This window comes from Sinorhizobium sp. NFACC03, assembly GCF_900103435.1.
Taxonomy (GTDB): Bacteria; Pseudomonadota; Alphaproteobacteria; order Rhizobiales; family Rhizobiaceae; genus Ensifer.
Genome location: NZ_FMXF01000001.1, coordinates 220,438 through 260,875, shown reverse-complemented (window position 1 = coordinate 260,875; position 40,438 = coordinate 220,438). Strand labels below are relative to the sequence as shown.

The window sequence follows — 40,438 nt, the reverse complement described above, 5'->3', positions numbered from 1 at the left end:
GACCAGTAAGCGGCGTTGTCGGCAGCGGAACCGACGCGCAGGCCCGACGAGATGCGGTCCTGGGTGGTTTCCATATCCGAATTGATCGAACGCAGGGTAGCGAGAGCGCCCATTGCGGCGGAATTGGTCATGATGCTCGTCATTAGAGTGTCCCTTTATTACTTAAGACGATTGGGGGACATACCGGACTGTTTACACTACCGGTGATGATGGATCGGCTTCATGCCTCTCGGTTCCAACGACTTTCTCGGAAGAAACCAAACCCGTCATGTGAGGCCGAATATCGAGCCCAATGCTTGCGAATTCCTTAAATGCCGAAGCGGCTTCAACGAGAGATAATTTATACTTAACAACGCCTTAAGTGGACGGTCCGGGTCGCCAAACGCGCCGTTCGAATGGCCCCTTGCGAGACAGGACCAGGCTTTGATCGGGGTTGACGCGTCATGCCTGAGGCAAGCTCCCATTACTACGATGGCCACGAGACCTGCTTTGCGACATCGAGGTGCCAAGCCTTTGATGCCGGCAGCCCAGACGACGGAGCTATCAGTGAACGCCCAAGCCATTTTCTCGACCGCTTCCCGGCAATATCAGAAAGGCCAGTACACGGACGCGCTCGACCAGCTAAACATCCTGATGAATATCAATCGGGATACGAAGACCTTTGTGCTGCTCGCCAAGGTTCTGCTGAAGCTCGGCTTCAAGCCCGAGGCAGCACGCGCCTACCAGCTCGCTGGAGAGGCCGGCGGTTCGCGGTCGCAGGACTATCTGACCGAGGCGATGAAACTCTATTTCGTCAATGGACACGAGGACGAAGCTCTGGCCATCGGCCTCCCGCTGCTGGAGAAAGCCAAGACGGATCCGGAGATCGCATTCATCATTGCTTCGATCTTCCTCAAGCGCGACCAGAAGGAAATCCTCGGCCTGTTCAAGGCACCGCTGTCGACCAGCGCCAATCGCCATCATCAATCGCTGGCATTCAAACTTTTGACAGCCGATGTCAACGATGCGCTAGACCGTGAGGCCGTCGCAAATCTCTTCAAGACGCACCCCAAGAACACGACATTGCGCTCCGCCTATCTCGTCTATGCCCGCGAGGCAAACGACTTTGCCGAAGTCGAGAAACACAGCCGCGACATCGACCGAGCGCTGAGGCTCGGCGAGGCGGATATCCTCGCCGCCGAGGCGCCCTATTACCATATCACCTGGTGCGGCGACGAACGGCTGAACCGGATTGCCGGCGCGCAGCACCGTCCCTTCCCTGCCGGACTGACGGAAGCCCGCCGCGCCATGCCACATGCCTGGAACGACCGCATCCGTATCGGCTATGTCTCTTCCGACTTCTGGCACGACCACGCGACCATGAAGCTGCTCGCAGCCGTGCTCACGGCGCACGATCGCTCGCGTTTCGATATCACTCTCTTCTGCCACACATCGCCCAACAACGTCGTGCGCGACGACGGGTCCCGCGAAAAGTGGGGCAAGATCGTTTCCATCAACGACCTTAGCGATGACCAAGCGGCGGAGGTCATCCGTTCCGAGAACATCGACATTCTTGTCGACCTCAAAGGACACACGCTCGAGAGCCGGGTGAACATCTTCAACCGGCAGACCGCTCCGGTTCAGGTGAGCTGGCTCGGCTTTCCCGGGACGACGGCCAATGTGGACCTCGACTACATCATCGGCGACCCCCATGTCCTGCCGGATGGCAGCGAACCGCACTACTACGAGAAATACTGCCGGCTTCCCGACACCTATCAGCCGAACGACCCTCTCAACCGCCCGCTGCCGCAGCCATTGTCGCGTCGCCAGCTCGGCCTTCCCGAGGAAGTATTCGTCTTCGCGTCGTTCAACGCCAACCGCAAGATCTCATTGCAGACGATCAACCTGTGGATCGAGATCCTTCAGCAGACCCCGGACAGCGTGCTCTGGCTGATGTGCAGCCGCCCGGATGCGCGAGCGAACATCATCGCAAAGTTCAAGAGTGCCGGCCTCGACACCAAGCGCATCATCGTCTGCCCCAAGGTCCTCTATCAAGACCACATCAGCCGTATCCCGGTCGCCGACATCGGCCTCGACACCTATCCCTATAACGGCCACACGACGACCTCGGAACAGCTCTGGGCCGGCCTTCCGGTGCTGACCTTCAAAGGCACCAACTTCGCCTCACGCGTGAGCGAGAGCCTGCTCAACGCCATTGGCGTGCCGGAACTCGTAGCCGCCGGGCCGGAGGACTATGTTCGCGAGGCGGTCGCGCTCTACAACAACCGAGACAGGATCGCCGACTATCGAAAGACCCTCGAGGAGAACCGGTTCCGCATGCCGTTGTTCGACGCCGAACGCTTCTGCCGCCACCTGGAACAGGGCTACGAAATGATGGCTGACCGCGCGAAGAGAGGTCTGGCACCGGATCATATCGACGTTCCGGCGCTACCGGCGCGGACTGGCTCGTTCGAGCGCTGAGCGATCCGACACTCGACCCCGAACGACGAAAGGCAGCGCCAAGGCGCTGCCTTTTTTGTTTGCGCCTTTTCGAAGCGCCCAAACCTTTGACGACGGGTATCTAGCTGAAGGAGCGCACCAGGCTGCCGACCAGCAGATTCCAGCCGTCGATCAGCACGAAGAACAGGATCTTGAAGGGCAGCGAGATCGCCGTCGGCGGCAGCATCATCATGCCCATGGCCATGGTGATGGTGGCAACGATCAGGTCGATCACCAGGAATGGCAGCATGATCAGGAAGCCGATTTCGAAGCCGCGGCGAATTTCGGAGATCATGAAGGCCGGCACGACGGCGCGCAGATCCACCTTGTCGTCCACGACCACCGTCTGGCCCTTTTCCTTGGCAATATCGATGAAGAGTTGCAGGTCCTTGTCACGGGTGTTGGCGAGCATGAATTCGCGGAACGGCTCGCTGATCCGCGGGATCGCCTCGGCCTCGGTGATCTGGTTCTTCATGAGCGGATCGATGCCGTCGCGCCATGCGCGATCGAAGGTCGGCCCCATGACATAGAAGGTCATGAACAGGGCCAGCGACACCATGATCATGTTGGACGGCGTGGTCGCCAGGCCCATGCCGGTGCGCAGGATCGCAAAGGCGATCACGAAGCGCGGAAAGCTGGTGACCATGATCAGGATGCCTGGGGCCACCGACAGAACGGTCAGAAGACCGAAAGTGCGGATGATCCACGAGGCGGCCGACCCGTCGATAGGTGTATTCAGGATATCAGAGGGAAAACTCTGCGCGCCGGCAATACCGGACATCGCCATCATGGCGACTATGAAGGCGACAAGCCGGACCATTTATCGAATCATTGGATGACGAAGGTTCTGAACATCACATTGGTTACGCGCCCATCGGAGCGCAGGTCAACCCGCTCTTGAATGTCATCCCGGAGATATTGAAACCCGCGCGGCCCCTGGATCTGCTGCAGCGAGACCGTCTTCAGATAGGCGGCGATATCCTGGTGGATCTGTTCCGCCAGTTTGGGATCGGGCGCGCCGTCGAACTGCAGCGCCACCTCGAGCCGTATCCAGTTCTCCGAAGGATAGGCAAGGTTGGCGGTGATCGGCTCCAGCTGGACGACACCGTTCGCTTCGGTCGCGAGCTTCGGCAGGCCCTCTTCACCCGTGGCGTTGGCGGCCGGTTCCTTGGTCGCCTCGACCTGCTCCTTCGGCGGAGCCGGCGCGAGCAGACCGCCGACCAGCCAGCCGCCGCCGCCGGCAACGAGCGTCAGCACGGCGACGATCGCGATGGTCATCACCTTTGATGGCGACTTCGGCGCGGTGGCGGTATCCAATTCTTCCATCTTGCCGTTCCCTGCCGATCAGATCGGCGAAAATAGGTCCATGAACTGCTGGCCGTAGGGCGGCTGCTGCACCTCGGTCAAGCGACCGCGGCCGCCATAGGAGATGCGTGCCTCGGCGATGCGGTCGTAGTTGATGACGTTCTCGGCATCGACATCCCGCGGCCGCACGATGCCGGCAACGTTGAGGATGCGCAGTTCGTGATTGACGCGCACTTCCTGCGAACCGCTGATCAAGAGGTTGCCGTTTTCGAGAACTCCGGTCACGACTGCGGCGACGAGCACCCTCAGCTTTTCCGAACGCTCGGTCGTGCCGTCGCCCTCGGTCTTGGTATTCGACCCATATTTCAGGTCGCCCTCCCAGCCGAAATCGCTGGCCTCCGACTTGCCGTTGGCACCGACGTTGAAGCCACTGCTGTTCTTGCGGCTGCGATCCGTCTTGTTGTCGAAGGTAGCGCCTTCATTGATCTTGATGTCGACCGTGAGGATGTCGCCGACATTGATCGCGCGCGCGTCCTTGAACAGGGCGGCCTGCTGGTCGTTCCAGAGCGAGTAGCCACTTACCACCTGGCGCGGCTGCTTCGGATACATGGCAAGCTGCGGCGTCTGGGAATATTGCAGACCGCTGCCGATCGGGCTCATCGAAGGCGCCCGACCAATCTCGTTGAACGCCTGGTTCTGGCACCCGGCAAGGAGACCCGCCGTCAGCACGGCCGTTAGACGCATTTTCATGATGGTTCCTTCGAGGTGTTCGGGTCGCTGGCGCTCGAGATGATATTGGTAAGGATAGCCGCCCTTTCGTCCGTCATTTCGCTGAGGATCAGAGACGACTGTCGTGGCGGCAGCTGCATGACGATCGCGGCCGCGATCTCCGGATTGACCATTTCCAGCTTGCCGGCAGCCGCATCCGGCTTCATCGTCTTGTAGATGTCGACAAGACCGAGCTGGGCCTGTTTCAGGAAATCATTGCGGCGTTTCAGCCAATCCTCGTATTCGTCGCGCCGCTTCTCCAACGTCGCGATGCGTTCGTCGATGCTTGCCTGCAAGGTCTCGAGGTCCTTGCGCTGCAGCACGTAGCGCTGGTCGCGGGCGGCGTCGGCAATGTTCGTGCAGAACTGTTGAATCTCATTCTGCGTCGCGTCGGCTGCCGGAGGCGCGGTAACGTCCTGAGCGAAGGCACCGGGCATCGTCAGCATCGAAGCGGCGGCCGCGCCGACGAGCAACAGATTGCGGACCTTGCCGAAGGATGGGTTCATGTTCGCCGTCATTGCAGCACTAGCTCCGCCTGAAGGGCCCCGGCCGTTTTGATGCTTTGCAGGATCGCAATGATGCCGTCCGGCTTGACACCGATGTTGTTAAGACCGGCGACGAGCGAGCGAAGGCTCGATCCGTTGAGGATCGCCACCGTGCCGCCATCGGACTGCGCGTTGATGGTGGTGTTCGGTTCCACCTCCGTTCGTCCACGCGAGAATGGCAGCGGCTGAACCACCGTCGGCGTCTCGCTGACCTCGACGGTCAGGGTGCCGTAGCTCACCGCCACCTCGTTGATGCGAACGTCCTGGCCAATCACGATCGTGCCGGTGCGTTCGTTGATGACGACGCGGGCCGGGACGTCCGTCTCGATCACGATGTTCTCGATATCGGCCATCAGCCGAGCGAGATCGGCCATCTTCGGCTTTTCGACGAGCACGGATTGAGAATCGCGTGCCTCGGCAATGCGACCGCCATATTGCTGGGCGGCATATTTGTTGATCGCCGCAGCCATGCCGACAGCCGTCGAGAAGTCCGGGTTGCGCAGTTGCAGAACGAGGTTGAAGCCATCCTTGAACTTGGACGGCAGCTCGCGCTCGATGATTGCGCCATTGGGCACGCGCCCGGCCGTCGTCACACCCTGGTTGAGGGTTGCCGCATCGCCCTGCGCGGCAAAGCCCGTCACGACGACGGACCCTTGCGCGACTGCATAGATCTGGCCGTCCGCGCCGGAGAGCGAGGTCATCACCAGGGTGCCGCCGCGAAGCGAGGTGGAATCGCCGAGCGAACCGACGGTCACATCGACGCGGCTGCCGGGGCTTGCGAACGGCGGCAGCGTCGCCGTCACCAGAACGGCCGCAACGTTGCGCGTGCGGGAATCGCCGCCCTGGGTGGAGATGCCGAGGTTCTGCAGCATCGCCCGGACCGACTGGTCGGTGAAGGGCGAGGCACGCAGGCTGTCGCCGGTTCCCTGAAGGCCGACGACGAGGCCATAGCCGATGAGCTGGTTGTCGCGTCCCGCCTGGAGCGAGGCGACGTCCTTGATCCTGGACGCGCCGAAAGCCGGCGTCAGCGCCGTCGAGATCGCGACGGCCAGCGTCAGGAACCATTTGCAGGCAAGCATTTTCATTTCGCCACCACATGGACAGTGCCGTCGGCCATTACCGTTCCGGAAACGATGATGCCGGTATCGATGTTGCGCGCCCGGATCAGTTCGCCGACGGCGGCATCCTGGAGCGGTGATCCGGCGGCGCTGATGGTCAGGCCGCCATTGCTGAAGACGAGGCGCACGGTGGAGCCGCGCTCGACGGCATACTGCTCGCGCAGTGCGTTTGCGAGGATCACCCGACCGGGCAGAAGCGTACGCTTGGTGACCTTGCCGTCGATTTCGTTGAGGGTCCTGATGTAGCCGTCCGCGAGATCGGGGTTGGTAACGTCGACAACCTCGACGCGGCTGCGGTCGATCGTTTCGCCCGGATAGATCGTCCGGGTCGGGATCACCGCGGTCGGCCGCTCCGCGAGGCTCGCCGAAGGCAACAGGAAAGTGGCGGCAAGCAAGGCGCCAGCCGCCAGACGAAGCGCCTTGGATGCACTGTCGCCCTTCGATACCTTGATGTCTGCGGATCGGCGAAACATCATGTTTGCCCCCTCTTTCGTTACCTGAGGTTCTTGCTCACCGTGGCCGCCATTTCATCGGCCGCCTGGATGATCTTGGAGTTCATCTCGTAGGCGCGCTGGGCCGAGATCAGGTCGGTGATTTCCTTCACCGGATCGACGTTGGACGCCTCGAGATACTTCTGCTTGATCTGCGCGAAGCCCGGGTCCGCCGGCGTGCCGACGATCGCGTCGCCGGAAGCCGGGGTCTGCTTGAAGAGGTTGTCACCCTGCGGCTCGAGACCGGCCTCGTTGACGAAGTTGGCGATCGTCAGCTGACCGATTTCCTGCATCGCGGGATCGTTGCCGATGCGGACCATCACCTGGCCGGAGCTGGTGAAGGCGATTTCCGTCGCATCCTGCGGAACCGTGATGCCGGGGACGACCGTGTAACCGTCAATGGTCACGAGCTGGCCCTGGGCATTCTTGTTGAAGGCGCCGGAGCGGGTATAAACCGTCTCGCCATCCGGCGTTTCGACCTGGAACCAGCCGCGGCCCATCAGCGCTAGGTCATAGTCGTTGCCGGTGTTGACCATGCTGCCCTGGATATGCAGGTTGCGCACGGCAGCCGTCTGGACGCCGAGACCGATGATCGCGCCTTCCGGTACGATGGCCTGGTTGGAGCGGTTCGGCACGCCCTGGGCGCGCTCGGTCTGATAAAGCAGATCGGAGAATTCTGCGCGGGCGCGCTTGTAACCGGTCGTGTTGATGTTCGCGATGTTGTTCGCGATCACTTCGAGGTTCAGCTGCTGGGCGTTCATGCCGGTTGCGGCAATGGAAAGGGCCTTCATGTCTCGTTCCTTCAGATCTGCATGCGCGCGATTTCGAGGTAGGCGGTGACCACCTTGTCGCGGATGGCGAGTGCTGTCTGGAGCGACTGTTCGGCGTTCATGACAGCATCGACAACTTCACGGGTGTTTGCCTGACCGCGGATGCCGTCGAGCGATGCGCCCTCGGCCTTTTTCATCGCGTTGATTGTGTCGGTCGCCATATCCCCGAGGACCGAGGCGAAGCTTTGCCCCTGCGGCACGCCCGGCGTGGCGGCCGGCATGCCGAAGATCGACGACGAGGAAGATGTGGAACGGGTGCCGTCGGTCTCTTTGGTGACCGAGAACGCGCCGAGGGATTTGACTGCATCGATCATTATTGCGAGGCTCTCAACAGGTCGATTGTCTGGGAAATCAGATCGCGGGACTGCTTGATGGTCTGGAGGTTGGCCTCGTAGGCGCGGTTGGCTTCGCGCATGTCGGCCATCTCAACCAGGATGTTCACGTTCGGCATCTTGACCATGCCCTTCTCGTCGGCCGCCGGATTGCCCGGATCGAACTCGATGTTGTAGTCCGAATCATCCGTGCCCTGTCGTTCGATCTCGACAAGCGAGGCGCCGCTTGCCCGGTCGACTTCGGCGGCAAAGCTGATGGTCTTACGGCGGTAGGGTTCCGAACCCGGCGTGTCGCCGGTCGAGCGGGCGTTGGCGATGTTTTCGGAGACGATACGCAGACGGGTCGATTCCGCCTGGAGGCCGGAGGCCGATACCTTGAGGGCTGAGGTCAATGGATCCATGGTTCTTACTTCCGTACCGTCATCAGCATCATGCGGTGAAACGCCTTCACAAGCCCGGCGCTGAGCTCGTAGTCGCGCTTGATCTCGCCGGTCTTCATCATTTCCTGCTCGATCGCGACGCTGTTGCCTGACTGCTGGATCTGCACACCGTCGACCATGCCGACTTCGGCCACCTGCGAGGCCTCGAGGCCCTCGGTAAAATGCGCCTTGTGGGTCGCAGCCATCTGCATGCCGGTATCCTGCAGCACGCTTTCGAACGGCTTGACGTCCTTCGCCTTGTAATGCGGCGTGTTCGCATTGGCGATGTTGCCGGCCACCACGTTCTGGCGAACGGTCAGCCACTGGGCCTGCCGGGACGCGAGTTCGAAAAGCTGAATCGGTTGCATCAAAAGCTCCATGCTTGGTGATGCGAACCTAGGCCGGTAATCTTGCGTGGGACTTTCGTCGGAGGTCGCTGGGGTTCGGACGCTTGCATTCCGCTGCGGGCGAACAGCAGCGCGCCGCGCATCCGAAGAGATACGCGACCATCAACTCTGACGATGGGCTGCTAAATCAGTTTGCCTGGTAGACTTCGCCTGTCGAGGTGATCATCACCCAGTGGCCGTCGCGCTGCTCGAGCGTGGCAAGCCGGGTGTTGTCAGGCAGGACGGAGCCGATGCGCACGATATACATGCCGCTCGCATCCTCGATCAGCGCCCGGCCATTGGCGACATGCATCAGCTTGTAGCCGGACTTTCCCGGAAAGGGCTGCGACAGCCCCTCTTCCGCAGCCGACCCTTCGGGACCCGGACCGCCGCCGATACTGGGCACGGTCGCCGTCGTCAGCTGGTCGATTGCAGCCATGGTCTCGCCGTCCGCGTCGGGCATCGCCAGCGGCGAAACCGAGACGACGTTGCGGGCGGCGCGCTCCGGCAGATCGCGGGTGGAACCCTGCCAGAGCGGCGGCATGGTGAACTTGTCCTGGTGGAAGAAGGCGTACCAGGGAAAGAAAGTCGCAAACGCGGCAAGCGCGACGCCAGTCGCGGCCAGGAACTTGTCGGTCATCGGCATGCGGCTGCTTCGCTTGCGCTGATGAACCATTTCGTCCGCATCGTAATCGGTCACCGCCATCACCTCGCTCTCGCGCCCGGTTGATTGCCCATCGCCGCCGCCTTCAATGCATTGGCGAGATCGGCAAAGGCGTCCTGCGCCGGGCGCTCACCGGCGCTCTGCGTCAGGACATCATAGATGACCGGCACCTGCTTGATCGCCATGTCGAGGTCGGGATCGCCACCGGGGCGGTAACCGCCGATCAGGCGAAGATCGCGGGTTTCCTCGAAGCGGTGGATCAGCGCCTTCAACCGCGACACCAGCTTTTCCTGATCCGGCGTCCAGGCCTTGCGCGCCAGGCGCGAGATGGAGGCGAGCGGATTGATCGGCGGATAGCGCCCCTCTTCCGCAAGGCTGCGTTCGAGCACGATGTGACCGTCGAGGATGCCACGCGTCGAATCGGCGACCGGGTCGTTGTGGTTGTCACCGTCGACGAGGATGGAGATGATCGCCGTGATCGTGCCCGAGCCTTCGGTGCCGGGTCCGGCACGCTCGAGCAGACGCGGCAGTTCTGTGAAAACGGAGGCCGGGTAACCGCGCGCGATCGGCGGCTCGCCGGAAGCCGTCGCCACTTCGCGGATCGCGTGTGCGAAACGGGTGACGCTGTCGACGATCAGCAGCACGTTGTCGCCATTGTCGCGATAGTGCTCGGCGATGGTGACGGCGGTCAATGGCGCCATCTTGCGCAGCATCGGGCTTTCGTCGCTGGTTGCCACTACCGCGACCGACTTTGCGAGATTGTCGCCAAGCGTATCCTCGATGAATTCGCGCACTTCGCGGCCGCGCTCACCGACGAGCGCGATCACCACCTTGTCGAAGGCGTCTGCGCGCGCCAGCATGGAGAGCAGCGTCGACTTGCCGACGCCGGAGCCGGCGAAGATGCCGAGACGCTGGCCGAGGCAGAGGGGCGAAAAGATGTCGATCGCCCGCACCCCGGTGAGAAAGCCCTTCTCGACCCGCTTGCGGCTCATCGACGGCGGCGCGGTGTTGGAGATCGAGCGGCGCACATCGCCCTGTAGCAGCGGCCCGAGACCATCGATCGGCTCGCCGAGCGCATTGATGGCACGGCCGCACCATTGATCGGTCGGAGCCACGCGGAAGGCACCTTTGCGGATCACGGTGTCATGGATGCCAATCGGATCGCCGGGTTCGATCGGGCAGACGACCACCCGCTCCGGTTCGACCCGCACCACCTCGCCGAGATGCGTTCCCGTGACACTCTTGTGGGCGACGAAATCACCGAGCCGCACATGCCGCGACAGACCGGTCACCGTGTAGTGACCGGGCGAAATCGTCTGCACGTGTCCGCCCGGAGCGATCGAAAATTCGGGCTTTGCATAGCGCTCGACCAAACCGGCAAGTGCTGCCAGAGATGTCGATCCCGCGCTTGTCTTCAGGCCTTCGCGTTGCATGCCGGTACCCGTCAGAAATTAGCGACTGCCGCCGAGCGTCTTGACCGCTTCTTCGAGCGATCCCTCGCTGTCACGCAACAGGCCAGTGATGTTGTCGAAGGCGCGCGTGACCATGATCAGCTGCGACATTTCCTGGATGGCATTGACGTTGGATTCCTCGACGAAGCCCTGCATCACGCCGACATCGAAGCGATCGACCACCGGCTCGGCCTGTGCCGTCGGCTGAACAGCACTGTTGTCGAGGCGCATGAAACCCTTGCTGAAATCTGCCTCATAGAGACCGAGCGAGGCGACAGCCACGCCGTTCTGATGGATCGCACCATCGGCGCCGACGGTGATCTCGCCGCCGCTGCCGTTGAGCTGGATCGGCGCTCCGCCGGCGTCGAGCACTGGATAGCCACGGATAGTGACGAGTTCGCCGGTATCGGTGAGCGTGAAACGCCCGTCGCGCGTCAGCGCCGGGCCGGATGGCGTCTCGATCTGGAACCAGGCATCGCCCTTGATCGCAAAGTCGAGAGCCGAGCCCGTGCGCGACAGCGAGCCGTTGTTGGTGTTCAGGAACTCCTCGCCCTTGCTGACATAGGCAACCTTGGTCGGCTTCGTATCACCGAGCATCTGATTGAACTTCACCTCGGTGCCACGGAAACCGACGGTGCCGGAGTTCGCGATATTGTCGGCAAGTGTGTTGAGGCGCTTCTCGAGCGCCATCTGCGACGAAATCGCGACGTAAAGACCGGTTTGCACGTTCAATTTCCCCCGAGTTTCAGGCTGTTGATGGACAGGAGAAGATCGGAAGAAATGCCGTAGCCGCTCGAAGAGCCGAAGACTGCGAGCGGATCATAACCGTCCGTTGAATTTTTGGTTTCCCAGAGCGCCGTGAACCGGTCGAGAAACTCGGTCACCTTGCCCGGGTTCTGGAAATCCTTGAAATCGATCGCCGCTTCATAGACCTCGGCCTGACGATCGACATTGGTTGCCGCGAATTCGTCGGGCAATTGCAACGCGGTGCGCACCACCTGGGCGAGCGCCTCGTCGGCGATGATGGCGTAGCCACTGCTGATCGTCGGCGCCATGCGCGAAAAATAGAGGGCAAGCCGCACGCCGGCATTTTCCTCACCGGCGTTCTGCTCCAGCGTCTGGCGAGCATATTTGTCGGCGACGCCCTTCTGGGCACGGTCGAAGGATGTGGCGGCCGCGCCGTGGGCGGCGAAGTTCAGCGATTCGACGAGCTGCTTGTAGCGGTTGTCGGTCAGCTTGTTGGCAAAGGCGTCGTCCTTGTCGATGCCTTCGGTCAGCACCTTGCGCATGAAAGCCTTGGCATAGGCCATGTCTTCGAGACCGTGAGCCTTCATCGCGTAGTTGTAGAGCCTGGTATCGGCAAAGAAATCGTCGATCGTTTTGACGTCGCCGATCTTCGACAGGTAGTACTCCGTCTCGCGCGCCACATCCGGCTGCTCGGCAACGCGGGCCAGCGACTTCGTCAAGTCGGCCGTTATCAGCTTGTAGCTCGTGTAGGTCGTGGTCACGATCGGTTCGCCCCTGCCGGAATGACACAGACAGAGCATGCGCCCTGCCTTGACAAATCCTGACCGGATAGCCTTGCGCGAACCTGTTCCGATGAATGACCCCCATCGCCCGCGCCGGCCAGCCTCACGCAAGGATGAAACCTTATCCCGTTAGCGGAAAATAGGATCGCGACAGGTATCGAAAATGAACATCATCATCGGGCTTCTTGTGACGTTCGGCTGTATTCTCGGCGGCTATCTGGCCATGGGCGGCCACATGGAGGTCCTCAACCAGCCTTTCGAACTGCTGATCATCGGCGGCGCCGGCATCGGCGGCTTCATCATGGCCAACTCGATGAAGGTGGTTAAGGATACCGGCAAGGCGCTCGGCGAAGCCTTTCGCCACAAGGTGCCGAAGGAGCGCGAATATCTCGACACGCTCGGCGTTCTCTATTCGCTGATGCGGGATCTGCGCACCAAGTCGCGCAACGAGATCGAAAGCCACATCGACAACCCGGAAGAATCCTCGATCTTCCAGGCAGCGCCGACGGTTCTGAAGAACAAGGAACTGACCGCCTTCATCTGCGATTACGTACGTCTGATCATCATCGGCAACGCCCGATCGCACGAGATCGAAGCGCTGATGGACGAAGAAATCCAGACCATCACCCACGACAAGATGAAGTGCTATCACGCGCTGAACACGATGGGCGACGCCTTCCCGGCGATCGGTATCGTCGCGGCGGTTCTCGGCGTCATCAAGGCGATGGGCGCGATCAGCGAGGCGCCGGAAGTTCTCGGTGCCAAGATCGCAGCCGCACTCGTCGGCACGCTGCTTGGCGTGTTCCTGTCCTATTCGATCGTCGCGCCGCTGGTCGCCAACATCAAATCGGTGCGCGAGAAGCAGAACCGCCTCTACATCATCGTCAAGCAAACGCTGCTTGCCTACATGAACGGCTCGGTACCGCAGGTCGCTCTCGAATACGGCCGCAAGACCATCTCGGCCTATGAGCGTCCGTCGATCGACGCGGTCGAGCAGGAAATGATGAACCCCGGCGGCGGCGGCGAAAGCAAGGCGGCTTGATCCCATGAATTCCGCAACATCCAACGTTCACGCATTCGACCGGAAACTCCTGGCGCGCATGACCGGCGCGCTCGGCGACGACCGGGTGATCGGCCGGCTGGCGCTCGAACTCGGCCAGGTCTTCGGCGAATTCCTGCCCGACATCTGCCGGGCGGAAACGGGTCTTGACGTCACGATCGGCTATGCCGGTTTCCGGACGGGGCTCCGACAGAAGCTGATTGCCGGCCTTGGTACCGGCGTGGTGATCAGTGACGTGTCCTTGCGCAACTGGTGCGCGGATTTCCAGATCGGCTGCGACAGCCCGATCATCATCACCCTCGTCGAGGCGCTGCTCGGCGCCGAGCCGGCCGGGATCGAAGAGCCGCAGCCGCGTGCGCTCTCCCAGATCGAGATCGACGTCGCCGTGCCGCTTTTCGAAAAGATCGCCGACGTGTTGCGCACCGCCGTCAACGCGCCGGGCGGTTTCGAAGCGATCGTCGAACGTCCGCTCAACAGCGCATCGCGCCCCAAGCCCGATCCCATGATCGAGGACATCCATGCGGGCGCCATCGACATGACGATCGGCTTCGGCCCGGTCATGTCCACCTTCTCCGTCATCGTCCCGCAGAGCGTGCTCCTGAAGACCACCATCGTCTTCCCGAAGGGCAGCGGCCAGCAGCGCAAGGCGAAGGCCGAATGGACCGAGCAGCTCGAAGAACAGGTTCGCCGCTCTGCCGTCACGATCGAGGCGCGCATCCGGCTCGAAAGCCTGACGCTCGAAACGATCAGCCGGCTGCAGGCGGGCGACGTCATTCCCTTCCACGACGCCCAGGACGCTCGCGTCGACGTCAACGCCAATGGTCGCGACCTCTATGTCTGCGAATTCGGACGATCGGGATCGAAATACACGGTTCGGGTCAAGGATACCCACGGCTCCGAGCAGGACATCCTTCGCCACATCATGAGTTAAATCGGCCTGCCGCGCGCTCGCAGCATGCCTGAGGCAAGCTTCAACTGGAATAGTTCTCACATGGCACCCAAGAAAGCACCCATCAACGAACAGGCAGAAGCCGCTGTCGGAGACATGGAACTCGACCAGGCGATCAATGACCTGCGCGGTGTCCTCAAGCAGGATTCGGATGCGCCGGCAGCCTTCGGCTCGGATTTCGGCAGCGAACCCGCTGGCGCCGCAACCGACTTCGGTAGCGACTTCGGCGCACCGGCCGGCGGCCTCGACGCGTTCGGCGGCGATTTCGGCTCCAGCGACTTCGGCGCCGACCTCGGCGGCGGTTCCGTTTCGAGCGATTTCGGCGGCACGGATTTCGGTGCGACGTCCTTCGACAGCGCTGACGCTGCGATCGACGCGCCGCCCGGCAGCGGCATGACGGCCAACCTCGACCTGATCATGGATATCCCGATCGACGTCCAGATCGTGCTCGGCACAAGCCGCATGCAGGTGTCCGGTCTCATGAACTTGAGCGAAGGTGCAACGATCGCGCTGGATCGCCGGATCGGAGAGCCGGTCGAGATCATGGTCAACGGCCGGGTGATCGGCCGCGGCGAAATTACCGTTCTCGAAGGCGACGACACCCGGTTCGGCGTCAAACTCATCGAGATCAAGGGCAGCAAGAAGTCATAAAACCCGATGATCGGGCGAAGGATGAATCCATGATGGATTTCGAAAGTTTCGAGGCTCAGGCGCTATCAAGGCCGCTGAGCCAGACGGACAAGGCGGCGGCCGTCCTGCTTGCCATGGGCAAGGGCGTCGCAAGCAAGCTCTTGAAGTTCTTCACCCAGAGCGAGTTGCAGTCGATCATCGCCGCGGCGCAGTCGCTGCGCGCCATTCCGCCGCATGAGCTGGAAGCACTCGTCAACGAGTTCGAAGACCTCTTCACCGAGGGCGCCGGGCTGATGGACAATGCCAAGGCGATTGAAAGCATCCTCGAAGAAGGCCTGACCCCGGACGAGGTCGACGGCCTGCTCGGCCGCCGCGCCACTTTCCAGTCCTACGAGGCCAGCATCTGGGATCGCCTGCAGGAATGCGACCCGGTCGCCGTATCGGTACAGCTTGCCAAGGAACATCCGCAGACGATCGCATACGTTTTGTCGATGATGCCTTCGGGCTTCGGCGCCAAGGTGCTGCTGCAGCTTTCCGAAGAGCAGCGGCCGGACATCCTGAAGCGCGCCGTCAACATGAAGGAAGTCAACGCGAAAGCCGCCGCGATCATCGAGAAGCGCGTCATGGAAATGATCGGCGAGATGGAAGCAGAACGCAATTCGGCCGGCCCGGCCAAGATCGCCGAGGTCATGAACGAACTCGACAAGCCGCAGGTGGACACCCTGCTCGCGTCGCTCGAATCGCTCAGCACCGCTTCCGCCAACAAGGTGCGCCCGAAGATCTTCCTCTTCGACGACGTGCTCTACATGCCGCAGCGCAGCCGCGTACAGCTCTTCAACGACGTGTCGACGGACATCATCACGATGGCGTTGCGCGGATCGACGGGAGAACTGCGCGAATCGGTACTTGCCTCGATCGGCGCACGCCAGCGCCGCATGATCGAATCCGATCTCGCCATGGGCGATGCCGGCATCAACCCGCGCGACATCGCGATCGCACGGCGCTCGATCACCCAGGAAGCCATTCGCCTGGCGGCCAGCGGCCAGCTCGAGCTCAAGGACAAGGACGCGCAGGCGGCCTGATCGGGTAGGCGCGCCGCATGGGCCCGTCGAGCGTTCGGCTGGCGCGCCCCTCCTCACCGTATTTCCTGTTGAGCCCTGGCGAATGCCGGGGCTCAACGCTTGCCTGCCCAGCCTTCCGGGTACACTACTGCATTTTCCTTGGATCGGCCTCGATTTGAGGAGCACGCAGCAGCTCGACGCGTTGCAACGACCTTTGCGCGTCTTAACAGACGCACGGCGCTGCAGAAAACGCGATCGACGCTGCCCAGATGTAACCGGAGCCTTCCTGCTTCATGTCTGATGATCAGGATAAAGACAGCAAAACAGAGGCCCCGTCAGAGAAGAAGATCTCCGACGCTGCCGAGAAGGGTAACGTGCCCTTCTCCCGCGAGGCGACGATGTTCGCCTCGACGCTCGCGATCTACATCTTCTTCGTCTTCTTCCTTGCCGACGGCGTCAGCACCATGGCCGAGGCCCTCAAGGACATCTTCGAGCAGCCGGAAGCCTGGCGGCTGGAAAATTCGACCGACGTGGTGGCGCTCATCACCCATCTCGCATGGAAATCGACCGCGCTGGTCGTTCCGGCCTTCGTGCTGCTCATCCTCTTCGGTGTCGGCTCCTCGATCTTCCAGAACCTGCCGCGGCCGGTTCTCGACCGCGTCCAGCCGAAGCTGAACCGCATTTCGCCGATGGGCGGGCTCAAGCGCATCTTCGGCGCGCAGGGACTGGTCGAGTTCGGCAAGTCGCTGTTCAAGATCATCATCGTCTCCGTCGTCGTCGTGCTGGTGCTGTGGAACAACTACTTCGCGACGCTCGACTTGATGTTTTCGGACCCGGTCACGATGTTTTCGACGATGGCGAACGATCTCAACGAGATCATGATCGTCATCCTGTTTGCGACCGCGGTTCTGGCGATCGCCGACCTCTTCTGGTCACGGCACCATTGGTACACCGAACTGATGATGACCAAGCAGGAAGTGAAGGAGGAAATGAAGCAGGCCCAGGGCGACCCGATCGTCAAGTCGCGCCTGCGTTCGATGCAGCGTGACCGGGCGCGCAAACGGATGATCTCGTCCGTACCGCGTGCCACGCTGGTGATCGCCAACCCGACTCACTACGCTGTCGCGTTGCGTTATGTCCGCGAGGAAAGCGACGCGCCCATCGTCGTGGCGATGGGCCAGGACCTGGTTGCCCTGAAAATCCGTGAAATTGCAGAGAAAAATGGCATCCCCGTCTTCGAGGATCCGCCACTTGCACGCTCCATGTTTGCACAAGTCTCGGTCGATAGTGTGATTCCACCCGTGTTTTACAAGGCTGTTGCCGAGCTCATTCACAGGGTGCATGCGTCGCAACCAAAACGGATGACATAACTCCGATGAAAAAGTGCGAATTCTCCGAGAAGCGGGAACAGATCGTAGCTGAAGCAATCCGCCCTGTGGCGACCGAACTGCGGCTCATCGACGCCGCCGATTTCATCGCCCTCTTGCGGTTCGAATCCTACGCCAGCCTCGCCGATCTCGTCGAATCCGCGGCAGAACTTTACTTTCTGCCCGGTACGGTCAACTTCGGTCTCGGCGGCAACTACAATCTCGATTGGGATTGCGAGCCGGAAATCGTTCTCGACCTGGAGCTTAAGCCCCGCGGTATCACCATCTATGTCCGCCTGTCCCTCGGCAACGAGACGGCCGGCATCGAGATCAGCCATATCAGCTTCCAGAACCCGTCGGCCGACCCGGACGAGAACACGGCCTTCCTGGCGCGGAGCCTGGCGGACGCAAAATTCATCAAATCCTACGAACTGCCGCTCGCAAGCTAAAAGAACCGCGCATGCGCGCACCTGTATTCTGCAGAAGGCGCCGGCGCTGAATGCGCTTAGCTGATGTAGCCAAGGCGGATCGCCTTGGCGATCGCCTGGATGCGGTTGACCGAATCGAGCTTGGTGGTCGCAGCGCCCAGATAGGCGTTGACCGTATGGACGGAGAGGCCCATGCGCTCGGCAATCTCTTCGCTGATATGGCCGTCGCCCGCCATCTGCAGGCAGGCGATCTCGCGGTCACTCAAGGTTTCGGCCGGCGCCATGCGCTTTTCATCGGCGGCCAGCAGGTCGGTCATGATCATGCAACTGCGACCATGCAGATCCACCACCTGTTCGGTCGAGGCATCGATGTAGCTGCCGGCGAAGATGACGTAGCCGTTGCCCTGGGCGCCGAGCCTGACAGGAAAGGCTATGCCCGAATAGGCAAGCTTGCGCACTTTCAACCGATACGCAAAGGGCGCGAGTTCCGAGACTTCCGCTGCCTGATGCTCCCCTGCCCCGTTCCAAAGCGCCGGCAGCAGGGATTGATCGAGATGGGCAATCAGTTCCTCGCCATAGGCGGTGATGAGATCATGCGCGTTCGCTTCGGCCGTAAGGCCCCAGTTGTCGAGGACGCAGGTCAGCTTTCGGGCCGTGCCTTTACCGCTGAGGCGCAGCACGGCGAAATGCTTGGCATTGATCTGCCGCTGCATCGCTTGCAGACGCGTGACCAGGGTTGCGGCACGTGCGGCGCGGTTGCCCTGCCGGGCGAGCTTGTGGTCGTCGTCGATCCGCCCACCACCGAGAAAATGCGTCATCGCGCCCGTTCCTCACACAAGATTGTTGCGCACCGCGTAAGCTATCGCTTCCGATCGCGTCCTGGTCGCGGTCTTGCGCATGACGCTGGTGATGTAGTTGTTGATGGTGTTGCGCGAAATTCCGAGGATCACCGCGATCTCTTCGCTGGTTTTGCCCTCGGCGATCCAGAAGAGGCATTCGAGCTCGCGCTCCGTCAACTCGAAGTCTCGATCGTGCCGGACTTCGGCGCGCGTCGTGAAGCTTGCGAGGTAACCCGCAAGCAGCGTGACGTCCCGCAGGCTCTCCTGCGACAGGATCACGTCTTCCGGCATGAGCAGCATCAGCGAGAAGCGCAGCCGTCCGACGTTGAAGGTGACCGCACAATATTCGCGGCTGATACCGCGCGGCAGGTCGATGTCATCGGGCAGCGCGTAGAAACACGGCTGCAGCACCGCCAGGCATTTTTCAAGCTCGGTCGTCTTGGCGTGGAGCGACGTGACGACGCCGGAGAGGCGCCGCACCACGTCGAAGGGCCAATCGGAACAGACCACGAAGTCGAGCCCGTTGTCCTGCGAGATGTCATAGCGCGCCAGAAGATAGTGGCTCGCGCCGACATATTCGGTCAGCGCCGACAGACCGCTGCCAAGACCGCCCCGACCGGCGACTTCCCCCAGCCTTCGCAAAAGTTGTTCGCGCGAGAAACCGCCGCCGCGTGCACGTGTCGGTGCCGTCGGCAAAGGCCAGACAGCAATGTCTGCTTGCGAAATGTCCATGAGTTCAGCCCCCGTGCCGGATTCACATCCCGGAACTGCACTTGCACTGTCGCCGCCAACAGCCGGCCGAAGCCGAATATTACCACCAGTCGCAGATCAGGACGCGAATCAACTGTTAAAAATGTACATCGGCACGAGAAAAATACCACCGCCCTGTTCTGGCTATTTACTTCACATCCTGTGCATAGACCGATTCGACCCAGATAGGCCTCGCCTGTTCTGCCCAATGACGTTCATCGCCTTTGCCAAGGCACAACACATTGATAGACAACGCATTTCTACTTGAAAACCTGCCGTTCCCGCGCGTCAGCCGCGATCCTGGACAGCGCTATTGGCGTGGTTTTGCCCAACAAACGGGCGCTTATTGCCGAAATTCGAAAATTAGAACCTGAAGAAATTATACTTTGTTTTCACAGCTGTGGCTGAAATGCATCAGGAGTTTTTCAGGCTCTTCTCATTTTACCGATATATAAATTGTGAAACTTTCAGAATAAATCTGAGTGCATGCGAAGTTATATTTCAGTTTGACTATGTATAGCTGGAATCCGGTATAGTAGATGACCGCACCGAATGCACGCCATGCGCGCGCGACGAATCTATAAATTAAGATATCGTTAAAATATTACCATTCTCGGCTCCCACAGGACTCAGCGGCCTCACTTCGAAACTTGAAGCAAATTTGCGGCAGTGGCGGCGGACGCGCCCGGACTCTCACAATATTTGGCCCGAACATAGACGACGCCGCCTGACATGCGGGAGCGACGCCACAAAGACAAATCCCACCACAAGGGCGGGATCTGTTTGATTGCGGCAGGGCTGCGGCGATATCAGGCGGCCTTGTCGAGGGCCCATTTGCGCAGGATTTTCGCCGCGCGTTCTTCGCTGATCTCGACCATCCGGGCCAGGCGCCTTTCCGGGCCCTCCTTGACGCGGCGGTTGAAGCCACCGTCTTCGCCCATATTGAGCAGGTCGTCGGTGCTGTCGAAACCGAAGTCCGACCCGAAGCCTTCCATGAGCGCCCCGCCGGCACCGGCATTGGCCGGAGAGAAGTCGGGCAGTTCGAGACCGGCGGCTTCGCCTTCCAGCTGGCCGGCAGTGCTGCCGAACCCGAGCTGACGGGCGAGCGGCCGCATGCCCCAGACGACCAGAGCGGCCACCACGATAAAGGCAAGGGCATTGATGATGCCGCCGAGATTGCGGGTCAGCGTTTCCATCACGCCGGGGCCAGCGACGGCCTGATCGAGCAATTGCGTTTCGACGAAGTCCATGGCGGTCAGGGTCACGACGTCGCCGCGGTTCGTATCAAGACCGGCAGCGGAAGCGACGATCTTCTGCATGTCCTGCAGATAGGCGTCGATCTTCGCCTGGTCGGCCGGCTCGCCGACCATCGCGGCCAGTCGGCCACGGTTGACGACGACGGCAATGGAGAGGCGTTCGATCGTGTAGCTGTTCTTGACGGTAGCAATCGTCTTGCTGTTGATCTCGTAGTTGGTCTGCTCTTCCTTCTTCTCGGCCTCGTCGCTCGACTTCGGGCCGGCGCCGCCGCTCGGGGCAGCCTGAGGAATGTTCTGCTGGACGGTGGCGGCATTGTCCGGCTGCTGCTGGCTGGACTTCTGCTCTTCCTTGGTCACGCGCGTGGAGCGTTCAACCCGCGATTCCGGATCGAAGACCGTTTCCTGGATCTGCTGGGTATCGGTGTTCAGCCGCGCGGTGACACTCGAACGGAAATTGTCCATTCCGAGGAAGGGCGCCAGCGCGTTGTCGATCTTCTTCTCGAGCTCGGTCTGCACATTCTGGACGACGCCGAGCGACTGGTTGAGAGCGCTGTTGGCCGGATCGTCGCCGGAGGCGAGCAACTGTCCGGTCGAATCAAGCACGGTCACGTCATCGACGTCGAGCCCCGGTACGGAAGAGGCGACGAGATGGCGGATCGAGGCAGCGGCGCTGCGGCCGACGGTGGCGCTGGCGCGGATCATGACCGAGGCTGTGGGGTTCTGGTCCGCCTTGCGGAAGCTGCCGCGTTCCGGCATCACGATGTGGACGCGGGCGGCGGCGATGCCGGAAATCTGCTGGATGGTACGGCCGATTTCGCCTTCGAGGGCACGCACCCGCGTCACTTCCTGCATGAAGGAGGTGAGGCCGAGCGAACCGACATTGTCGAAGAGTTCGTAACCGGCATTGGCACTGCTCGGCAGGCCACGCTCGGCGAGCAGGAGGCGCGCCTTGCTCGTCATGCCGACGGGAACCTGGAGGCTGGCGCCATCGGAGCCGACATTGAAATCGATATTGGCCTCAGCCAGCGCGATGCTGATCTGGGTGACATCGCTGCGTTCGAGCCCGACATAGAGCGTTTCGAACGAGGGTCTGTTGACGTAAATGCCCGCCCCGAGCACCAGGCCGACCGCGACCATGCCGGCTGCCGCCAGCGCGATCAGCTTGCCCTGCCCGAGATTGCTCAGGTTCTTCGTGACCGTCGAAAGTTGATCCAACAGACTCATTCTGTTTCCGCACCCAGTATCGCAGAGCTTTCAGGCCGGTCATCGGCCGAGCGCCCTGCGCAGTTCCAACATTCGGGTTTGCTGGGTATCGGCATGCTTTGTATCGACTTCCAATGCGCGCGAATCTACCAGCCCCGATCGGGACCGTAGGAAACGAAACTTGCGCGAAATTGGCTTGATCGGCTCAGATCGCCGATCGAATGGACGCATCGGCAGAGTTATCCACTGACTGACAGGAGCCCGTGAAAGCGGATATCCGGGGCAAACGGCATGAGCGGAGCGCTGGCCTGCGCGCCGCAAGCCGCTGATTTTGCGGCGCTATTGCCAGATTCGTGCGTCGCACAGACTTCCGACGAGCTCAAAACGCCTCGAAATCACCCGCTGCCCTGGTCAGCGGCTGGGAGTGGCCGTGGCGCAACATGCCGTTGCCAAGTGCCTTCTTCATATCGGCAAGCTTGACGAGGCTGACGGCGGTGGTCACGTCGACGAGCCAGTCGTCGGGGATCGACGCCGTTATCGTGTCGATGAACTCCGCGAGGCCACGCGTCTTCTGCACGGCGAGGTCGATGCCCTGCAGCAGCATCATCTTGTCCGGATTGGCGAGCGCATCGGCCCCCTCATCACCTGCCAGCTGCGGCTCGATCCGTTCGATCAGATAGGCGACGTCATGCAGCTCGGTGACGATGCGCATCAGCACTTCGGGCAGTGCTTCTTCCACGTGCGGCATGTGGCCCTGGTAGTCGGTCTGCATTGATATGTCTCACGTGGCTCGGGGCTTCGGTAGAAGGTCGTATTTGCGGCCTGCGAGGCGCCTGCCTCGCAGGATCAGAAGAATTCGATCGAGCTTTCGGCCGGCTTCGGCGCGATGACCGGACGCTCCTCCATCTGTACGGTGCGCTGCGTCTCGACGCCGGTCAGGGCATATTGCCGGGCCCGGCCGCTGGACGGCCAATACTCGAGCTTGCGACCGTGCTCGCCGCCGGTGCTTTCGCCGACGATGCGGATGCCTTCGTCGAGCAGGAACTGCCGTGCGAAAGCGGCATTCTGTTCGCCGACATTGGAGAAACGCGCGATCGTCTTGGCGCCGCCAAAGATCTTGGCTTCAAGACGATCTCGACGCGCGCCCTGCTTCAGCAGTCCGTTGATCAGGAGTTCCATGAGATGGACCCCGTAGCGGGTCGCGTCGCCGCCGGAAGCAGGCGACGTCGCGGAACCTGGCAGCAGGAAATGGTTCATGCCGCCGACACCGACCACGGGATCGCGCATGCATGCCGCCACACAGGAGCCGAGAATGGTCGACAGCACGATATTGGGATCGTTGAAGACCTTGTACTCGCCCTGGATGACATGCACGCGCTTGCCGGCGGCTTCCATGTTCATTTGAGCGCCCCGAATACGGCTTCGATCGCCGCCTTCATCTTTTCGATGGTGAAGGGCTTGGCGAGCACGTTGTTGGCACCGAGGGCCGCCGCCTTCTGAACCAGTGCGCGATCGCCCTGGGCCGTCAGAATGATGAAGGCCGCCTTCTTGGTCGCCGGGTTGGAACGGACCGCCTGCAAGAGGCCAAGGCCGTCCATCTTCGGCATATTGAAGTCGGAGATCACCAGATGGTGCGGGTTCTGGGCCATGATCTTCATGCCCTGCTCCCCGTCACCGGCGGCGGTGATCTGCTTGAAACCGAGCTGCTGCAGGGCATCACCCAGCAGCAGGCGGCTCGTCACCTGATCGTCAACGATCAGAACTTTGATTTTTTCGGCGATGGACATTATTCGCTTCCTTCCTTGCGGAGCGCCGCTGCTTTCAGGACCTCCTCCCCGATGGAACCGAGGGGGAGCTGGGTTTCAACGGCGCCCAATTCATAGGCGACTCTCGGCATGCCGTAGACGACACATGTCTTTTCGTTTTGTCCGAAGGTCTTTGCCCCGGCATGCCGCATTTTCAGGAGACCGGAGGCGCCATCGCGCCCCATGCCGGTCAGAATGACGCCGATCGCATTGCGGCCGGCGAGTTCAGCAACGGAATCAAACAGCACATCTACCGACGGCCGATGTCCGTTGACCGGTTCGCGATCGACCAGGCGGCAGCAGGGTGCCGTCGCGTTCGCGACCTGCAGATGGCGCTCGCCACCGGGTGCCAGGTAGACCTTGCCGATTTCGAGCCGCGCACCATCCGTCGCCTCCTGCACCGTCGGCGCGCACAGGCGGTTCAACCGCTCGGCAAAGCTCTTGGTGAAGGTGTGCGGCATGTGCTGCGTGATGACGGTCGGCGGGCAATTGCCCGGGAACTTCTGCAACACCGTGATCAGCGCTTCGACGCCGCCGGTCGACGCACCGATGGCGATGATCTTGCGGCCGGCCCGGTATTCCGAAGCCGTGTTCGCGTTGGCGGCAGCGGGAGAGCCCGCGATCTTGTTGCCGGTGATGATGAACTTGCGCTGCGAACGCGCTGCCGCCTTCACCCTGTCGACCAGGCCGGCGAAGGGATGTGGATCGCCCGGGTGCGGCTTGCCGACGCAATCGAAAGCACCGATTTCGAGTGCGGCGATCGTCGCCTCTGCGCCCTTGTGTGTCAGCGTCGAGACCATGATGACCGGCATCGGTCGGAGCCGCATGATCTTGTCGAGGAATTCGAGGCCGTTCATGTTCGGCATTTCGATGTCGAGCGTGACGACATCGGGGTCGAGCTGCTTGATCGCCTGGCGCGCTTCCATGGCGTCGGCCGCCTGGCCAACGACGGTCACATCAGGGTCGGCGTTCAGGACAGCGGTGATCAGGCCACGCATGGTGGCCGAATCGTCAACGACGAGAACACGAGCGGGAGCGGTCATGCCCGTCCTCCATGAAACTTGCCGGTATGGCGGTAGGTGGTGATGCCGATGTTGTCGAAGTGCGACTTGGCGTCACCCGACACGCGCTCGGAATGGCCTATATAAAGATGACCGTCAGTGTTCAGCATGCCGGCGAAGCGCGACCAGATCTTCATCTGCGTCGGTTCGTCGAAATAGATGACGACGTTGCGGCAGAAAATGACGTCGAACGGACCCTTGAACGGCCACTGCGCCATCAGGTTCAGCTCGTTGAAGGTGATCAGGCGCTTTACCCGGTCGTCGACCTGCCACTTGAAGCGGCCGCCGGCATTGACCTCGGAGAACCATTGCTTGCGCATCGCCGGATTGACGGTTTCAAGCGCGGTTGCGTCATAGGCGCCGGCACGGGCGAGTGCCAGGATCTTCGGATCGATGTCGGTCGCAAGGATGCGGAAGTCGTAGTCGGCCGCGTTCGGCAGCAGCGACAGAACCGTCAGCGCGATCGAATAGGGCTCCTGCCCGTCCGAGCAGGCCGCCGACCAGATACGCACCCGGCCGCCGGCCTTGGCGCGCGCGATCAGCTCCGGCAGCACGTCGGTCTTCAGGTGCTCGAAATGGTGGTTCTCGCGGAAGAACCGCGTGAAGTTGGTGGTCAGGTGCGAAAGCATGTCGCGACGCGCGGCGGCGCCGGCGGGCGAAGCGACCAGCTGACAATAATCCCGGAAGCCCTTGAGCCCGAGATTGCGGATGTGCTTCGACAGACGCGAATAGACGAGCGACGCCTTGCTTTCGTTGAGATAGATGCCGGCATCCGCATAGATCATCGCGGCGATCTCGGTGAGATCGCGGCGGGTCAATGGATATTCGCCGCTGGCCAGGCACTCGTCCGGCGACAGCTTCTGTTCGAATGCGACCTGGTTCCTCATGCCGCTTCCCTTTCTTCCTGCGGGAAGATTGCTTCCAGCTCTATGAGGCAGATCATCCGGCCCTCGATCGCCAGCACACCGCGGGCGAAGCTCTTCTCGAACTCCGACGAGACGACGTCGGGTGTCGGCTGGATCTTGTCATTGGTGATGGTCAGGATGTCGGAGACGGCATCGACCAGGAGACCGACGGCCTGGCTTTTGACCTGCGCAACGATGATGACGTGACGCACGGTCGGTTCGGCCGGCTTCATGCCGAGCCGGGCCGAAAGATCGATGATTGGCAACACGGCACCACGCAGATTGATCACGCCGAGCACGTAGAGTGGCGCATGCGGCATCGGCGTTGCGGGCGTCCAGCCACGGATCTCGCGCACCGACATGATGTTCACGCAGAATTCCTGAGCCCCGACGCGGAAAGCGATCAGCTCCCGTCCGTCCGCCGTCAGATTTTTTGCGGCATAGGTCATTGTCATTATCCGACTGCAGCAAGTGACATTTCAGGCTTCAGCGATTGCCCGCGCGAGGCAGCGACGATCGCGTCGACATCGAGGATGAGCGCCACGCGGCCGTCGCCGAGAATGGTCGCCGCAGCGATGCCCGGCACGTGGGTGTAGTTGGCCTCGAGGCTCTTGATCACCACCTGGCGCTGCCCCTGGATCGCATCGACCATCAGCGCACGCTGACCGCCACCTTCCGATTCCACCAGAAGTGCTACGCCCTCGACCGGGTTCGCCTGGATGGCGCGGAAATTCAGGATCCGGCCGACGTCGACGAGCGGGCAGAAGGAGTTGCGGATCGAGATCAGCCGCTGGTTGGAGCCGAAGGAATGGATCGCCGAAGCTTCCGGCTGCAGGGTCTCGACGATCGCGGTCAGCGGCACGACGAGCGTCTGGTTGGCGACGGTGACCACCATGCCGTCGAGCACGGCGAGCGTCAGCGGCAGGCTCATGGTGAAGACCGAACCGTGACCCGGCTTCGAGGAGATGTTGATGCGGCCACCGAGCGCCTGGATCGAGCGCTTGACCACGTCCATGCCGACGCCGCGGCCGGAAATGTCGGAGATCTTGTCCGCCGTCGAGAAGCCGGCGTGGAAGATCAGGTTGTCGATCTCTTCGTCCGAGAGATTTGCGTCGGCCGCGATCAAGTCGTTGTCGATCGCCTTCTGGCGGACCTTCTCGCGGTTGATGCCAGCGCCGTCGTCGGCAAGCTCGATAACGATGCGGCCAGAGCGATGCTTGGCCGTCAGGCGCACGGTGCCTTCAGCGCTCTTGCCGGCGGCAAGGCGTTTTTCCGGCGTTTCGAGGCCGTGGTCGACCGCGTTGCGGATCATGTGGGTCAGCGGCTCGGCAAGCTTGTCGATGACCGTCTTGTCGACTTCGGTGTTCTCGCCCTCGGTGATCAGGCGGACCGATTTGCCGGTCATGTCGGCGATTTCGCGAACGATACGCGACATGCGCTGGAACACCGGCTTCACCGGCTGCGCGCGGATCGCCATCACCGAATCCTGGATCTCGCGGGTGAGCTGCTGCAGCTCTTCGAGACCCATGTTGATCGAGGACGTGCCGTTGGCGTCATTCTCGACGACGCTCTGCGAGAGCATCGCCTGGTTGATGACCAGTTCGCCGACGAGGTTGATCAGGCGATCGACACGGTCGAGATCGACGCGGATCGTCGGCGTCCCGGCCGATGCGGCGGCCTGCTGGGCGGCAGCGCTCTGGGCCGCAGCACTGGCGGCGGGTGCTGCCTTCTCGGCCGGGGCGCGGGCTGCGGATTGCGCCATCTGCAGCACGTTGCTGGCGGTGCCTGCGGCCGAAACGGCGGCGTTGCGGATGTCCTGCTGTCGGGACGCGAGCTGTTCTTCCTCCTCGACGACACCGACCGAAACCGCCGGCACATCATCAAGGATCGAAAGATCGAAAGGCACCGGCTGCATCGGCAGCTCTTCGCCCGACTGCGTAGCCTCGTCTTCGACCAGGGAAATCTCCAGGTCGCAATCCCACTCGGCGAATTCGAAGACGGTGCGGATCGCGTCCTCGCCCTTGTCGGTCGCAAGCTGGATCTTCCAGGAGAAATAGGCGCTCTCCGGGCTCAGCCGCTCGAGCGTCGGCAGTGCGCCCATGTCGCAATGGATGCTCATTTCGCCAAGGCGGGAGAGGTCGCGCAGAAGCAGCGTTGCCTCATTGCCCTTGGCATAGAGATCGGACTTCGGCTTGAAGACGATCTCGTAGGTGGGCATTTCCATCAGCGGCGGTTCTTCGGCAGCGTCGAAGTCGTCGAAGGAGAAAGCGACCGGTTGGAACCCTTCGTCGTTGACCGGCGGCGGGGCCACGGCGGCGACGGGCTTGGCAACCACTTCGACCGGCGCTGGGGCGGCTGCTGACGCTTGCGGCACTTCGCCGTTCGCCAAAGCCTCGAGCTCCTTGATCAGCTGGCGGCTGCGCGCCTCGTCGACACTGCCGCCGTCACGAGCGGCATTGGTGAGGTCGGCGAGCACGTCGGCCGACTTCAGCATGACCTTCAGAACCTCCGGACCGGGATCGAGCCGGTTGGAACGAACGCAATCAAGGGTCGTCTCGAACACATGCGCGAAGGAGACGAGGTCGTCGAGCCCAAAGGCGCCGGCGCCGCCCTTGATCGAGTGCACCGCGCGGAACACCGCATTGACCGTTTCCGGGTCGCGGTCGCCGTCATTGAGCTTCAGCAGACCCGATTCCAGTTCAGCGAGTTGCTCCTCGCACTCCTGGAAGAAGATCTCTTTGATTTCGTTCATATCCATTGGAGGCTATCCCCGGACTTCAGGCCGTTACGCGCTCAATTGCATCGATGAGTTTGGTCGGGTCGAACGGCTTGACGATCCAGCCCGTTGCCCCCGCCTGGCGCGCGCGGTTCTTCTTTTCCGCATCACTTTCGGTGGTCAGCACCAGGATCGGGATGGCGCGGTAGCGATCGTTCTTGCGCACGCCTTCGATGAAACCGAAACCGTCGAGACGCGGCATGTTGATATCGGTGACGATCACATCGGGGTTGGCTTCTTCCAGAACCTCAAGTCCCTCGACGCCGTCCTCGGCCTGGATCGTTTCGAACCCGGCATTGTTCAGCGTGACCAGCAGCATGTTTCGGATCGTCCGGGAGTCGTCGACCGTCAGAACTCGCTTCTTCATTTCTCAAATCTCCTTTGCCACCAGATGATCGATTTCGACCCCGATGAGCTGTGTCGTTTTCTCGAAAGCGTCCGACACCTTGCTGAAGGTGAAAGACAAATGATCCTCTTCCCAGGTCTTGGCGCCGGCCATCAGCACCTGGACACAAAGCGTGCCCACCCGCTCGACCGCCGAAGCGTCGATCACGATGTCGCTGCCTTTCAGAGCGATCAGCTTCTCGTGCAACGCCGTCGCCTCATTCAGGTCCAGCACCGGAGCGAGGCTGAGCGTCTTCTGAGCGGTCTTCTTGCTGGCCATTCCTGTCTTCCTCGACTGCTAACTCTGTACTGCTCTTGAAATCAGCGCTGCCATCCGGCGAGCTGCCGTTGCGGCCCGTCGTCGAACAGCGGCAGTCCCGGCTCTTCGGCAATCACGCCCAGGGCCGGCCGGCTCGGTTCACGACCGGCAGCTGACGAAACAGGATGACGCCGCTCCAGACGAAACCGACGGATGGTTTCGCCAAGCTCGACGATGACGGTGTGGAGATCGTCCGACGAACGCGCGGTTTCTCCCGCCAGGGCAGCACTTGCCTGCACGCCCTGCGAGATCGTGCCGATCTCGGCCGCGACACCCCGGAGGTCGCCGACCTGTTGCTCCGCTTCGCGGGCTATGCCGGAAACGGCCGAATTGATCGACGTGACCTGCTCGACGATGCTGCTGATCGCGTCCTGGGTGCGGCCGACGATCTCGACACCGGTTTCGACCTGCGCCTTGGTGCCGGAGACGAGCTGCTTGATTTCACGGGCCGCCTCGCCGGAGCGCTGCGCGAGGGCGCGCACTTCCTGGGCGACGACGGCAAAGCCGCGACCGCTGTCGCCAGCCCGCGCCGCTTCGATGCCGGCATTGAGCGCCAGCAGATTGGTCTGGAAGGCGATCTCGTCGATCACGCCGATGATCTGGCCGATCTTTTCAGCCGATGCCTCGATGTCGGCCATGGCGCTGATTGCCTGGCCGGCGATTTCGCCGCTGCGCTCGACGGCGATGCGGGTTTCGTTGGCCTTCGTTTCCGTGGCGCTGATGCGGCCGGAGCCGCTCGCCATGCGTCCAGCCATGTCGGCAAGTGCTGCAAGCTGCCCGGACAGCGCATCGGCTTCCACACTCGCCTTGTCCGAGAAGGCAGCCGCGTTTCCGCGCATGCGATCGACCAGAGCTTCGGCGGAACGGTTGTGGTGGTCAGATGCCTGCAGGCTCTGTTGAATTTGTTCCAGCGCCGCATTCAGACTGGCGACGATCGGCTGGTAGGCTTCCGCTGCCGCTTCCGGCAGCCGCGCACCAAGATCGCCCTGGCTCAGACTCTCGGCAAAGTCGCCGAAGAGCGCCTTGACTTCCTGTTCGTCGGCGCTGCGCTGCTCGGTCAGCTGCCGCTGGTGCTGCTGGCGCAGGGCATTGAAACGGAGCGAAACACCGATCTCGGTGTCGACGAAGACGGTGCGCACCAGCGCGGCGACGAGGTCGCAGAGCTCGCGGCGACGCGCCTTGCCCATCGGCAGGAAAGATCTCGGCCAGGCCTCTTCGATGAGACCGACGAGCAGATGTTCGAGCACGACCGCGTGGCTTGCCATCTGCCAGCGCGGATCGAGACCCATGCGGCTTGCCGTGTCGGCGAGCACCTTGACGCGCTCGGCATAGAGCCCATCGAAACGCGCGTCGGTCAGCACGTTCCAGTGCGACGACTGAAGATCCTGGAGGCGATCGATTTGGCGATCGCTGTCGAAATGGCGGGCGGCATCGGGATAGGTCTGGAGGCGCTGGAAAAGGTCGCGAAGCGCCTGGTCGATGCGGGGAGAAAGCTTCTGTCTATGATCCCGGACGCGGTTGCAGCTCTCATCGTCGAGCCCGGCAAAACGCAAGCGCTCCAGCAGGCTGCCTGCCTGGCCCTTCCTTGCCTGTTCTGACGATGCTTCCTGCCTCAACGCTGATCCCCGGGTAATGCGCGTTTTCGAATTTGCCCGGGGCGGTTCAAGGGGAGCCACAGTCCACCGGACGTGCACGCCACATCGATGAGATCAGCCCCCGCCAGCAGCGTCTGCTATCGTTCATCCCGCAAGTAAATTCGGTGAAGAATGGATACCGGACCGGAACCGGTACGGCGGGGCGGCATCATGCCTTGAGGAGACTTGTGAATTATCCCATTCCGACGTGTGGGACCATGTTTATGGTTAATTCCTTGCTTGAAGGTTAACGGTCCCTCGCCTCTAATCGGATTCACTAAAATTCGCAGGGTGTTTTCGCGGGCCATTTCTGCACTGCAACAAAACTGTAATAAAGCCCCTGGATTACAACAGGTTCTCACTCACAAGAGTTTAGAATTGTACTTCGACTTGCGCTCGCGTATCGAAGCGAAAGTGAAGTGGGCGCTCAATGCGCGAAGAAACCTTCGCAAGAGCGGGATGAGGAAAAGTGTGTGCGGTTTTCCTCCCGCATCCCGCTCTAACTAGTAAGAAATCGATCACGTTTATGATTGGGGTCGCTGCGACCCAAATCATCGTGATCTAGGCAAAGCGACATCATGATGATGCGCTTACAGGAAACGAACAATGATTGTTCTTGGTATTGGCGCCGCACTCACAGCAATCCTGACAATGATGGCAGTATCGATCGTGCTCAACATCGAGCATAACCGCTCGGCAAATCGCAGCTCTGTGTTTTGAGCGGGCTCGGGCCCGTATCTTACTGACACAGCCAAGCGTCTTGCGGCCGTGACCGGATGTTCTACGGCCGCTTTTCTTTGCCTGTATGCTTGAGTGCCGCCTCGCGCCATGCCTGCGCATAGATGACGAAGCTCTCGGGAATCTCGCCCGCAACCGGCTCGATCCCGGTCCTGACCCTCGATCCCTGGACGAGGCAGGCTGCACCGAGGCTCGTGCCCGTAACATTCTGGGGATCGGCGAAGACCGGCCTTCCGGTCGCCGCTGCGAGCATGCGCAGATAGGCCTTGTTTGCGGCAAACGGTCCCTCGACGACGACCTCCCCGCGCGCGCCGATCAGATCGAGGCAGGTGGCCGTCATCAGCGCCAGGTGAAACGAGACGACGGCAAAACGCTCGGCGGCGCCAAGCGCCTGTTCGTCGGTCGTCCAGATCGCCTTCGAAGCCGGAAAGGGACCAGACCCCTCGGGAATGGACGGCAGCAGCATGTGGCCGGCCTTGGCGACCGTCTCTTCCACATCCGGCGATGCGGGAACCGACCCCTCCCCCAGCAGAAGCTGGAAGGCGCGGCCGCCCATGAAGCGGGCCGAGGGCACGGGCTCGCCGAGCGCGTTGACGTTGATGAGCGTGTCGCGATGTTCGTCGAGCGCCTTCGGCTCTGCGCCGACCGCCAGCATGACGACCCAGGTACCAGTGGAGACCACCGAGAATGGCGAAGCGCGCGTCAGCAGATGCGGGAGCAGCGATGCGTTGGAATCATGAATGCCGCAATAGACGGGCGTCTCGGCGGCAATGCCGGTTGCGGCACAGAGTTCCGGTCGCAAGGCACCGGCGATATCGTTCGCCTTCAAAACCGGCGCAAAGAGTGGCCTCCAGCCCTGGCGTTCGACCAGAGACGAGAACGTGCCGGCTCGCGGGTTCCAAAGATCGGTGTGACAACCGAGCGAGGTCAGTTCGTTGCAGAGCACGCCGGTCAGCCGATAGGTCCAGTATTGAGCGTAGGTGAGGATCGAGGCGACCCGGGCAAAATCATCGGGAAAGGTCTTCTGCTGCCAAAAGAGTTGCGCCCCGACATTGAGGCCCATCGGCAGGCGTGCCGAGCCGGTCTCGGAAAATGGCGGCCGCGCCGCATCATATTCGGCGGCAAGGCTGTCGGGACCGGCGTATTCATAGTCCAGCACCGGAAGCGCAAGGTGGCCTGCCGGATCGAGCACCACCGCTGTCGCGCCATGGGTGGTAATGGAGACTGCCTCGAAGGCGTGTTCGGCGTTGAGCGCCGCGAGGCTCTCAAGCAGGAAGGCCCAGAGATGGTCGATATCGAAATGCGGATAGGGACCGTCCCTTTGTACCACATTCGCCGTTTTGCGAACGGCGATCTCCTCAAACCGCTCGAGATCGACGGCCGCGACCTTCGCATTGGTCTTGCCGATATCGATGACGCCAACGACCCGCATCGCATCAGTCCATATGAAAGACGGTCTTGAGCGGCACCGCCACCGGCTCGTTATCGCCACGGGTTTCCATGATATCGGCCATGTAGGCCCACCACTTCCGCATGACCGGATGGGAGGGCAGGTCGGCCATGCGGTGATCGTCAGTGCGCCAGAGCACGCCGAAGAGCAGGCTGGTCTCCTCGTCCAGATGGATGGAATAGTCGGAGACGCCCGCCTCCTTCAGGAGCGCCGCCAGCTCCGGCCAGATGGCATCGTGCCGCGCCTTGTATTCGGCGGCCATGCCCGGGTTCAGCCGCATGCGGAAGGCGTATTTTTCCATCGGAACCTCAATGCGCGAGACGGCGGCGGGCACGCCGCCAGAGAATGGGGAGTGCGATGACCGAGATCAGCAGCAGTCCGATGAAGATCGACATGACGATACCAGGCACGTTGAGAAGGCCGAAGCCGAAGGTCACCATGCCCATGATCAGCGCCGCGAGCACGACGCCGGGGATGGTTCCGGAGCCACCGAGAATGTTGACGCCTCCGAGCACCACCATCGTCACCACTTCGAGCTCCCAGCCGAGCGCGATCGACGGACGGGTCGAGCCGAGGCGCGAGGTCAGGCAGATCGATGCAAGCCCCGCCATCAGACCGGTAAGCAGGAAGAGGATAAACTTGATGCGCGCGACCCGGATGCCGGAAAAAAGCGCTGCAGTCTGATTGTTGCCAATGGCATAGACCGCACGGCCGAAATTGGTCTTGTGCAGGACGATGCCGTAGACGACGGCGAGGATGACGAAGAGCGTGAACTCGAAGGAAAACACCCACCAGACATAGCCTTGGCCGAACCAGGAGAAGCTGTCGGGATAACCGGTGAAGGCCTGGTCGCCGAGGATGATGAAGGAGAGCCCGCGGAACAGGCTCATGGTGCCGATGGTCACCACGATCGACGGCAGCCCGAGACCGGTGATCAAGAGGCCGTTGACCGCGCCGCAAATGAGGCCGACGGAGAGGCCGATCGCCACCAGCGCCGGCGTGTCGAAGCCGAGCTGGACGGCATAACCCATCGCCGTCGAGGCAAGCGCGATGATCGAGGCCACCGACAGATCGATCTCGCCGGAGATGATCACGAGCGCCATGGCAAAGGCGATCATCGCCTTTTCGGTGAAGTTGAAGGTCGCGTCCGAAAGGTTCCAGGGATCGAGGAAATACGGCGACGCCAGGGAGTTGCCGAGGAAGATCAGGCAGGCGACGACGAACAGTAGGCTTTCCCAGCTCTTCAAAAGCCGGGCGCCGGGCCCTTCCAGTCGATCGGGGATGTGGCGGGGAGCAAGGTGGGTTTCGGCCATCACACAGCCTCCGCTTTTCTCAGGATGACGCGTCCCTTGCGCCGCTCGGCGCGGGCGTTGACGGCAACGGCGATGATGATGACCATGCCCGAAATCGCCATCTGGGCGAAGGGCGAGATGTTGATGACCGGCAGGGCGTTCTTGATCACGCCGAGAAACAGCGCGCCGAGCACCGCGCCCGCCACGGTACCGATGCCGCCGGCGATCGAGATGCCGCCGATGACACAGGCCGCGATGATGTCGAGCTCGAAGCCGGCGGCGATGTCGACATAGGCGACGGCATAACGGGACACCCAGAGATAGCCGGAAAGCCCGGCGAGCGCACCCGAAAGGCAATAGGCCGAGAAGCGGGTGCGGCCGACATCGATGCCGGTATAGACGGCCGCATGCGGATTGCCGCCGACCGCATAGAAGGCGCGTCCGAGGGCGGTGCGGCTCATGAGTAGGAACATCAGCGCGATCACGACCAGCGACAGCCAGGAAAGAACCGGGAAGCCGAAGAGCGCGTCGCGCGGCAGCGCCTTGAATGCATCACTCATCTGGTGCGCGTTGATCCACTTGCCGTCGGTCAAGAGGAAGATCAGGCCGCGATAGATAGTGAGCGTGCCGAGTGTCACGACGATCGGCGGAATATCGAGTTTCCAGACGAGCGCGCCGTTGATCATACCGAGCAACGCGCCGAGCGCGATCGCGGCGAGCATGATCAGTGGGATCGGCAGGCCCGGAAAAGCAGCGTTCAGCATCGCCGCGACCATGCCGGAGAGCGCCAGGTTGGCAGCCATCGAAAGGTCGATGCAGCGCGTCAGGATCACAGCCATCTGGCCGAGCGCCAGGATAATGAGGATCGAGGTGTCGTTGTAGACACGCGCGAGATTGGCGGGAGCGACGAAAGGCGGGAAACGCCAGGTGATGAGCGCGAGCAGCACGGCGATCGCGCCGACGAGCAGCAGCTCACGATTCTTTAGAAACTTCGCCATCACGCGGCCTCCTGAATGCCGGCAGCGGCACGCACCAGCTTTTCGGCCGTCAGATCGGCGCGCTCGAAGCGCCCGGCGATCCGCCCCTCGCGCATGACGATGACGCGGTCGGACATCCCCATGATCTCGGGGATTTCCGAGGAGACCATGATGACGCTGAGGCCTTGAGCCGCAAGCTCGCTCATGAAGGCGTGCACGGCCGCCTTGGAGCCGATGTCGATGCCCTTGGTCGGCTCGTCGAGAATGATCACCTTCGGCTTGGTCGCCAGCCACTTGGCGATGACGACCTTCTGCTGGTTGCCGCCCGAGAGCGTGCCGACGTCTTGATCGAGCGAAGCAGCACGCAGATCGAGGCGCGCGGTGTACTCGCGGGCGAGCGCGAACTCGTTGGCAAGTTTTAGGAAGCCCGAGCGCGAGGTCCGCGACAGCGACGGCAAGGTGACGTTTTGAAAGATCGGCAATCCGATGATCGCGCCCTGGCGGCCGCGCTCTTCGGGCACATAGACGATGCCGCTGCGGATCGCCTCGGAGGGGCTGCGGATCACGAGCACCTCGCCATCGAGCCGGACCGCACCAGCGGAAGGCCGGGTGACGCCGATCAGCGACTGCATGAATTCCGATCGGCCGGCGCCGACGAGACCGTAGAAACCGAGGATCTCGCCGCGGCGAAGCTCGAAATTGATGTCCTCGAACTCGGTCGGGTGGCGGTAGCCCGAAACGGTGAGCACCGGCGCGCCGATCACCACTTCCTTCTTCGGGTAAACCGAGCCGACGGCGCGGCCGACCATGAGGCGCACCAGTTCGTCCTGGCTGACATCGGCAATCAGGCCCTCATCCACCATCGTTCCATCGCGGAAGACGGTGTAGCGATCGGCAATGCGGAAGATCTCGTCGAACTTGTGACTGATGAAGAGGATCGCCTTGCCGTCAGCCTTCAACCGCTCGACGAGCGCATAGAGCTCGTGGATCTCCTTGTGCGACAGCGCGGCGGTCGGCTCGTCCATGATGACCACCTGGGCATCGACGGAAAGCGCGCGGGCGATCGCGACGAGATGTTTCTTGGCAATGCCGAGATCACGCAGGCGGATCGTCGGATCGAGATCGGCACCGGCGCGCGCAAGCAACGCGCGCGCATCAGTATTGAGCTTCTTCCAGTCGATCAGGCCGAAGCGATTGCGCGGTGCATGGCCGAGGAAGATGTTTTCGGCGACCGAGAGCTCATCGAAAAGCACGGTTTCCTGGTGGATCGCGGTGACGCCGGCACGCGCTGCGGCAAGTGCCGTCGGGAAATGGACCTCCTGCTCCGCAACGCGGATCGTGCCGCCATCCGGCTGATAGATGCCGGTCAGGATCTTCACCAGCGTCGACTTTCCGGCGCCGTTTTCGCCGATCAGCGCGGTCACCGATCCCGGATAGAGCGACAGCGAAACATCAGAGAGCGCCTTGACGCCGGGGAAGGACTTCGAGATCCCCTCAAGCGCGATGGCGGGCTTCATCCGCGATGTGAGCGTATCCTGGAGCAAGTTCCGTTCCGCCTGATCTTTGTGCCTGACATCGAGGGCACCGCAGTCTGCAAATGCCCCTCTCCTCGGGTTTAACCCGAGGACTAACCCTCTCCCCGCGCGCGGGGAGAGGGAACGAGGACGCCGCTCTCCTCCCTCCTTGACGTGGAAGAGGAGCGAACGGTTGCCGCTTGTCCCTTCTCCCCGCCTGCGGGGAGAAGGTGCCGGCAGGCGGATGAGGGGCCCTTCCCTCACCGCGCGGATGAGGGGCGACGCCAGTTTGGTCGTTCGCCAGATCAGAAGATCTTGGCGAATTCCTCGACGTTCTTGGCATCGTAGACGAACGGGTCGGCCATCGCGCCTTCATTGTTGTCGTCGAGCTTGACGGCACCCATACGGCCCATCTTCAGTTCCGCGCCGGGCTTGGCTTCGGCACCGCCGATCAGATCATAGGCGATCATCGTTGCGGAATAGCCGAGGTCGATCGGGTTCCAGATGGCGAAGGACTTGGAAGCGCCCGACTTGACGTGGCCGGCCATTTCCGAGGGAAGGCCCAAGCCCGTTACGTTGATCTGGCCGATCTTGCCGGCGTCGGTAACGGCCTGTGCGGCGGCAACGATACCGACCGAGGTCGGCGCGATGATCGCCTTCAGGTTCGGATAGGACTGAATGAGCCCTTGGGTTTCGCGATAGGACTTGTCGGCAAGGTCGTCGCCATAGACGGTTGTTACGACGTTGATGCCCTTGTAGTTGCCCTGGACCTTCTTCATCTCGGCGATCCAGGTGTTCTGGTTGGTCGCTGTTGCGGACGCCGAGAGCACGGCGACGTCGCCGCCCTCAGGCAGGTTGTCGGCGGCAAGCTTGATGATCATGTTGCCGATCAGCGGGTTCGACGACGGGTTGAGGTGCATCAACCGGCCATCCTTGGCGACACCGCTGTCCCAGGAGATGACCTTGATGCCGCGGTCCATCGCCTTCTTCAGCGCCGGCACGAGAGCATCGGTGTCATTGGCCGAAACGGCAATCGCATCGACCTTCTGGGCGATCAGCGAGTTGATCACCTCGATCTGGCCTTCGGCGGTGGTCGAGGTCGGGCCGGTGTAGATCACTTCGACGTCGCCCAGTTCTTTGGCGGCTTCCTGGGCGCCCTTGTTGGCAGCTTCGAAGAAGCCGATGCCGAGCGCCTTGACGACGAGCGCGATCTTCTTGTTTTCCGCATGCGCGGCATTGGCCATCAGCGCAAGCGAAACCGCGGCCGTGACCATCAGTGACTTCAGGATCTTCATGCTCATTTCCTCCCATTGTCCGGTTCGCGAAAATCGCATCCGGCGCAAATTCCTCCGTTCGGCAACGACCCGGCTCCCTTAACCGTGACCACCGCCTTCCCCTCTCCTCACCCGCGTCAGGCGGACGAGGATATGTTCTCCGCATCCGTACCGGCCCTGCTGCTGGCCACAACCAGCCTCACCCCGGCATTTTCGAGCATCGCGGCATGCCTGTCCTCGATGCCCGAATCCGTAATGACAGTGGCGATCCGCTTCAGCCCGCAAAGAATGAGGCTCGATCGCTTGTGAAATTTCGACGAGTCGACCAGCACGACGAGTTCGTCCGCCTGATCGATCAGTTTCTGTTCCGCTTGGATCAGAAGCGGGTCCGCTTCCATCAGCCCGAGCGGCCCCAGTCCTTGAGCCCCCATGAACATGCGGCGCGCATAGAAATTGCGCGTCACGTCGTTGTCGAAGGGGCTTAAGATGATGTTCTGCTCGCGGTAGATCGTGCCGCCGGACAGCATCACCGTGTTCTTTGAGTGCTTTAAAAGGTGCTCGGCGATCGGGAAGGAATTGGTGAACACCTGCATGCGGCGATTGCTGAGAAAATGCACCATCTGGAAGGTGGTGGTGCCGCCATTGATGATGATCGGCTCGCCATCCTCGCAGAGCGCCACCGCCTCCTTGGCGATCGCCTGCTTCTCGCGGGCGTGCAGGCCTTCGTTGACCTTGAACGGCCGACCGGCAAGGCCGACGAATTGCGGCGGGTTGATTGCCTCGGCGCCGCCGCGCACACGGCGCAGCTTCTTCTGCACATGGAGTGCCGCAATGTCGCGCCGGATCGTCGCCTCGGAACTGTCGGTCAGATCGACCAGCTCCTGGACGGTGACGACGGGTTTTTCCTGAACCGCCGACAGAATGATCCGGTGTCTTTCTTTCTCGTGCATGCGTTCCTCCGATGGCGTTCATGCTTCCATCACGATCGACCATTGTCAATCACAATCAATCATATTTTTTCATTGTGCAGCGCAATATGCGCGAACTTGATCGTTTTTGATTGACTTTAACGCTCAAGTCCTATGATCTGATGCCAACCATATCTCCGTGCGGACGCCAAGCCGCGCGACATCAGACCGGGAGGAATTCGAGATGCTGGACAAGCAGCAGGGCGCACGACTTGCAAACCTTTGGGACGAGGCAAAGGCTGCCGAGATGAGCGAATCCGAGCGCCTGCTCTATCGCTCGAACCTGCTTGGTTCCGACAAACGCATCACCAATTATGGCGGCGGCAACACCTCGGCCAAGGTGATGGAAAAGGATCCGCTTGACGGCGGCACAGTCGAGGTTCTCTGGGTCAAGGGCTCCGGCGGCGACGTCGGCACTATCAAGCTCGACGGCTTCGCGACGCTCTATATGGACAAGCTCAATGCGCTGAAGACGATCTATCGCGGCGTTGATTTCGAAGACGAGATGGTCGCCTACCTGCCGCATTGCACCTTCAATCTCAATCCGCGCGCTGCCTCGATCGACACGCCGCTGCACGCCTACGTGCCGAAGAAGCACGTCGACCACATGCATCCCGACGCGATCATCGCGATTGCGGCCGCAAAGAACAGCCGCGAGCTGACGGCAAAAATCTTCGGCGACGACATCGGCTGGCTGCCGTGGAAGCGCCCCGGCTACGAGCTCGGTCTGTGGCTGGAAAAATTCTGCCTGGAAAACCCTGCTGCCCGTGGCGTCGTGCTCGAAAGCCACGGCCTCTTCACCTGGGGCGACACGGCGAAAGAGGCCTATGAGACGACGATCGAGTCCATCAACAAGGCGATCGCCTGGTTCGAGGTCGAGAACACCAAGCCTGCCTTCGGCGGCGCAGTAACAGCGACGCTCGACGCTACTGCCCGCGCCGATGTCGCCCGCAAGCTGATGCCGGTCATCCGCGGCCTGATCAGCGCGGACGAGCGCAAGGTCGGCCATTTCGACGACAGCCAGGCAGTGCTCGACTTCGTCACATCGAAGGATCTGAGCCCGCTTGCGGCGCTCGGCACCAGCTGCCCCGACCATTTCCTGCGCACCAAAATCCGTCCGCTGGTGATCGATTTCGACCCGGCAAATCCCGATGTCGACAGGACGCTTTCCGCTCTGCTTGAGGCGATTGCCGCCTATCGCGCCGACTACGCCGCCTACTATGAGCGCTGCAAACACGCCGACAGCCCCGCCATGCGCGACCCGAATGCGGTCGTCTATCTCGTGCCCGGCGTCGGCATGATCACATTCGCCAAGGACAAGGCAACTGCACGCATCTCCGGCGAATTCTACGTCAACGCCATCAACGTCATGCGCGGCGCCTCTGGCGTCTCCACCTATGTCGGCCTGCCGGAACAGGAAGCCTTCGACATCGAATACTGGCTGCTGGAAGAAGCAAAACTGCAGCGCATGCCGAAGCCGAA

The 40,438-nt window shown here is 61.8% G+C and carries 43 protein-coding genes (1 of these 43 cut by a window edge); 8 read left to right on the top strand and 35 right to left on the bottom strand.

Annotated elements, in window-relative coordinates; genetic code table 11:
* A partial coding sequence (locus tag BLU35_RS36585; protein ID WP_502688132.1) for a flagellin N-terminal helical domain-containing protein occupies positions 1–143 on the bottom strand: 143 nt, incomplete at its 3' end.
* A 373-nt stretch (positions 144–516) separates the two neighbouring features.
* Here BLU35_RS36585 and BLU35_RS01310 point away from each other — a divergent pair.
* Entirely contained in the window at positions 517–2,460 is a 1,944-nt protein-coding gene (locus tag BLU35_RS01310) for an O-linked N-acetylglucosamine transferase family protein (protein ID WP_093231957.1), read from the top strand.
* Positions 2,461–2,560: 100 nt separating this feature from the next.
* Here BLU35_RS01310 and fliP read toward each other — a convergent pair whose 3' ends face one another.
* The 14 genes from fliP to BLU35_RS01240 form a co-directional block, all read right to left on the bottom strand.
* A complete protein-coding gene (fliP, locus tag BLU35_RS01305) occupies positions 2,561–3,298 on the bottom strand; it encodes a flagellar type III secretion system pore protein FliP (RefSeq protein WP_057248216.1) in 738 nt (245 codons plus the stop codon).
* Positions 3,299–3,306: 8 nt separating this feature from the next.
* Positions 3,307–3,804 (bottom strand): flagellar basal body-associated FliL family protein, encoded by a 498-nt coding sequence (locus tag BLU35_RS01300; RefSeq protein WP_093231956.1) that lies wholly within the window; start codon positions 3,802–3,804, stop codon positions 3,307–3,309.
* An 18-nt stretch (positions 3,805–3,822) separates the two neighbouring features.
* A complete protein-coding gene (gene flgH / locus BLU35_RS01295; protein WP_057248214.1) occupies positions 3,823–4,533 on the bottom strand; it encodes a flagellar basal body L-ring protein FlgH in 711 nt (236 codons plus the stop codon).
* Positions 4,530–5,069 (bottom strand): MotE family protein, encoded by a 540-nt coding sequence (locus BLU35_RS01290; protein WP_093231955.1) that lies wholly within the window; start codon positions 5,067–5,069, stop codon positions 4,530–4,532. Before BLU35_RS01290 ends, flgH begins: the two co-directional genes overlap by 4 nt.
* Positions 5,066–6,181, bottom strand: a complete 1,116-nt coding sequence (locus BLU35_RS01285) for a flagellar basal body P-ring protein FlgI (RefSeq protein ID WP_058323543.1) — start codon at positions 6,179–6,181, stop codon at positions 5,066–5,068. The genes BLU35_RS01290 and BLU35_RS01285 overlap by 4 nt, the downstream gene beginning before the upstream one ends.
* Positions 6,178–6,690, bottom strand: coding sequence for a flagellar basal body P-ring formation chaperone FlgA (gene flgA / locus BLU35_RS01280; protein WP_082615704.1), 513 nt, complete (start codon positions 6,688–6,690; stop codon positions 6,178–6,180). The genes BLU35_RS01285 and flgA overlap by 4 nt, the downstream gene beginning before the upstream one ends.
* A 17-nt stretch (positions 6,691–6,707) precedes the next feature.
* A complete protein-coding gene (flgG, locus tag BLU35_RS01275; protein WP_057248211.1) occupies positions 6,708–7,496 on the bottom strand; it encodes a flagellar basal-body rod protein FlgG in 789 nt (262 codons plus the stop codon).
* A gap of 11 nt (positions 7,497–7,507) precedes the next feature.
* Positions 7,508–7,849: a flagellar hook-basal body complex protein FliE gene (gene fliE, locus BLU35_RS01270; protein WP_057248210.1), complete on the bottom strand. Its 342-nt coding sequence runs from the start codon at positions 7,847–7,849 to the stop codon at positions 7,508–7,510.
* Positions 7,849–8,268 (bottom strand): flagellar basal body rod protein FlgC, encoded by a 420-nt coding sequence (flgC, locus tag BLU35_RS01265; RefSeq protein WP_057248209.1) that lies wholly within the window; start codon positions 8,266–8,268, stop codon positions 7,849–7,851. The genes fliE and flgC overlap by 1 nt, the downstream gene beginning before the upstream one ends.
* A 5-nt stretch (positions 8,269–8,273) precedes the next feature.
* Entirely contained in the window at positions 8,274–8,654 is a 381-nt protein-coding gene (gene flgB, locus BLU35_RS01260) for a flagellar basal body rod protein FlgB (RefSeq protein ID WP_057248268.1), read from the bottom strand.
* 166 nt (positions 8,655–8,820) lie between these two features.
* On the bottom strand, positions 8,821–9,378 hold the full coding sequence (locus BLU35_RS01255; RefSeq protein WP_093231954.1) for a flagellar protein: 558 nt from the start codon (positions 9,376–9,378) through the stop codon (positions 8,821–8,823).
* Positions 9,378–10,769 (bottom strand): flagellar protein export ATPase FliI, encoded by a 1,392-nt coding sequence (gene fliI / locus BLU35_RS01250; RefSeq protein ID WP_093231953.1) that lies wholly within the window; start codon positions 10,767–10,769, stop codon positions 9,378–9,380. The genes BLU35_RS01255 and fliI overlap by 1 nt, the downstream gene beginning before the upstream one ends.
* An 18-nt stretch (positions 10,770–10,787) precedes the next feature.
* Positions 10,788–11,513 carry a flagellar basal-body rod protein FlgF gene (gene flgF, locus BLU35_RS01245; protein WP_057248206.1) on the bottom strand — a complete coding sequence of 242 codons (726 nt, stop codon included), beginning with the start codon at positions 11,511–11,513 and terminating at the stop codon, positions 10,788–10,790.
* A 2-nt stretch (positions 11,514–11,515) separates the two neighbouring features.
* Positions 11,516–12,295 carry a DUF1217 domain-containing protein gene (locus tag BLU35_RS01240; RefSeq protein WP_058323700.1) on the bottom strand — a complete coding sequence of 260 codons (780 nt, stop codon included), beginning with the start codon at positions 12,293–12,295 and terminating at the stop codon, positions 11,516–11,518.
* Positions 12,296–12,479: 184 nt separating this feature from the next.
* Between BLU35_RS01240 and motA the strand changes: the two genes are divergently transcribed.
* The 6 genes from motA (at position 12,480) to BLU35_RS01210 (ending at position 17,832) form a co-directional block, all read left to right on the top strand.
* Complete coding sequence (gene motA / locus BLU35_RS01235) at positions 12,480–13,358, top strand: flagellar motor stator protein MotA (RefSeq protein WP_057248205.1); 879 nt, start codon at positions 12,480–12,482, stop codon at positions 13,356–13,358.
* A gap of 4 nt (positions 13,359–13,362) precedes the next feature.
* A complete protein-coding gene (locus BLU35_RS01230) occupies positions 13,363–14,307 on the top strand; it encodes a FliM/FliN family flagellar motor switch protein (RefSeq protein ID WP_093231952.1) in 945 nt (314 codons plus the stop codon).
* Positions 14,308–14,331: 24 nt separating this feature from the next.
* Positions 14,332–14,976, top strand: a complete 645-nt coding sequence (gene fliN / locus BLU35_RS01225; protein WP_082615703.1) for a flagellar motor switch protein FliN — start codon at positions 14,332–14,334, stop codon at positions 14,974–14,976.
* A gap of 29 nt (positions 14,977–15,005) precedes the next feature.
* Complete coding sequence (gene fliG, locus BLU35_RS01220; RefSeq protein ID WP_058323547.1) at positions 15,006–16,037, top strand: flagellar motor switch protein FliG; 1,032 nt, start codon at positions 15,006–15,008, stop codon at positions 16,035–16,037.
* 272 nt (positions 16,038–16,309) lie between these two features.
* Positions 16,310–17,386 carry a flagellar biosynthesis protein FlhB gene (gene flhB / locus BLU35_RS01215; protein WP_093231951.1) on the top strand — a complete coding sequence of 359 codons (1,077 nt, stop codon included), beginning with the start codon at positions 16,310–16,312 and terminating at the stop codon, positions 17,384–17,386.
* 5 nt (positions 17,387–17,391) lie between these two features.
* Positions 17,392–17,832, top strand: coding sequence for a BspJ family T4SS effector nucleomodulin (locus BLU35_RS01210; protein ID WP_058323549.1), 441 nt, complete (start codon positions 17,392–17,394; stop codon positions 17,830–17,832).
* Between the two features lie 56 nt (positions 17,833–17,888).
* Here the strand turns inward: BLU35_RS01210 and visR are convergent, their stop codons facing one another.
* The 20 genes from visR to BLU35_RS01110 all read right to left on the bottom strand — a co-directional run bounded on the left by visR (position 17,889) and on the right by BLU35_RS01110 (position 38,938).
* The gene (visR, locus tag BLU35_RS01205; protein ID WP_093231950.1) at positions 17,889–18,629 is read right to left on the bottom strand and encodes a transcriptional regulator VisR; all 741 of its coding nucleotides are present in this window, start codon (positions 18,627–18,629) and stop codon (positions 17,889–17,891) included.
* 12 nt (positions 18,630–18,641) lie between these two features.
* Positions 18,642–19,382, bottom strand: a complete 741-nt coding sequence (gene visN, locus BLU35_RS01200; protein ID WP_058323551.1) for a transcriptional regulator VisN — start codon at positions 19,380–19,382, stop codon at positions 18,642–18,644.
* An 827-nt stretch (positions 19,383–20,209) separates the two neighbouring features.
* Positions 20,210–21,880: a flagellar basal-body MS-ring/collar protein FliF gene (gene fliF, locus BLU35_RS01195; protein WP_058323552.1), complete on the bottom strand. Its 1,671-nt coding sequence runs from the start codon at positions 21,878–21,880 to the stop codon at positions 20,210–20,212.
* A 358-nt stretch (positions 21,881–22,238) separates the two neighbouring features.
* Positions 22,239–22,631, bottom strand: coding sequence for a chemotaxis protein CheT (gene cheT / locus BLU35_RS01190; RefSeq protein ID WP_093231949.1), 393 nt, complete (start codon positions 22,629–22,631; stop codon positions 22,239–22,241).
* A 74-nt stretch (positions 22,632–22,705) separates the two neighbouring features.
* The gene (gene cheD / locus BLU35_RS01185) at positions 22,706–23,260 is read right to left on the bottom strand and encodes a chemoreceptor glutamine deamidase CheD (protein ID WP_093231948.1); all 555 of its coding nucleotides are present in this window, start codon (positions 23,258–23,260) and stop codon (positions 22,706–22,708) included.
* Positions 23,257–23,646, bottom strand: coding sequence for a response regulator (locus BLU35_RS01180; RefSeq protein WP_025425902.1), 390 nt, complete (start codon positions 23,644–23,646; stop codon positions 23,257–23,259). The genes cheD and BLU35_RS01180 overlap by 4 nt, the downstream gene beginning before the upstream one ends.
* Positions 23,646–24,707, bottom strand: a complete 1,062-nt coding sequence (locus BLU35_RS01175; RefSeq protein ID WP_093231947.1) for a protein-glutamate methylesterase/protein-glutamine glutaminase — start codon at positions 24,705–24,707, stop codon at positions 23,646–23,648. Before BLU35_RS01175 ends, BLU35_RS01180 begins: the two co-directional genes overlap by 1 nt.
* A complete protein-coding gene (cheR, locus tag BLU35_RS01170) occupies positions 24,704–25,612 on the bottom strand; it encodes a protein-glutamate O-methyltransferase CheR (protein WP_065372390.1) in 909 nt (302 codons plus the stop codon). The genes BLU35_RS01175 and cheR overlap by 4 nt, the downstream gene beginning before the upstream one ends.
* Entirely contained in the window at positions 25,609–26,079 is a 471-nt protein-coding gene (locus BLU35_RS01165; protein WP_093231946.1) for a chemotaxis protein CheW, read from the bottom strand. The genes cheR and BLU35_RS01165 overlap by 4 nt, the downstream gene beginning before the upstream one ends.
* A 5-nt stretch (positions 26,080–26,084) precedes the next feature.
* Positions 26,085–28,388 carry a chemotaxis protein CheA gene (locus BLU35_RS01160; protein WP_093231945.1) on the bottom strand — a complete coding sequence of 768 codons (2,304 nt, stop codon included), beginning with the start codon at positions 28,386–28,388 and terminating at the stop codon, positions 26,085–26,087.
* 19 nt (positions 28,389–28,407) lie between these two features.
* Entirely contained in the window at positions 28,408–28,773 is a 366-nt protein-coding gene (locus tag BLU35_RS01155) for a response regulator (protein WP_025425897.1), read from the bottom strand.
* A gap of 3 nt (positions 28,774–28,776) precedes the next feature.
* Positions 28,777–29,070 (bottom strand): STAS domain-containing protein, encoded by a 294-nt coding sequence (locus BLU35_RS01150; protein WP_057248191.1) that lies wholly within the window; start codon positions 29,068–29,070, stop codon positions 28,777–28,779.
* Between the two features lie 41 nt (positions 29,071–29,111).
* On the bottom strand, positions 29,112–30,725 hold the full coding sequence (locus BLU35_RS01145) for a globin-coupled sensor protein (protein WP_058328714.1): 1,614 nt from the start codon (positions 30,723–30,725) through the stop codon (positions 29,112–29,114).
* 799 nt (positions 30,726–31,524) lie between these two features.
* Positions 31,525–32,913 (bottom strand): FGGY-family carbohydrate kinase, encoded by a 1,389-nt coding sequence (locus BLU35_RS01140; RefSeq protein ID WP_057248189.1) that lies wholly within the window; start codon positions 32,911–32,913, stop codon positions 31,525–31,527.
* 4 nt (positions 32,914–32,917) lie between these two features.
* Positions 32,918–33,232: an L-rhamnose mutarotase gene (gene rhaM / locus BLU35_RS01135; RefSeq protein WP_057248188.1), complete on the bottom strand. Its 315-nt coding sequence runs from the start codon at positions 33,230–33,232 to the stop codon at positions 32,918–32,920.
* A 7-nt stretch (positions 33,233–33,239) separates the two neighbouring features.
* A complete protein-coding gene (locus BLU35_RS01130) occupies positions 33,240–34,244 on the bottom strand; it encodes an ABC transporter permease (protein ID WP_093231944.1) in 1,005 nt (334 codons plus the stop codon).
* Positions 34,244–35,224, bottom strand: coding sequence for an ABC transporter permease (locus BLU35_RS01125; RefSeq protein ID WP_093231943.1), 981 nt, complete (start codon positions 35,222–35,224; stop codon positions 34,244–34,246). The genes BLU35_RS01130 and BLU35_RS01125 overlap by 1 nt, the downstream gene beginning before the upstream one ends.
* Positions 35,221–36,717: a sugar ABC transporter ATP-binding protein gene (locus BLU35_RS01120; protein ID WP_057248185.1), complete on the bottom strand. Its 1,497-nt coding sequence runs from the start codon at positions 36,715–36,717 to the stop codon at positions 35,221–35,223. Before BLU35_RS01120 ends, BLU35_RS01125 begins: the two co-directional genes overlap by 4 nt.
* A gap of 302 nt (positions 36,718–37,019) precedes the next feature.
* Complete coding sequence (gene rhaS / locus BLU35_RS01115; RefSeq protein WP_057248265.1) at positions 37,020–38,009, bottom strand: rhamnose ABC transporter substrate-binding protein; 990 nt, start codon at positions 38,007–38,009, stop codon at positions 37,020–37,022.
* Positions 38,010–38,125: 116 nt separating this feature from the next.
* Positions 38,126–38,938 carry a DeoR/GlpR family DNA-binding transcription regulator gene (locus BLU35_RS01110; RefSeq protein ID WP_057248184.1) on the bottom strand — a complete coding sequence of 271 codons (813 nt, stop codon included), beginning with the start codon at positions 38,936–38,938 and terminating at the stop codon, positions 38,126–38,128.
* Positions 38,939–39,140: 202 nt separating this feature from the next.
* Between BLU35_RS01110 and BLU35_RS01105 the strand changes: the two genes are divergently transcribed.
* Positions 39,141–40,438: the 5' portion of a bifunctional rhamnulose-1-phosphate aldolase/short-chain dehydrogenase gene (locus BLU35_RS01105; protein ID WP_093231942.1), read on the top strand. Its footprint extends 802 nt past the window's final position; 1,298 of the gene's 2,100 nt are visible here — the first part of the coding sequence; its start codon is at positions 39,141–39,143; its stop codon lies beyond the right edge, outside the window.

Bases quoted from the DNA above. Each gene is read 5' to 3' on its own strand.
- BLU35_RS01310 (WP_093231957.1), top strand. From the start codon at position 517: ATGCCGGCAGCCCAGACGACGGAGCTATCAGTGAACGCCCAAGCCATT.
- fliP (WP_057248216.1), bottom strand. From the start codon at position 3,298: ATGGTCCGGCTTGTCGCCTTCATAGTCGCCATGATGGCGATGTCCGGT.
- BLU35_RS01300 (WP_093231956.1), bottom strand. From the start codon at position 3,804: ATGGAAGAATTGGATACCGCCACCGCGCCGAAGTCGCCATCAAAGGTG.
- flgH (WP_057248214.1), bottom strand. From the start codon at position 4,533: ATGAAAATGCGTCTAACGGCCGTGCTGACGGCGGGTCTCCTTGCCGGG.
- BLU35_RS01290 (WP_093231955.1), bottom strand. From the start codon at position 5,069: ATGACGGCGAACATGAACCCATCCTTCGGCAAGGTCCGCAATCTGTTG.
- BLU35_RS01285 (WP_058323543.1), bottom strand. From the start codon at position 6,181: ATGAAAATGCTTGCCTGCAAATGGTTCCTGACGCTGGCCGTCGCGATC.
- flgA (WP_082615704.1), bottom strand. From the start codon at position 6,690: ATGATGTTTCGCCGATCCGCAGACATCAAGGTATCGAAGGGCGACAGT.
- flgG (WP_057248211.1), bottom strand. From the start codon at position 7,496: ATGAAGGCCCTTTCCATTGCCGCAACCGGCATGAACGCCCAGCAGCTG.
- fliE (WP_057248210.1), bottom strand. From the start codon at position 7,849: ATGATCGATGCAGTCAAATCCCTCGGCGCGTTCTCGGTCACCAAAGAG.
- flgC (WP_057248209.1), bottom strand. From the start codon at position 8,268: ATGGATCCATTGACCTCAGCCCTCAAGGTATCGGCCTCCGGCCTCCAG.
- flgB (WP_057248268.1), bottom strand. From the start codon at position 8,654: ATGCAACCGATTCAGCTTTTCGAACTCGCGTCCCGGCAGGCCCAGTGG.
- BLU35_RS01255 (WP_093231954.1), bottom strand. From the start codon at position 9,378: ATGGCGGTGACCGATTACGATGCGGACGAAATGGTTCATCAGCGCAAG.
- fliI (WP_093231953.1), bottom strand. From the start codon at position 10,769: ATGCAACGCGAAGGCCTGAAGACAAGCGCGGGATCGACATCTCTGGCA.
- motA (WP_057248205.1), top strand. From the start codon at position 12,480: ATGAACATCATCATCGGGCTTCTTGTGACGTTCGGCTGTATTCTCGGC.
- BLU35_RS01230 (WP_093231952.1), top strand. From the start codon at position 13,363: ATGAATTCCGCAACATCCAACGTTCACGCATTCGACCGGAAACTCCTG.
- fliN (WP_082615703.1), top strand. From the start codon at position 14,332: ATGCCTGAGGCAAGCTTCAACTGGAATAGTTCTCACATGGCACCCAAG.
- fliG (WP_058323547.1), top strand. From the start codon at position 15,006: ATGATGGATTTCGAAAGTTTCGAGGCTCAGGCGCTATCAAGGCCGCTG.
- flhB (WP_093231951.1), top strand. From the start codon at position 16,310: ATGTCTGATGATCAGGATAAAGACAGCAAAACAGAGGCCCCGTCAGAG.
- BLU35_RS01210 (WP_058323549.1), top strand. From the start codon at position 17,392: ATGAAAAAGTGCGAATTCTCCGAGAAGCGGGAACAGATCGTAGCTGAA.
- visR (WP_093231950.1), bottom strand. From the start codon at position 18,629: ATGACGCATTTTCTCGGTGGTGGGCGGATCGACGACGACCACAAGCTC.
- visN (WP_058323551.1), bottom strand. From the start codon at position 19,382: ATGGACATTTCGCAAGCAGACATTGCTGTCTGGCCTTTGCCGACGGCA.
- fliF (WP_058323552.1), bottom strand. From the start codon at position 21,880: ATGAGTCTGTTGGATCAACTTTCGACGGTCACGAAGAACCTGAGCAAT.
- cheT (WP_093231949.1), bottom strand. From the start codon at position 22,631: ATGCAGACCGACTACCAGGGCCACATGCCGCACGTGGAAGAAGCACTG.
- cheD (WP_093231948.1), bottom strand. From the start codon at position 23,260: ATGAACATGGAAGCCGCCGGCAAGCGCGTGCATGTCATCCAGGGCGAG.
- BLU35_RS01180 (WP_025425902.1), bottom strand. From the start codon at position 23,646: ATGTCCATCGCCGAAAAAATCAAAGTTCTGATCGTTGACGATCAGGTG.
- BLU35_RS01175 (WP_093231947.1), bottom strand. From the start codon at position 24,707: ATGACCGCTCCCGCTCGTGTTCTCGTCGTTGACGATTCGGCCACCATG.
- cheR (WP_065372390.1), bottom strand. From the start codon at position 25,612: ATGAGGAACCAGGTCGCATTCGAACAGAAGCTGTCGCCGGACGAGTGC.
- BLU35_RS01165 (WP_093231946.1), bottom strand. From the start codon at position 26,079: ATGACCTATGCCGCAAAAAATCTGACGGCGGACGGACGGGAGCTGATC.
- BLU35_RS01160 (WP_093231945.1), bottom strand. From the start codon at position 28,388: ATGGATATGAACGAAATCAAAGAGATCTTCTTCCAGGAGTGCGAGGAG.
- BLU35_RS01155 (WP_025425897.1), bottom strand. From the start codon at position 28,773: ATGAAGAAGCGAGTTCTGACGGTCGACGACTCCCGGACGATCCGAAAC.
- BLU35_RS01150 (WP_057248191.1), bottom strand. From the start codon at position 29,070: ATGGCCAGCAAGAAGACCGCTCAGAAGACGCTCAGCCTCGCTCCGGTG.
- BLU35_RS01140 (WP_057248189.1), bottom strand. From the start codon at position 32,913: ATGCGGGTCGTTGGCGTCATCGATATCGGCAAGACCAATGCGAAGGTC.
- rhaM (WP_057248188.1), bottom strand. From the start codon at position 33,232: ATGGAAAAATACGCCTTCCGCATGCGGCTGAACCCGGGCATGGCCGCC.
- BLU35_RS01130 (WP_093231944.1), bottom strand. From the start codon at position 34,244: ATGGCCGAAACCCACCTTGCTCCCCGCCACATCCCCGATCGACTGGAA.
- BLU35_RS01120 (WP_057248185.1), bottom strand. From the start codon at position 36,717: ATGAAGCCCGCCATCGCGCTTGAGGGGATCTCGAAGTCCTTCCCCGGC.
- rhaS (WP_057248265.1), bottom strand. From the start codon at position 38,009: ATGAAGATCCTGAAGTCACTGATGGTCACGGCCGCGGTTTCGCTTGCG.
- BLU35_RS01110 (WP_057248184.1), bottom strand. From the start codon at position 38,938: ATGCACGAGAAAGAAAGACACCGGATCATTCTGTCGGCGGTTCAGGAA.